Origin of the sequence: Rhodoplanes sp. (assembly GCF_013377085.1) — a bacterium.
Lineage (GTDB): Bacteria > Pseudomonadota > Alphaproteobacteria > Rhizobiales > Xanthobacteraceae > Rhodoplanes.
Genome location: NZ_JACAAX010000048.1, coordinates 1 through 51633 on the forward strand (window position 1 = coordinate 1; position 51633 = coordinate 51633).

Annotated in this window: 44 protein-coding genes and 1 pseudogene; 25 read left to right on the forward strand and 20 right to left on the reverse strand. The window is 69.5% G+C overall.

Features of this window, described 5'->3' with window-relative positions; translation table 11 throughout:
- Both HXX10_RS24930 and HXX10_RS24935 read left to right on the forward strand, forming a co-directional pair.
- A pseudogene (locus HXX10_RS24930) lies at window positions 1-798 on the forward strand (hypothetical protein); the annotation flags it as partial.
- A 429-nt stretch (window positions 799-1227) separates the two neighbouring features.
- Entirely contained in the window at window positions 1228-3222 is a 1995-nt protein-coding gene (locus HXX10_RS24935; protein ID WP_296525990.1) for an alpha-amylase family glycosyl hydrolase, read from the forward strand.
- A gap of 121 nt (window positions 3223-3343) precedes the next feature.
- On the opposite strand, the gene HXX10_RS24940 is transcribed toward HXX10_RS24935, so the two are convergent.
- Complete coding sequence (locus HXX10_RS24940; RefSeq protein WP_296525991.1) at window positions 3344-3742, reverse strand: hypothetical protein; 399 nt, start codon at window positions 3740-3742, stop codon at window positions 3344-3346.
- A gap of 492 nt (window positions 3743-4234) precedes the next feature.
- Here HXX10_RS24940 and HXX10_RS24945 point away from each other — a divergent pair, with 492 nt between their 5' ends.
- Window positions 4235-4531, forward strand: coding sequence for a hypothetical protein (locus tag HXX10_RS24945; protein WP_296525992.1), 297 nt, complete (start codon window positions 4235-4237; stop codon window positions 4529-4531).
- Between the two features lie 295 nt (window positions 4532-4826).
- Here HXX10_RS24945 and HXX10_RS24950 read toward each other — a convergent pair whose 3' ends face one another.
- From HXX10_RS24950 to HXX10_RS24965, 4 genes are all read right to left on the reverse strand, one after another.
- Window positions 4827-5537 (reverse strand): antibiotic biosynthesis monooxygenase, encoded by a 711-nt coding sequence (locus tag HXX10_RS24950; protein ID WP_296525993.1) that lies wholly within the window; start codon window positions 5535-5537, stop codon window positions 4827-4829.
- 158 nt (window positions 5538-5695) lie between these two features.
- A complete protein-coding gene (locus HXX10_RS24955) occupies window positions 5696-6607 on the reverse strand; it encodes an alpha/beta fold hydrolase (protein WP_296525994.1) in 912 nt (303 codons plus the stop codon).
- A gap of 123 nt (window positions 6608-6730) precedes the next feature.
- Window positions 6731-9889, reverse strand: a complete 3159-nt coding sequence (locus tag HXX10_RS24960) for an ATP-binding protein (protein WP_296525995.1) — start codon at window positions 9887-9889, stop codon at window positions 6731-6733.
- Between the two features lie 509 nt (window positions 9890-10398).
- Complete coding sequence (locus tag HXX10_RS24965; protein ID WP_296525996.1) at window positions 10399-11583, reverse strand: aminotransferase class I/II-fold pyridoxal phosphate-dependent enzyme; 1185 nt, start codon at window positions 11581-11583, stop codon at window positions 10399-10401.
- A 189-nt stretch (window positions 11584-11772) separates the two neighbouring features.
- Here HXX10_RS24965 and HXX10_RS24970 point away from each other — a divergent pair, with 189 nt between their 5' ends.
- Window positions 11773-13194, forward strand: a complete 1422-nt coding sequence (locus tag HXX10_RS24970) for a M48 family metalloprotease (RefSeq protein ID WP_296525997.1) — start codon at window positions 11773-11775, stop codon at window positions 13192-13194.
- A 20-nt stretch (window positions 13195-13214) separates the two neighbouring features.
- A complete protein-coding gene (locus tag HXX10_RS24975; protein ID WP_296525998.1) occupies window positions 13215-13985 on the forward strand; it encodes a DsbA family protein in 771 nt (256 codons plus the stop codon).
- 166 nt (window positions 13986-14151) lie between these two features.
- Here HXX10_RS24975 and HXX10_RS24980 read toward each other — a convergent pair whose 3' ends face one another.
- Window positions 14152-15471: a UDP-glucose/GDP-mannose dehydrogenase family protein gene (locus tag HXX10_RS24980; protein ID WP_296526000.1), complete on the reverse strand. Its 1320-nt coding sequence runs from the start codon at window positions 15469-15471 to the stop codon at window positions 14152-14154.
- Between the two features lie 266 nt (window positions 15472-15737).
- On the opposite strand from HXX10_RS24980, the gene HXX10_RS24985 reads away from it, so the two are divergent.
- The 8 genes from HXX10_RS24985 to HXX10_RS25020 all read left to right on the forward strand — a co-directional run bounded on the left by HXX10_RS24985 (window position 15738) and on the right by HXX10_RS25020 (window position 26820).
- The gene (locus tag HXX10_RS24985) at window positions 15738-16784 is read left to right on the forward strand and encodes a GGDEF domain-containing protein (protein WP_296526002.1); all 1047 of its coding nucleotides are present in this window, start codon (window positions 15738-15740) and stop codon (window positions 16782-16784) included.
- A 342-nt stretch (window positions 16785-17126) separates the two neighbouring features.
- Window positions 17127-18296 carry a glycosyltransferase gene (locus tag HXX10_RS24990; protein WP_296526003.1) on the forward strand — a complete coding sequence of 390 codons (1170 nt, stop codon included), beginning with the start codon at window positions 17127-17129 and terminating at the stop codon, window positions 18294-18296.
- A 10-nt stretch (window positions 18297-18306) separates the two neighbouring features.
- The gene (locus HXX10_RS24995; protein ID WP_296526004.1) at window positions 18307-20490 is read left to right on the forward strand and encodes a polysaccharide biosynthesis tyrosine autokinase; all 2184 of its coding nucleotides are present in this window, start codon (window positions 18307-18309) and stop codon (window positions 20488-20490) included.
- Window positions 20490-21644 (forward strand): glycosyltransferase, encoded by a 1155-nt coding sequence (locus tag HXX10_RS25000; RefSeq protein ID WP_296526005.1) that lies wholly within the window; start codon window positions 20490-20492, stop codon window positions 21642-21644. Before HXX10_RS24995 ends, HXX10_RS25000 begins: the two co-directional genes overlap by 1 nt.
- Window positions 21641-23035 carry an O-antigen ligase gene (locus HXX10_RS25005; protein WP_296526006.1) on the forward strand — a complete coding sequence of 465 codons (1395 nt, stop codon included), beginning with the start codon at window positions 21641-21643 and terminating at the stop codon, window positions 23033-23035. Before HXX10_RS25000 ends, HXX10_RS25005 begins: the two co-directional genes overlap by 4 nt.
- Window positions 23032-24579, forward strand: a complete 1548-nt coding sequence (gene murJ / locus HXX10_RS25010) for a murein biosynthesis integral membrane protein MurJ (protein ID WP_296526007.1) — start codon at window positions 23032-23034, stop codon at window positions 24577-24579. The genes HXX10_RS25005 and murJ overlap by 4 nt, the downstream gene beginning before the upstream one ends.
- A gap of 8 nt (window positions 24580-24587) precedes the next feature.
- A complete protein-coding gene (locus tag HXX10_RS25015) occupies window positions 24588-25604 on the forward strand; it encodes a polysaccharide deacetylase family protein (protein WP_296526033.1) in 1017 nt (338 codons plus the stop codon).
- Window positions 25597-26820, forward strand: a complete 1224-nt coding sequence (locus HXX10_RS25020; RefSeq protein ID WP_296526008.1) for a glycosyltransferase — start codon at window positions 25597-25599, stop codon at window positions 26818-26820. The genes HXX10_RS25015 and HXX10_RS25020 overlap by 8 nt, the downstream gene beginning before the upstream one ends.
- Window positions 26821-26888: 68 nt before the next feature.
- Here HXX10_RS25020 and HXX10_RS25025 read toward each other — a convergent pair whose 3' ends face one another.
- Window positions 26889-28262 (reverse strand): hypothetical protein, encoded by a 1374-nt coding sequence (locus tag HXX10_RS25025; protein ID WP_367142026.1) that lies wholly within the window; start codon window positions 28260-28262, stop codon window positions 26889-26891.
- A 26-nt stretch (window positions 28263-28288) separates the two neighbouring features.
- Here HXX10_RS25025 and HXX10_RS25030 point away from each other — a divergent pair, with 26 nt between their 5' ends.
- Window positions 28289-29485 (forward strand): glycosyltransferase family 4 protein, encoded by a 1197-nt coding sequence (locus HXX10_RS25030; RefSeq protein WP_296526009.1) that lies wholly within the window; start codon window positions 28289-28291, stop codon window positions 29483-29485.
- On the forward strand, window positions 29482-29892 hold the full coding sequence (locus tag HXX10_RS25035) for a VanZ family protein (RefSeq protein WP_296526010.1): 411 nt from the start codon (window positions 29482-29484) through the stop codon (window positions 29890-29892). Before HXX10_RS25030 ends, HXX10_RS25035 begins: the two co-directional genes overlap by 4 nt.
- Here HXX10_RS25035 and HXX10_RS25040 read toward each other — a convergent pair.
- The 3 genes from HXX10_RS25040 to HXX10_RS25050 form a co-directional block, all read right to left on the reverse strand.
- Window positions 29889-30815 (reverse strand): hypothetical protein, encoded by a 927-nt coding sequence (locus HXX10_RS25040; protein WP_296526011.1) that lies wholly within the window; start codon window positions 30813-30815, stop codon window positions 29889-29891. The genes HXX10_RS25035 and HXX10_RS25040 overlap by 4 nt on opposite strands.
- A gap of 43 nt (window positions 30816-30858) precedes the next feature.
- Complete coding sequence (locus HXX10_RS25045) at window positions 30859-31950, reverse strand: hypothetical protein (RefSeq protein WP_296526012.1); 1092 nt, start codon at window positions 31948-31950, stop codon at window positions 30859-30861.
- A gap of 192 nt (window positions 31951-32142) precedes the next feature.
- Window positions 32143-32496: a hypothetical protein gene (locus HXX10_RS25050; protein ID WP_296526013.1), complete on the reverse strand. Its 354-nt coding sequence runs from the start codon at window positions 32494-32496 to the stop codon at window positions 32143-32145.
- Window positions 32497-32674: 178 nt separating this feature from the next.
- Between HXX10_RS25050 and HXX10_RS25055 the strand changes: the two genes are divergently transcribed.
- On the forward strand, window positions 32675-33367 hold the full coding sequence (locus HXX10_RS25055; protein WP_296526014.1) for a carboxymuconolactone decarboxylase family protein: 693 nt from the start codon (window positions 32675-32677) through the stop codon (window positions 33365-33367).
- Window positions 33368-33371: 4 nt separating this feature from the next.
- Here the strand turns inward: HXX10_RS25055 and HXX10_RS25060 are convergent, their stop codons facing one another.
- Window positions 33372-34244, reverse strand: a complete 873-nt coding sequence (locus HXX10_RS25060; protein WP_296526015.1) for an EAL domain-containing protein — start codon at window positions 34242-34244, stop codon at window positions 33372-33374.
- A 114-nt stretch (window positions 34245-34358) separates the two neighbouring features.
- A complete protein-coding gene (locus HXX10_RS25065) occupies window positions 34359-34832 on the reverse strand; it encodes a copper chaperone PCu(A)C (RefSeq protein WP_296526016.1) in 474 nt (157 codons plus the stop codon).
- 303 nt (window positions 34833-35135) lie between these two features.
- Here HXX10_RS25065 and HXX10_RS25070 point away from each other — a divergent pair, with 303 nt between their 5' ends.
- The 8 genes from HXX10_RS25070 to HXX10_RS25105 all read left to right on the forward strand — a co-directional run bounded on the left by HXX10_RS25070 (window position 35136) and on the right by HXX10_RS25105 (window position 41941).
- On the forward strand, window positions 35136-35531 hold the full coding sequence (locus tag HXX10_RS25070) for a hypothetical protein (protein ID WP_296526017.1): 396 nt from the start codon (window positions 35136-35138) through the stop codon (window positions 35529-35531).
- Between the two features lie 230 nt (window positions 35532-35761).
- Window positions 35762-36043, forward strand: a complete 282-nt coding sequence (locus tag HXX10_RS25075) for an acyl carrier protein (protein WP_296526035.1) — start codon at window positions 35762-35764, stop codon at window positions 36041-36043.
- Between the two features lie 10 nt (window positions 36044-36053).
- A complete protein-coding gene (locus HXX10_RS25080; RefSeq protein WP_296526018.1) occupies window positions 36054-36527 on the forward strand; it encodes a 3-hydroxyacyl-ACP dehydratase FabZ family protein in 474 nt (157 codons plus the stop codon).
- Window positions 36520-37707, forward strand: coding sequence for a beta-ketoacyl-ACP synthase (locus HXX10_RS25085; protein WP_296526019.1), 1188 nt, complete (start codon window positions 36520-36522; stop codon window positions 37705-37707). Before HXX10_RS25080 ends, HXX10_RS25085 begins: the two co-directional genes overlap by 8 nt.
- Window positions 37708-37875: 168 nt before the next feature.
- On the forward strand, window positions 37876-39153 hold the full coding sequence (locus HXX10_RS25090) for a beta-ketoacyl-ACP synthase (RefSeq protein ID WP_296526020.1): 1278 nt from the start codon (window positions 37876-37878) through the stop codon (window positions 39151-39153).
- Window positions 39150-39920: an SDR family oxidoreductase gene (locus tag HXX10_RS25095; protein WP_296526021.1), complete on the forward strand. Its 771-nt coding sequence runs from the start codon at window positions 39150-39152 to the stop codon at window positions 39918-39920. The genes HXX10_RS25090 and HXX10_RS25095 overlap by 4 nt, the downstream gene beginning before the upstream one ends.
- A gap of 49 nt (window positions 39921-39969) precedes the next feature.
- Window positions 39970-40992 (forward strand): zinc-binding dehydrogenase, encoded by a 1023-nt coding sequence (locus HXX10_RS25100; RefSeq protein WP_296526022.1) that lies wholly within the window; start codon window positions 39970-39972, stop codon window positions 40990-40992.
- 10 nt (window positions 40993-41002) lie between these two features.
- Window positions 41003-41941: a lipid A biosynthesis lauroyl acyltransferase gene (locus HXX10_RS25105; RefSeq protein WP_296526023.1), complete on the forward strand. Its 939-nt coding sequence runs from the start codon at window positions 41003-41005 to the stop codon at window positions 41939-41941.
- A gap of 163 nt (window positions 41942-42104) precedes the next feature.
- On the opposite strand, the gene HXX10_RS25110 is transcribed toward HXX10_RS25105, so the two are convergent.
- The 8 genes from HXX10_RS25110 to HXX10_RS25145 all read right to left on the reverse strand — a co-directional run bounded on the left by HXX10_RS25110 (window position 42105) and on the right by HXX10_RS25145 (window position 50691).
- The gene (locus tag HXX10_RS25110) at window positions 42105-42563 is read right to left on the reverse strand and encodes a hypothetical protein (protein ID WP_296526024.1); all 459 of its coding nucleotides are present in this window, start codon (window positions 42561-42563) and stop codon (window positions 42105-42107) included.
- 198 nt (window positions 42564-42761) lie between these two features.
- Window positions 42762-43877, reverse strand: a complete 1116-nt coding sequence (locus tag HXX10_RS25115; RefSeq protein ID WP_296526025.1) for a polyamine ABC transporter substrate-binding protein — start codon at window positions 43875-43877, stop codon at window positions 42762-42764.
- A gap of 31 nt (window positions 43878-43908) precedes the next feature.
- Entirely contained in the window at window positions 43909-44190 is a 282-nt protein-coding gene (locus tag HXX10_RS25120) for a DUF3551 domain-containing protein (RefSeq protein WP_296526026.1), read from the reverse strand.
- 111 nt (window positions 44191-44301) lie between these two features.
- A complete protein-coding gene (locus HXX10_RS25125; protein ID WP_296526027.1) occupies window positions 44302-44637 on the reverse strand; it encodes a rhodanese-like domain-containing protein in 336 nt (111 codons plus the stop codon).
- 205 nt (window positions 44638-44842) lie between these two features.
- A complete protein-coding gene (locus HXX10_RS25130) occupies window positions 44843-46762 on the reverse strand; it encodes a potassium transporter Kup (protein WP_296526028.1) in 1920 nt (639 codons plus the stop codon).
- Window positions 46763-46921: 159 nt separating this feature from the next.
- Window positions 46922-48844, reverse strand: coding sequence for a potassium transporter Kup (locus tag HXX10_RS25135; RefSeq protein WP_296526029.1), 1923 nt, complete (start codon window positions 48842-48844; stop codon window positions 46922-46924).
- 216 nt (window positions 48845-49060) lie between these two features.
- Window positions 49061-49888, reverse strand: a complete 828-nt coding sequence (locus HXX10_RS25140) for a flagellar motor protein MotB (RefSeq protein WP_296526030.1) — start codon at window positions 49886-49888, stop codon at window positions 49061-49063.
- 29 nt (window positions 49889-49917) lie between these two features.
- A complete protein-coding gene (locus HXX10_RS25145) occupies window positions 49918-50691 on the reverse strand; it encodes a MotA/TolQ/ExbB proton channel family protein (protein WP_296526031.1) in 774 nt (257 codons plus the stop codon).
- A 246-nt stretch (window positions 50692-50937) separates the two neighbouring features.
- Here HXX10_RS25145 and HXX10_RS25150 point away from each other — a divergent pair, with 246 nt between their 5' ends.
- Window positions 50938-51582, forward strand: coding sequence for a glutathione S-transferase family protein (locus HXX10_RS25150; protein WP_296526032.1), 645 nt, complete (start codon window positions 50938-50940; stop codon window positions 51580-51582).
- Window positions 51583-51633: the final 51 nt, after the last annotated feature.

Here is a 51633-nt window from a genome sequence, read left to right on the forward strand (position 1 = left end):
GGCGACGGCGAGCTCGGCGACAATGGCGACGGCGCACGGCGACGGCGACGGCGCGGCCGCCGCGGCGGTCGCCGCAATCGCCGGCAGGACGGCACGCCGGGCGCGCCCTACGGCAATCCCGACAATCGCTTCGACCTCTTGGAGCCGGAGGTCGCCGATGCCATCGCGGACTTCGGCGGCCCGCGGCTCGGCGAGGACATCGGAACCGGCGAGCAGCCGGATCTCGTCGACATGCCGGGCGACTACGATCGCCCGGCCCGGGTGACGGCCGAGGCGCCGCGCGAGACGCAGCAGCCTGATACGACGGCCGAGCTCGGCCCGGAGAACCTGCCGACGCCGGGCGTCGGCTTCGACGCGCCCGAGCGCCCGGTCGAGCCGCGCCGTGCCCGCAGCAGCCGCCGCCACGTCGAGGCTGCGCCGCCGCCGCCCGACTTCGGTCCGGTGGAGCCGCCCGAGCCCCTGCAGGCGCTCGCTCCGGAAACGCTCGAGCCCGCGGCCGAGCCGGTCCGCGCGTCCGCCCGCGTGGCTGCGCCGGAGGAGCCGGCGCCCGCGCCGGCCGAACCGCCGCGCCGCCGATCGACCGTGCGGGAGCCGGTGTCCTTCGTGCTGGAGCCGCGCAACGTGGCGAATGTCGGCGAGCCGCCGGCCCCGCCCGTGGCCGAAGCCCAGCCGGTTGCGGCCGAGCCGGCACCGTCTGCCGAACCGGCACCGGTGCCCCCGCCGCCGGCCGAGAGCGAGCCGGCCAAACCGCGCCGCACCGGCTGGTGGGCCCGCAAGCTGCTCGGTGACAAGGACTGACCGGGTCGCCGACGACGGCCTGAGCCATCGCATCCACGGAACCCCGCCGCGCTCCCCGGAGTGCGGCGGGGTTCCGCGTTGCAGGTGGTGCAACGCCCGTGACCCGGTCTCGATCGACGCCACGCGGCCACGTCGAGCGATCCGACCGACGCCGGCTGATGCCGCGCTTCGGCCAACGGGCTTGTGATCTCGGCGCCGGGGCCCCGCGCTTGACAGGCTGCAATCTGAAAGAGAACCTGCTTCGAGCCACACGCGATCGTCCAAGGGCGAGATCGCGTTCGGAGCACGGTCGGACGCAAAACCGGACTCCGGTTTTGCTCGACGCGCTCCGATCGGCCGACGCCGGACGCACACGTCGGACCGCACACCGCGGCATCCGTCCGGCGAAGCAGTCGCCGGCACAGCGTTCTCGCCCCCGGGGGGACGGCCATGCACTCCAGACTCGTCGTGCGCGCGCTTTTGGCCACGGGCCTGATCGTCGTCGTGCTCATGGCCGGCATGGGCCGTGAGGCGGCGGCGTGGTCCCCGCTGGGGGCGAGCTACACGCAGCAAGCCACGACGTTCTCGGTCTGGTCACCGGACAGCGACGACGTGAAGCTCTTCCTCCAGGGCGAGCCGCAGCTCCGGCCGATGGCGCGCCGGCCCGACACCGACGCCTCCACCGACGTGTACAGCGTCACGATCCCGGGCGACCATCATCTCAAGACCTACAACTATCGGATCGGCGGCCGCACCGTGCGCGACCCGCTCGGCGTGATGGTCAAGCCGGCGACCGACGAGAGCGTCGTGGTCGACCTGTCGCGAACGGACCCGACCGGCGGCTGGGCCGCGGCGCCGCCGCTCGCGCAGCGCACCGACGCCATCGTGTACGAGGTCAATGTGCGCGATTTCACCGCCGATCCCTCCTCGGGCGTGTCGAGCGAGAAGCGCGGCAAGTTCCTCGGCATGGTCGAGCACGGAACCCGCGTCCAGGGCCGCGCGACCGGCATCGACCACCTGGTCGATCTCGGAATCACCCATGTGCAGATCATGCCGATCTTCGACTTTCGCGGCTGCTCGGCGCTGACCGCGCCCAATCCGCCCGACTGCTACAACTGGGGCTACGACCCGGAGAGCTTCAACGTCCCGGAGGAGATCTACTCGCAGTTTCCGAACGACCCGGTCGCCCGGATCCGCGAACTCAAGACGATGATCGACGAGCTCCACAAGTCCGGCATCAGGGTGATCGTGGACGTCGTCTACAATCATGTCCCGATCGGCCCGGACGGCCGCGACGACGGGCTCGGCAAGATCACCGACAGGTACTTCCTGCCGCGCGACATCTCGGGCGCCGGACGGTCGCTCGACGGTGGCGTCCCGATGGTGAGCCGGATGATCCGCGACTCGCTGGAGTTCTGGGTCCGCGAATACCGGGTCGACGGCTTCCGCTTCGATTTGATGGGCGTGTTCCGCTATCTCGACGTCGACGCCTGGGCGACCTATCTGAACACCAAGTACCCGGACCGCATGCTGCTGATCTACGGCGAGCCGTATTCCGCCAGCAGCGGAGCCGTCGTCGGCGCCCCGAGCGGCGACCTGACCGAGCGCGACCAGGTGCGGCAGGCCACCGTCGCCTTCATCGCCGGGAGCGGTGTCGGCGTGTTCAACACGTCCTATCGCGACGCCATTCGGGGCGGCGACCTGAACGGCGGCGGTACCGGCGGCTACATGTTCAACCAGGGCAACGTCGCGGACGAGATCCGGCCGGGCAGCCGCGGCAGCATCAGGTTCAGCAACAAGCCGTACCAGCCGCTCGACAATCTGTTCGACCGGATGTTCGCGGCACGTCCCGACCAAAGCATCAACTACATCGGCGTCCACGACAATCTGTGCCTGCGCGATCGTATCCTCGCCTGGGCCGGACAGCACGGCAGGGCCGGCGACGAGGGCTATCTGGCGCGCATCCAGGCCTTCGGCCAGGGCATCCTGCTGACCTCGCAGGGCATCCCGTTCATCGCCGAGGGCGACGAATTCCTCCGCACGAAGGGCGGCAACCCGAACAGCTTCGATGTCGAGGCCCCGAACATCATCAAATGGGACTTGCGGGTGACGCACGAGGACGTGTTCGATGTCGTCAAGAGCGCCATCGCACTGCGGCGGGCGCACAGCGCCCTCCGCCTGAGCAGTTGGGAGGCGGTCGACCGAACCGTCCAGACGACGGTGCCGCGCGGCGACGTGCTGGTCAATCACATCGCCGGGGCGGCGAGCGGCGATGCCTGGAGCGAGATCCTGGTGATCTACAATTCCGGCGGCAATCTCGACATCCCGCTTCCGCCGGGCAACTGGCGGGTCGCGATGGAGCAGTCGCGGGCGATCGATCAGGAACGGACCGTCACCGGCTCGGTGGTCGCCGAGGGCACCGCCGTCACGCTCCTGCATCGCTGAGGCGTGGCCACTCGCGGGCACTCGCGGGCTTCCGCACAGCAGGCCGACGCGTCGCGTCCGTAAAAATGCCGGCGGCGCCGTGCCGTGCACGACGCCGCCTTCTCGATACGACCGACGACCGTCAGTCCGTCCCCGTGACCGAAAAGTTCCGGGAGCGCAGGATGCGGTCGTAGCCGGCGAGCCCCTCGGCCACGCGGCCGGCCCGGCACGCCGCCCGCGCCTCGAACATCGCGAACGCAGCCTCGGCGAGACGGCCGGACGGCACGTCGCCGGCTTCGCCGTGCTGCTCGATCCAGGTGATGACGCGAAGCTCCTTGGCGGCGCATTCAGGCGCGATGGTGACGGCGCCTTCGGCCGGCCCGGCCACCCCGTCGGCCGACAGCACACAGAGGCTGCCGGCCCCGCAGCCGCCCAGGCCCGTCGTGCCCGTGTTGTCCCGCGCCGATGCCATGGTCAGCATGGCCGAACCGGCGAGCAGCAGCGTGCCGGCGAGCGCGAGCGTCGTTCGAGAAAACCGCATGACGTTCTCCATGTCGTTTCGACGAGCCGCCCGGACGCGCCGCGCCGCTGGTGCCCCAGCGCATCGTTCGAGCGAACGATGGTTGCGTCGTGTGTCCCGGGGCTCCGGGGGGTTACGGCCACGATCGGCCGACCATCGCGATCGCGGGATGCTTGGTGCACGCCCTGCTTGCGACCGTCCCGAGGTTCTAGAGGTGCACCACGGATTCCTATGTGAAGCAGATCACACCGCAGCGAAGGCTTCGACACTCGGCCATGTCGTTCGGACGCCTGCCGTGACAAGCGGCGAGGCGACGCCGCAGTCTTCATCGACCTTTGAAAAGTCTTCTCGCCCTGCCCCGACTATGCCTCGTATCTGTCTGAATATTCATAAATAATTCCAGACCGCCAGACGAACCAAAGCCGCGGCCGGCGCACCGAATCGTCGAAGCCCCGATCAACCGCGAGATGCGGACCGCGACGGGCCCAAACTTCGGAGAACGAGGAGCGTGTCATGACCATCCTGAAGACCATCATGATCGCCGGCGTCCTGCTGACGACCACGGCCGCCGCGATGGCCGGCCCGATCGACGACCGGCAGAACCGCCAGTCGCAGCGCATCGTGCAGGGGGTGCAGAGCGGTCAGCTCACCTTCGGCGAGACCGTGCAGCTCGTGCAGGCCCAGCAGCGCATCCAGGCGATGAAGATGCAGGCGCGGGCCGACGGCTTCGTCGATCCGTGGGAGCGCGCCCGCATTCGGGCCGCCCAGGACTGGCAGTCGCTGAACATCTACGTGAAGAAGCACAACTGATACGAAATCCGGGTGATCAGCTCGGATCCGAGACAACAGAGGTCAGCGCTCGGAGCTTCCCCCCACCCCTGACCCCTCCCCGCCGCTTCGCGGGGGGAGGGGAACCGCGGCGCTTCGCCTCCCCTCCCCCGGCGAGCGAAGCTCGTGGTGGGGCGCGCCCTTGCGCGCCAAAGGGGTCGGGGGTGGGGGGCAGCAGCCGAACTGATCAGCCGGAACGCGTATGACGCGGCACGAACCCGACACCGCGGGCGCCGGCACCGCCGCGAACGCTGCGGTGCCGGCTGAGCCCGTCGTCTCACTTCACGGCGCGATAGAGCCGCTCGTCGTAGAGGCTGCCGCTCTTCGGCAGCAGGTCCTGACGGAACGTCTTGGTCGCCGGCGCGACCGCGTGGCCCTTCCAGGCCTTCGGGTCGGCCCACACCTCGACCAGCGTGAAGTGGTTCGGCCGGCTCGCCTGGGTCAGGCCGTCGAAGCGCAGATTGCCGGCGGCGCCACGGCTCGCGCCGGCCAGCGCCGTCACCATCGCCTCGCCCTGCTCGCGCGCCGTCGGGATGAAATCGACATGCGTCACCGCGACCAGCGCACCCGCTGCCGCCGGCTTCGCCTCGCCGACCGCGAGCGGCCGATGCGGCCGCTCGTCGAACGGCGCGGTCGCGATGGCGGCGAGCTTCTGGCGCAACGCAGTGACATCCGCCATCGCCGCATGCGCCTCGCGGGCGGCGTTGTCGGCCCAGCGCTCCAGCAGGGCGAAATGATGCGGATGGGTGGTGCGCTGCAGGGCCGTGACGCCGACCACGCCCGGGTGCTTCAGCGCGGCGGCGCGCAGGCCCTTCACCAGCGCCAACCCCTCGGCCGCCTTGTCGGGCGCGACCTCGATATAGCTGACCACGTACTCGCCCGTGACGGGCGGCGGCGCCGCCGGCGCCGGGGCCGTCTGGGCGCCGGCCGGCAGCGCCGCGAGCCCGGTCAGGGCCGCGGCGATCAGAATCTTGCGGACAAACGACATGCATCCTCCGTGTGGGGTTTTGGGCGGCCCGCCGGAACGGCCGGCCGCTTCCTCTGCCCGGCGCCGTTGGGTGGCGCCGGTTCCTTGTTCGGTAACGGACAGAGGCTGCCCTGCGGCGCCCGCGCGCGCAAGCGGTCAGGCCGCCCGCGGCGGTCCGCTCAGCCGCTCTCCCGGCCCGGCTCGCGGCAAGTCCCGGCCAGAAACGCCACCAGCGTGCCCGTGTGGGGGCTGAGCGCATCGCGCAGATCGTGGTCGCCGTCGACCGGAAGGAGGATCACGCCGGGGGCGGCGGCGGCGAGCCGCTCGGCGTCGGAGAACGGCACCGTCGTATCCTGGCGCCCATGCACCAGCAGCACCGGACACTCGGCACGCATGATGGTGGCGAGCGGGGCGATGTCGTCGAACGACGCCCCGATCACGTGCTCGACATGGCGCAGCACGTACCAGCCGATCAGCGGATACGGCACGTGCTTCTCGGCCATCCAGCCCCGCATGATCTCACGTGGATGCGCGAAGGCCGACAGGCTCACCACGGCGCGCACGTCGTGACGGCGCGACGCGTGCAGGAGGGCCGCGGCGGCGCCGACCGAATGGCCGATCAGCCCGACCCTGTCCGCGGCGATGCCGGACTGCGCCCGCAGGAAGCCGAGGCCGGCCGCGATGTCCTCGGCGAAGCGCGGCATCGAGGCAAAATCCTCGTCGTCGCTGCGGCCGTGGCAGCGCGCATCGAGCAGCAGAACCGCGAAGCCGGCCTCGCGCAGCGGCGCCACCACGGGCAGCATCATGGCGGCGTTCGAGCCCCAGCCGTGCATCACCAGCACGGCCGGCAGCGGCCGCGCCACCGCCTCGTCCGGCGTCACCAGCCAAGCGAACAGCCTCTTGCCGCGCATGCCGTCGATCGCAACCTCGCGCACGCTGTCGGCGGGCAGGCCGAGATCGAGCGGCCCCTGCGCATGCAGCACGCGCGGCGCCCGCAGGGCGCGGAGCATCGCCTGATGGGCCAGCCAGCGCAGGCCCCACAGGCCCGCTGCGGCGGCAACCGCCGCCAGCATGATCGTCTTGGACAGCACGACGACCTGCCCCCTCCCGAACCAGCCACGTGCAGGAGCCTTAGCAAAGTCCGGGCCGGCGCGAGAAGACGCCGGTCCGGCGAATGCCGCGGGTCGGGTGTGCGGCACCGATTCGGACGAGGACTACGGCTTGGCGGTTCCCGCGCTGTCCGGGGCGTCGGCCGGCGATCGAGGGCGGAAGAAGCTGGCCGCGCTCGGTGCCGTGCCCGGCGCGCCGGCCCCGGCTTTCGCGTAACGGCACGTCGAGGCGGCCACGATCGCGCGCTCGGTCGCGGCTTCGAGATCAGCGGTTCGAACCAGCCCCACCCCGCTTCGGAGCCGCGATTCGAGACCGCGACAAATGGCACTCAGCTCCTTGAAGCCGAGTTGGCCGGCAGCGGCCGCGAGCTGGTGCGCAAGGGCGATCGTCTCCTCCTGGGCGTCGGATCGATCGTGCAGCAGGGGGACCCGTCGTGCCTCGCACCGCAGCAACTCGAGAAAATCACCAATTCGATCGTGCCCGAGGACGCCGGCCAGCTCATCGAGGACGGACTCGTCGAGCACCGGCTCGTCGATCACGGTCGTTTGCTCGACGCATATGGCGCCCCGAAGCGTGGGCACGGAGCGTCTGGAGGCCAACCGGTCGACCACCCGAAAGAGCAGGGGCCAGTCGATGGGCTTGCAGAGATAGTCGTCCATGCCACCCTTGAGACAGCGTTCGCGATCTTCCGCCATCGCACCGGCGGTGAGGGCGACGATCGGCGTCGGCGCCCTGCCCGCCGTCCGCTCGATCTTGTGGATGAGGGCCGTGGCGGCGCAACCGTCCAGCCCAGGCATCGCGACATCCATCAGCACGACGTCGAAGGTCCCCTGCCGGAACGCGGCCACGGCGGCTGTTCCGTCGGGTACGGCAGTCACGACGTACCCCCTTTGCTCGAGGAGGGTGCGGATGATCTCCCGGTTGGTCTGGTTGTCCTCCGCGAGGAGAATTCGCCACGACGTTTCGGTGCCTTCGGCCGGATGCGCCTCGGCGTCTCGAGCCGACAGGGGATCCGCGACCGCGAGCGGCAGCTCGAACCAGAACACGGCGCCTCGGCCGGGATGGGTGTCGACCCCGATCGCGCCGTCCATGAGGCCGACCAGCCGCTTGCTGATCGACAGACCGAGACCGGTGCCGCCGAAGCGGCGCGCCGTCGATCGGTCGCCCTGCTGAAACCGCTGGAACAGCGTCGGGACGACGTCGGGCGCGATCCCCGGACCGGTGTCGATCACCTCGACGCGCAGCCGATCCGCGGTCCAGGCCAGGCGGATCGTGATGCTCCCCGCGACGGTGAATCTGCAGGCGTTCGAGAGGAGGTTCAGGAGAACCTGACGAATGCGGGCCGGGTCGCCCATGCCGCAAACGGGGACGTCGGGCGCAATGTCCACCACGATCGTCACGCCCGGCTTGACCGACTCGCACCCGACGAGACGACATCCTTCGACCAGATCACGGACCAGAAACGGAATTCGCTCTATCTTCAGTTGCTCCGCCTCGATCTTCGAAAGATCGAGGATGTCGTTCACGATCGACATCAGCGAGCGTCCGGCCTCGCAGGACAAGCGGATCAGATGGCGCTGCCGATCGTCGAAGCCGGGTTCGCTCTGCAGGAGCTCCTGGACACCGAGCATCCCGGTGAGCGGCGTTCGAAGCTCGTGACTCATGGTGGCGAGAAACTCGGCGCTGTGGCGCGCCGCCGCTTCCGCCGCCATCTTCGCATCGGCCAGGGCTTCCTGCTCGCGGTGCCGCTCGGTGATGTCGCGGATGCTGGCGATGAGTCCGGCGAGTTCGCCGGACGACGACCGGTATCCCCGGAAATGTGATTCCACCCAGACCCAATGGCCTTTCCGGTGAAGCAGCCGGAATCTCGCCAGCCCCTTGTCGCGCTCGCCGCGTGCGACAGTGTCGACCGTCTCTATCAACAGGCCGACATCGTCGGGATGGATGAACTCCAGCGGGGCGGATTTGACCATCTCTTCGGGTGAGCGCCCCAGAAGTTGCCGGCTGGCGGGCGACACGTATTCGCGCCGGAATCCGAGTGAGGTCTGGACGATCATGTCGGATGCGTTGTCGGCGAGCAGGCGGTACCGCGATTCGCTTTCGCGCAGCTTCCGTTCGGTCGCCCGAAGCTGTCGCTCGCGCTCGGCGAGCCGCTCGCACGCATCGTCGAGCGCATGCCCCACCAGGGCGAGATCGCCGGCCGACGAGGGGATTGCGGCGCGGGCCGAGAAGTCGCCGCGTCCGAGCTGGGCAGCCACCGCCGTCAGTCGCTCGATCCAGCGCAACAGCAGCAGCTTTCCGCCGACGAACGCGAGGAGCGCCGCGGCGACCAGCAGGACGGCGGCTTGCCACAGGCTGCGGACGAGCGCGGTTCGTGCGTAGGCGAGAACCGAATCCTGCGTGAAGCCGACGAAAATCTTGGCGTCGGACTTGGCGATCGTGGTGAACGCCCCGAACCGTGCCACCCCGTCGGGTCCCGGCCCCGCGTATCGGCCCTCGCCGCCGTGAACAATCGCTTTGTAGAAGTCGGTTTCGGCGATGCTGTAGCCGGCGAACGTCTCTTCCGCGTCGGGCACCCGCGAGAGCACCGTGCCGGCCCGATCGATCAGAAGAGTGGACGTCTCGCCATCGTGACCGACGTGCTCGATCAGGGCGCTCAGCACAGCCAGGTCCATGCTGGTGCCGATGACGCCGATGGGCTCGCCGGTCGTGGCGTTCCGAACCGCACGCGAGACCGTGAATCCCGGCCGGTGGACGTTGCGAAGAACCAGGAAGTCGCTGACGACCACGTCCCCGGAGAACAGGGCCTGCCGGACGTAGAGGCGGTCCGTCAGGTCGATACCGACGAAGTCGGGGTTGTTGGCGCACGTGACCACGCCGGTCGAATCGGTGACGAACATGTCGAGCGGCTGACGTTGTTGCGTCGCCGCTCGGTTCAGCAGATGCTCGCAGGCGGCCGGGTCGGAGTTGGCGACGAACGGCACCTCCGACAACAGCTCGATGAGCGAAGAGGCCTGCTGGTAAAGCTCGCCGATTTCCCGCGCTCCGGCTCGCGCCAGGGTGAGGCTGCGATCAAAGGCGCTGTTGGTTTCGCGGCGCTGATACTGCGAGAGATCATAGGTGCGGAAGCCGACGATCGGCAGCATCGCGATCGCAATCAGCGCGAACAAACGGATACGCGTGCCGTATTTCACCAGGAAGTCGCGCCGCCGGATCGCCGCGGCGGTCGTGCTGTTGTACCGCAACCACAGCGAAGCCCACATCGCGCCCGCCCTCGTTGCACTCATATTGCGCATGCAATTTTAAGCAGAATTCCGATTCACGCGAACCGCGCACAATGAGACTATTCGGCAAATAATCTCGGCATTGTCCATAAGTAGTATTATGGTCTCCTGCGCCACTATTCGATTGATTTCACAATTCAAAAATGAAGTGAATTCTTTCTTATTACTATGATCTAATATAATAGTCTGCGTTTATTAATCCAGCGCATCTGGACGATCGTTGCGGACCACAAAACAGCGGCGACAACACCGGCCTGCGGCGGTTCGAGCCCCAGCCGCGCGAAGCCGGACAGCCGCGGCCGCGAGCGGGCAAGCGCCCGTACCACGCGTCGATGCGCCGTGCGGGTTGCGACGGCCGCGGTTGTGGTGGCGTTCGCTCCCGGCCGAGCACGGCGGCTTCGCGTCGTCGTTCGGTGGAGTTGCCGGCAGCCCGCCGGAACCGCGGCCGTGTTCCCCGCAGCACGGCCACCCCGGCTCGAGGCTGGTTCCTACCCCATCCCCTTCAGCCACCGGCCGATGCGGTCGACCGCCTCGATCATGTCGGCTTCGGAGCGCGCATACGAGAAGCGCACGAAGTGATGGCCGGACACCGGATCGAAATCGAGGCCGGGCGTCACCGCGACACCGGCCTCCTCCAGCAGGGCGCGGGCGAAGGCGTGGCTGTCCGGCGTGAAGTCGGAGACGTCGGCGTAAAGATAGAAGGCGCCGTCGACCGGCAAAAAGCGCTCGATGCCGCAAGCCGGCAGGCCCTTGACCAGGATGTCGCGGTTCCTGGCATAGCCGGCCTTGACGGCCTCCATCTCGGCACGGCCGTCGAAGGCGGCTTGCGCCGCGACCTGCGACAGGGTCGGCACCGAGATGGCGAGGTTCTGGTGCAGACGCTCCATCGGGCGCACCAGGATCTCGGGGGCGATCATCCAGCCGACTCGCCAGCCCGTCATGCAGAAGTATTTCGAGAACGAGTTGATCACGACGGCGCGGCGCGACGCGGTCAGCGCCGTCGTCGCCGGAAAGGCGTAGTCGAGCCCGTGATAGATCTCGTCGGAGATGAAGGCGATGCCGGCGTCCTCGGCCGTGGCGACCAGCTCTGCGAGCGCCTCGGCCGTCATCATGGTGCCGGTCGGGTTGGCCGGGCTCGCCACCAGCACGGCCTTCAGCGGCTTCTCTCGGTGGGCGGCGAGCAGCGCCTCGGGAGTCAGCGCGAAGCGGGTGTCGGCACCGGTGCGGATCAGCACCGGCTCGCAGCCGAGCGCCGTCAGGATGTGGCGGTAGGGCGGATAGGCCGGGACCGACAGCGCCACCCGGTCGCCCGGCTCCAGCAGAGCCAGAAAGGCCAGCACGAAGGCGCCGGAGGAGCCGGTCGTCACCACCACGGTGGCCGGATCGACCGCCTCGCCATAGGCCTCCTCGTAGTGATGGGCGATGCGGCGGCGCAGGCTCGGGATGCCGAGGCTCTCGGTGTAGCCGAGCGCGGCGCCGCTGCCGCCAAGCGCCTCGCGGGCGGCGGCGAGCGCGGTCGCCGGCGCCGGGGCGGCCGGCTGCCCGACCTCCATGTGGATGACATGCCGGCCGGCCTGCTCGAGCCGGGCCGCGGCCGACATCACGTCCATCACCATGAAGGCGGGCACGTCGCTGCGTGCCGACGGCAGGCACAGGGCGCGGTCTCGGGTCATGGAAGCCTCGGAGAGAATGCGCGGGAGAGCTTGGATCGCTCCGCCCGGGACGGCCTTCGGGCTACGCCGACGCCGTGCTGTTGCCGCATTCTGCAGGTTGTTGGTTGCATCCGGGTCGCGTTGCGGCCCGTTGTCGACTGCCCGGTCGCCTGCGTAGTGTCGGCCGCGAGCGATCAAGCAACGGTTCGAATGAGCGCAGCGAGCGACCCTGTCAAGCGCCGCCTCACCCTGCGGGCGCCCCGCGCCGTCGCGGTCGCTGTGGCGTGTGCCGTGACGGCCGCGAGCTGGCCGGCGCCCGCGAACGCGCAAGGGCGCATGCCGCTGATCCGCGACTCCGAGATCGAGCAGCTCCTGCGCGACTACACGCGGCCGGTCCTCAAGGCCGCCAATCTCAGCCAGCAGAACATCAAGGTCATCATCATCAACGACCGGGCGTTCAACGCCTTCGTGATGGACGGCCGGCGCATCTTCGTGAATGCCGGCGCCCTGATGGATTCGCAGACCCCGAACCAGATCATCGGCGTGCTGGCGCACGAGACCGGACACATCGCCGGCGGGCATCTCAGCAAGCTGCGCACCGAGCTCGCCAATGCCGGCACGATGGCGATCATCGCGATTCTGCTCGGGCTCGGCGCGGTGGCGGCCGGCGCGCGCTCGAGCCAGGTCGGCGGCAATCCGGCGGCGGTCGCCATGGCGGCGCCGACCAGCATGATCCAGCGCTCGCTGCTCGCCTATCAGCGCCAGCACGAGGAGCAGGCGGACCGCGCCGGAGTCAAGTTCCTGACCGAGACGGGCCAGTCGGCCCGCGGCATGTACGAGACCTTCAAGCGATTCGCCGACCAGCAGCTCTTCGCCTCGCAGGGCGCCGACCCCTACATGCAGTCGCATCCGATGGCCTCGGAGCGCATCGCGGCGCTGTCAGAGATGGCGCGCACGCCCTTCTACGACCGCAAGGACTCGGCCGACCTGCAGCTCCGGCACGACATGATGCGGGCCAAGCTGCACGGCTTCATGGACCAGCCCGGCGTGGTGGCACGGCTCTATCCGCTGTCCGACCAGAGCCTGCCGGGCCGCTATGCCCGGGCGATCTCGACCTATCGCCACGGCGACGTGCGCCAGGCGATCACCCAGATCGACGCGCTGATCCAGATGCAGCCGAACAACCCCTATTTCTACGAGCTCAAGGGCCAGGTCCTGCTCGAATCGGGCCGGGCCGCCGAGGCGGTGCCGCCGCTGCGCCGCGCCGTCGCCGGCGCGCCGAACCCGCTGCTCATCCAGGTGCTGCTGGCCCAGGCCCTGATCGAGTCGAACGACCCGAAGGGGACCGACGACGCCATCACGTATCTGCGCCAGGCCACCCTGACCGATCCGGACATCGCCGACGGCTACGCCCAGCTCGCCAAGGCCTACGGTAAGAAGGGCGATCTCGCCCAGGCCGACCTCGCCGCCGCCCAGGCCGCGGTCGCCCGCGGCGACACAAGGACGGCCCGCCTGATCGCCGCCCGCGCCAAGTCGCGGTTTCCGGTCGGATCGCCCGGCTGGGTCAAGGCCGACGACATCGCCAGCTTCCGCCCGGGCGGAGCTCCCGCCGGTCAACGCCCCGGTCAATGACCCAAGAAGGATACCAACAGATGCCGTTCCGCCGCCCCCTGCACGCGCTCGCGATCGCCGCCGCCCTGCTCTCGGCGCTCGCCGTCCCGGCCGCCGCGCAGACATTCTCGGCCCCGCAGCGCGGCGAGATCGAGACCATCCTGCGTGAGTACCTGCTCAAGCATCCCGAGCTCCTCCAGGAGGTGCTCGCCGAGCTGGAGAAGAAGCAGGCCGTGGTCGAGGCCGAGAAGGCCAAGCTGGTCGTGCAGAGCCAAGCCGCGACGCTGTTCAACTCGCCCCGCCAGGTGGTGCTCGGCAATCCGCAGGGCGACGTCACCCTGGTCGAGTTCTTCGATTACAACTGCGGCTACTGCAAGCGGGCGCTGACCGACCTGCAGGATCTGCTGCAGTCCGATCCGAAGCTCAAGGTGGTGCTCAAGGAGTTCCCGGTGCTGGGCGAGGGATCGGTCGAGGCGGCGCGGGTCGCCGCCGCGGCGCGCATGCAGGACAAGACCGGCAAGAAGTATTTCGACTTCCACCAGCGGCTCATGACCGGTCGCGGCCAGGCCGACAAGGCCAAGGCGCTCGCCGCCGCCAAGGACGCGGGTTTCGACGTCGCCCGCATCGAGCGCGACATGGGCGGCGAGGAGGTGCGAGCGAGCCTCGAGGAGAGCCTGCGGCTCGCCGAGGCGCTCGGCCTCAACGGCACGCCGAGCTATGTGGTCGGCTCCGATGTGGTGATCGGCGCGGTCGGCCGCGACGCCCTCAAGCAGAAGATCAACGCCGCCCGCTGCGGCCAGACGAGCTGCTGAGGCGGAGCTGAACAAGCCTGAACTCTCTGGTTCATTCCGGGGCGCACCGAAGGTGCGAACCCGGAATCCAGCGGAACGCTCCGTGATCTCGGTTGGATTCCGGGTTCGCCGCTACGCGGCGCCCCGGAATGACGCCGGACGGACCCGCTCCAAGACCCGAGCGCCCTCACCCCCGGAACGGCGCCCGTCCGATGCTGGAATAGACGAAGCCGGCGCGGGCCATCTCGTCGGGCCGGTAGACGTTGCGCAGGTCGACCACCACGGGCTGGCGCATCGCCGCCTTGAGGCGATCGAGATCGAGGGCGCGGAACTGCTCCCACTCGGTGACGATGACCAGCGCGTCGGCGCCCTCGGCGCACTCGTAGGCGTTGCCGCAGAACGTCACCAGCCCGTCGAGATCGCGCTTGGCCTGCTCCATGCCGGCAGGATCGTAGGCACGGACCTTGGCGCCCATGTCGTCGAAGGCGGTGATCAGCGGGATCGACGGCGCGTCGCGCATGTCGTCGGTGTTGGGCTTGAAGGTCAGGCCGAGCACCGCGATGGTCTTGTCGCGCACGCTGCCGCCGAGCGCACCGGCGACTTTTCTGGCCATGGCGCGCTTCCTCTGGTCGTTCACGGCCACCACGGTCTCGACGATGCGCAGCGGCGCCTCGTGATCCTGCGCCGTCTTGATCAGCGCCAGCGTGTCCTTCGGAAAGCACGACCCGCCATAACCCGGCCCTGCGTGAAGGAACTTGCCGCCGATGCGGTTGTCGAGGCCGATGCCGCGCGCCACCTCCTGCACGTCGCCGCCGACCTTCTCGCACAGATCCGCAAGCTCGTTGATGAAGGTGATCTTGGTGGCCAGGAAGGCGTTCGCCGCGTACTTGATCAGCTCGGCGGTGCCGCGCGCCGTGAACAGCAGCGGCGCCTGGTTGAGATAGAGCGGCCGGTAAATCTCGGTCATCACCTGCTTGGCGCGCTCGTCGACGGTGCCGATGACGATGCGGTCGGGATGCTTGAAGTCGCGGATCGCCGCGCCCTCGCGCAGGAACTCGGGATTCGACACCACCGCGACATCGGCCTCCAGCCGGGTCTCGCGGATGATGCGCTCGACCTCGTCGCCAGTGCCGACCGGAACGGTCGACTTGGTCACCACCACGGTGAAGCCAGACACCGCAGCAGCGATCTCGCGCGCCGAGGCGTAGACATAGCTCAGATCGGCATGGCCGTCGCCGCGCCGGGATGGGGTCCCGACCGCGATGAAGACCGCATCGGCCTCGGCGACCGGACCGGCGAGCTCGGTGGTGAAGTCGAGCCGCTTCTCGCGCACGTTCGTCTCGACGAGGCGATCGAGTCCCGGCTCGTAGATCGGCACCTCGCCGGCCCGCAGGGCGGCGATCTTGCCCGCATCCTTGTCGACGCAGGTCACCGTGTGACCGAAGTCGGCGAAGCACGCGCCGGAAACTAGCCCGACATAGCCGGTACCGATCATTGCCACACGCATGTACTAAGCCTTTCGGTCGATCGGATGTCTGGTCGGGGGCGCCGCCGCTCATAACAAAGGCGGACGGGCCGAACAAGCGAGCCGCCGGGAGCGGCCGGCGGACGGGGTCGGCAGGCACAAACCTCTGGCGATGGTACCCGGGCATGGTATTAAGAGGTCGTAAACCATGACGCGCCACATTATCGGCGATCACCGCTCGCGGTGACGGCTCTCCGGCGCGGGCGTTTGTACGCCGATCCGATTTGAAACCGAGCTGCTGCTGTCCCATGTCGTACTCGACCGCCACCGACGATTCCGCGACGGCCTTCACGATCGCCCTCAAGGCGCTCGACCACATCCGGGGGCTCGGGCAGATCCCGGATCCGCCGACCTTCGAGGTCTGGTTCACCTATTTCACCGGCCACAACGGTAACCTCAACCGCGATCTCGACGGCACCGACCGGGAGAGCCTGTCGCGCGCCCGCGTGCAGGCCATCCACAGCCGGCACTTCTCGGACGAGCCCCATTTCGGCCAGCTCCTGTCGGTCGGGCAGTCGCTCGGCAACGAGACCAAGAAAGTCCAGCAGGTGATCGCGGTGGCGAACGGCTCGGCGGTCGATTACGGCATCGACCTGCAGAGCGCGGCCCAGATGCTCGGCGAGGCACGCTCCGACCTGTCCGTCTCCAGCCTCGTCCAGTCGCTGGTCCGCTCCACCGACGCGATCCAGCAGACCAACGCGCTTCTGCAGGCGCAGCTCAAGCAGTCCGAGGACCAGTTCCGCCTGCTGCAGGAGAACATGGAGACGCTGCGGATCGAGAGCATGACGGATCCGCTCACCAGGCTCGCCAACCGGAAGTATTTCGACTTCTCTCTGGCGCAGGCCGCCGGCAAGGCCGAGGACGAGGAGGAGCCGCAGCCACTGTCCCTCGCCATGGTCGATGTCGACCGGTTCAAACGGTTCAACGACGAGTTCGGGCACACCACCGGCGACGACGTGCTGCGGCTGGTCGCCTTCACGCTCAAGAACAATGTCCGCTCCTGCGATCTCGTGGCCCGCTACGGCGGCGACGAGTTCGCGGTTCTGCTGCCGAACGCCGGCCTCGCGGAGGCATTGGCGATCGGCGACCAGATCCGCCGCGCCGTCGCCGAGCGGCCGCTGCTGCGCCGCGCCACCAAGGAGAATCTCGGCCACGTCACCCTGTCGATCGGGGTGGCGGCGCGAATGCCGAGAGAATCCTCCGAGTCCCTGGTCGAGCGGGCCGACCGGCATCTCTACGATGCCAAGGCGAACGGGCGAAACTGCCTGGTCGGGGCGCCCGTCGGCACCGACTGATCCTGTTTGCACCGTTCGTCCGGGATCACGTTCACGTCAACGCCGGACGCGCCGTTTCGGCGGGCCACGCGCGCGACGCCGACCAATTCGTATCTGGATCAACGAGATTCGCGTCCCGGCCGCAGCCCGGCTCATCAGGCCGCAACATTAGACATTTTTTTGCCGTAATATCGCCTGCCGTAGGTCGCAATCATTATTAACGAGTGAACGGCCGACCGCGACAATTAACCATCCGTCATTAACGAACTCTTCAGGAAACGATTGAGCGCGCCGGTCACTAGCCCATATGACGGTAGGTAACGCTGAAGAAGAAATCCGACAGCGGAAGTGGAGGCAACCCCCGTGCGCGTCGCTGTGGTCCATGATTGGCTTTACACGGTCGGCGGCGCCGAGCGCGTCCTCCGGGAAATTCTTCAGTGTTATCCCGGCGCTGACGTCTTCACGTTGTTCGATCTGCTCTCCCCCGCCGACCGCGCCAAGATCGGCTACGAGCAGGCGACGACCAGCTTCCTGCAGAAGATGCCGCTGATCCGCTCGCGGCATCGCTCCTATCTGCCGCTGATGCCGATCGCGATCGAGCAGTTCGACCTGTCCGGCTACGACCTCGTGCTGTCGTCGAGCTACGCGGTCGCCAAGGGCGTGCTGACCGGACCCGACCAGGTCCACGTCTCCTACGTGCATTCGCCGATGCGCTATGCCTGGGACCTGCAGCACAGCTATCTGCGCGAAAGCGGCTACGCCACCGGCCTCAAGAGCGCCATCGCCCGCACGATCCTGCATCGCATGCGCGTGTGGGACAGCCGCACGGCGAACGGTCCGGATGCCATGATCGCGAACTCGGCCTTCGTGGCGCGTCGCATCCGCCGCGTCTACGGCCGCACCGCCACGGTGATCTATCCGCCCGTGACGCTCGCCAAGAATCGCCCGGACGTCCCGCGCGGCACGCATTTCCTCGCGGCGAGCCGGCTCGTTCCCTACAAGAACGTCGAGGCCGTGGTGCGCGCCTTCGCGCAGATGCCCGATCTCGAGCTCGTCGTCGCCGGCGACGGACCGGAAGGCAAGCGTCTGCGCAAGATCGCGACGCCCAATGTCTCGTTCGCCGGCTTCGTCTCCGACGAGCATCTCCGCCACCTGATGGCGACGGCGCGGGCCTTCGTGTTCGCCGCCGAGGAGGACTTCGGCATCATCATGGTCGAGGCGCTTTCCGAGGGCACGCCCGTGGTGGCGCTCGGCCGCGGCGGCGCCCGCGAGATTGTCTCCTCGTCGCTGCCGCAGCGCTCCGGCATGTTCTTCCTGACGCCCGAGCCGAACGACATCGCGAGCTGTGTGCGCGCCTTCGTGGCGCAGGAGCACACCTTCTCGCGCACGACCTGCCGGGTGCAGGCCGCCCGGTTCTCGGCCGAGCGGTTCCGCTCCGAGCTCTCCGCCTTCGTCGACAAGGAGATGGAGGACGCACGGCGGGCCCGCGACGCGACGACCGGATCGCTGCTCAACACCCGCAGCTACGCGTAGAGGCACCGGCATGGGCACCCTCGCGACCGTGACGGACCTCGCCGGCGCTCCGCGCCGCACCGGCCTTCTCGTCAGGCTGTGGCGGCGGCGCGGCCTCGCCGCGCTCGTCTTCGGCAGCGTGATGGCCCTCACGGTGGTCGCCCTGCTGGTGTTGCCGGTGAGCTATCTGGCCACCGGCTCGGTGATTGTCGCCGAGTCCGAGCCGGGCTCGCCCAACGCCTCGGCCGCCTGGACCCAGAAGATCGGCGATCCCGCCGATCTCGAGAGCCAGCTCCTGGTGGTGCGCTCGCCCCGCGTGATGCGCCTCGCCATGGCGCTGCCGGGCGCCCGCGACGCCGTGCTGAAGGAGTGCCGCTACGAGGCCGGGCGCGGCCTTCTCGGTGCCCTCCTCCCGTCGCGCGCAGAGACCTGCGAAAAGCTCACGCCGGAGAGCGAGGAGCTGGTCGAGTACGTGGCGGCCCGCTACAAGGTCGGGACGGTCGGTCGCTCGCGCGTCATCAACATCTCCTATCAGTCGCCGCTGCCGGACGTCGCCCACACGCTCGCCGACGCGCTCGTCACCGCCTTCCTGGACGATCAGAAGGCCGGCATGTCGTCGAGCCGCGAGGCGGCCGCCGCCTGGCTGTGGCAGGAAATCAAGCAGATCGATGCCGAGGTGCGCGAGCAGGACGCCGCCGTCCAGAATTTCCGCCGCGCCAAGGGCCTGATGCGGGGCGCCACCGCGCCGATCAGCTCGGAGCGGCTGACCAGCATCAATCAGCAGCTCGCCGCCGCCGAGGCGGCGCGCGCCGAGGCCGCCGCCCGCCTGCGCGAGATCGAGGCGAGCCAGGCCCGCGGCACCGCCGACGCCCCCGCCGTGCTGGCGAGCCGCTCGGTCGCCGACCTCAAGCAGCAGATCACGGTGATCAGCGGCCAGCTCGCCAACACCTCCTTCACGCTCGGCGACCGGCATCCCTCGCTGCGCGCCCTGCAGCACGAGCGCGACATGCTTCAGCAGCGCCTCACGCAGGAGGTCGCGACCGTGACGACGAGTGCGCGGCGCAGCTACGACGCCGCCAATGCGCTGGTCGCCTCGCTCAAGCAGCAGGCCGAGACCATCAAGGCCGAGGTCGCCGCCGCCACGGCCGACGAGGCCTCGATCGAAAGCATGGTGCGCAGCGCCGACATCAAGCGGCAGAAGTATTCCGAGCTCTACAAGCGGGCGAGCGAGCTGGAGACCGAGCGCCGCGTGCTGCTCGGCAGCACCCGCCTGGTCAGCCTCTCCGAGTTCCCCAGCAAGCCGTTCTTCCCCAAGAAGCTGCCCTTCCTGGCTGCCGGCCTGACGCTCGCCTCGCTGCTCGCCTTCGCGGCGGCGCTGCTGCGCGACCGGGCGGACGGCAGCGTGCGCGCCTCCGGCGACCTCGCCGGCGCCGCCGGCGCGCCGATCTTCGCCGAGCTGCCGCGCGTCGCCAAGGCGGCGTCCGCCACCCCGGTGCTCGGCATGCTGTGGAGCCGGCAGACCGAGCTGCCGCTGCCGGCGGCGCTGCAGAAGGCACGGCACGATCCGCACCTGCAGGACGCGCTGCGCAAGCTCTATGCCGGCATCGTGCTGGCCGGCTCGAACGAGCGCTTCCGCACCATCCTGGTGACCTCGCCGGGACCGCGCGAGGGCAAGACCTTCACGACGCTGGCGCTCGGGGAGCTCGTCGCCGCCACCGGCCGCCGCGTGCTGGTGATGGAATGCGACATGCGGCGCCCGACCTTCGCGGCGGCGCTCGACCTCGCCGGCGCCCCCGGCCTGACGGCGGTGCTGTCCGGCAAGTTCCCGCTGCGCGAGGCGGTGGTGCGCACCGGCATCCCCAATCTCGACGCCATCCCGGCCGGCCGGCCGACCACCGCCTCGACCGAGCTCCTGATGAGCACGGCGATGCTCGACGCGCTGCGCTTCGCCGAGACCTACGACCTCGTGCTGATCGACAGCCCGCCCGCCGATGCGCTGATGGACGCCCATGTGCTGGCCAAGCATGTCGACGGCGTTCTGTGCTGCACCCGCTGGGGCCGTTCCTCGGTCGCCGGTGCGGCCGCCACCATCGAGAGCCTGCGGGCCGCCGGCGGCGACGTGTTCGGCCTCGCCATCACCATGGTGAAGCCCGACGACCTGCCGCTCTACGAGACCAAGGCGGTGCGCCCCGTCGCCTATCTGGGAGCCGCCTGATGGCGCCCCCGCGGGTGATGTTCGTCAACCACACGAGCGCGATCGCCGGCGCCGAGCTCATCCTGCTGGACGTGGTGCGGGCCTGGCGCGGGGCGACCGCCTTCCTGTTCGAGGACGGACCGCTCGAGGCCGCGATGCGGAGCAAGGGCCTCGACGTGGTGCTGTCGCGGTTCGGGCGCGGGCTCACCAATCTGAAGCGCGACGCCTCGCTGTGGCGGGCGGCGCCGCTCGCCGGCCGGCTCGCCGGCATCACGGCCGAGATCGCCGGAGCGGCGCGCCGCCACGACGTGATCTACGCCAATTCCCAGAAGGCCTTCGTGCTGGCCGCGATCGCCAATGCGGCGGCCCGCCGTCCGCTTGTCTGGCACCTGCACGACATCATCGACGGCAGCCATTTCGGCGCCGGCCAGCGCCGCCTGCAGGTCGCCCTCGCCAACCGTTTCGCCGCCCGCGTGGTGGTGCCCTCCGAGGCCGCGGCGAGCGCCTTCGCGGCGGCCGGCGGCCGCGCCGATCTGGTCGAGGTCGTGCCCAACGGCGTCGACATCGTCCGGGATCCGCGCTCGCGTGAAGACCTGCGCCGCGATCTCGGCCTGCCCGCCGGGCCGCTGGTCGGTGTGTTCAGCCGCCTTGCGCAGTGGAAGGGCCAGCACGTGGTGCTCGATGCGCTCGCCACGCTCCCGGAGGTGCGCGGCATCATCGTCGGCGATGCGCTGTTCGGCGAGCAGGACTACGCGGCGACGCTGCGCGCCCAGACGGAAAAGCTCGGGCTGGCCGGGCGGGTGCAGTTCCTCGGCCACCGCGCCGACGTGCCGCTGCTGATGCAGGCGGTCGACGTCATGATCCATCCTTCCGTCGCGCCGGAGCCGTTCGGCCGCACCTTGGTCGAGGCCATGCTGGCCGGCGTGCCCGTGGTCGCCACCGATGCGGGCGCGGCCGCCGACATTCTGGACGGGGGTGCCGCCGGCACGCTGGTGCCGCCCGGCGATGCGGCGGCGCTCGCCGGCGCGGTCGCCCGCGTCCTGGCCCGCCCGGACGACCTCGCCGCACAGCTCGATCGGGCCACCGCGCGGGCGCAAGACCGTTACGGCGTCGCCGCCATGCAGGACGCGGTCGCCGCCGTGATCGCCCGCCTCGCCGCTGGAGCGCACGCATGAGCCGCACGCTGTCGGCGGCCGGCCGGTTGACCGGGCCGGTGCGCGGCTGGGTGCCGGCCGTGCTGCTGCTCGTCGCCACCGCGGTGGCGGGGCCGGCGCTCGGTGGCCTGTCGCGTCTCGTCTTCATCCTCGGCTGCGGGGCGGCCGGCTGGTACGCGTGGCGGCGCAGCCCCGGCGAGCACCTGCAGACCGCCCTGGTGCTGTTCGCCTTCGCGCCCTTCGTGCGCCGTCTCGTCGATCTCACGGCCGGCTACGACCAGGCCGGCATCATGCTGGTCGGCCCGCTGCTGACGCTGCTGGCGCCGTTCCCGCAGCTCTGGCGCCGCCTCGAAAGCGACCAGCCCTTCGACCGCCGGATGGGCCCGCTGCTGCTGGTCGGCGTCTGCGTCGCCTACGCGACCGTGCTGTCGATGTTCCAGGGCGACTGGATGAACGCCGCCGCGGGCGCGCTGAAATGGTCGGTGCCGCTCCTCTATGCCGCCGCCCTGATCGACGTCGACGAGCCCGAGGACCTGGTGCGCAAGGCCGCCGCCGCCTTCGTCGTCATCCTGCCGGTGACCGGGCTCTACGGCATCTGGCAGTATGTCGATCCGCCGAACTGGGACCGCTACTGGATGAGCTTCGCGCCGATCATGTCGGCCGGCCAGCCGATCCCGTTCGGGGTGCGGACCTTCAGCACCATGAACGGCCCGGCGAGCTTCGCCACCTTCACGGGCGTCGGGCTCCTGCTGGTCGGCTTCCTTCGGCCCGGCTGGCAGTCGCTCGTCTTCGCCAGCCCGGCCGCGCTCGCCTTCCTGCTGTCGCTCTACCGCACGGCCTGGCTGTCGCTCGCGGTCGGCCTGGTGTTCTGCCTCGCCTTCGCGGTGAGCCGCCGCCGCGCCGCCGTGGTGCTGGTCGGTCTCCTCGCCGCCGTCGTGATCGCCGGCACCATGACGCCCTTCTCCGAGGTGATCGGCGAACGGCTCGCCTCGCTCACCGAGGGCAGCCAGGACGGCAGCGCCCAGGAGCGGCTCGAGCAATACGTCTCCTTGTGGAGCCAGTGGGACTCCTCGCTGTTCGGCGTCGGCTTCACCGTGTCGGACGTCGGCTCGGCCGGCACCATGGCGGTCGACGGCATGGTCATCGCCTGCTGGCTGGCCATGGGGATCGTCGGCGGCATCGCCTGCCTGACCGGATTCGTCTGGGCGGCCGGCAGTGCCGTCGTTGCGGCGTCGCGCGACGGCAGCCGCGAGGCCGTGCTGATCGGCGCGATCGCCTGTGGGGCGCTGTTCCAGATGCCGCTCGCCAGCATCGCGTCGGGCGAGCTCGGCTTCCTGTTCTGGACCTTCGTGGTGCTGGTCTCCGCCGCCCCGCGCACGCCGGCCCGGCCGACCCGACGGATCGCAGCATGACGTCGGTCGTGACCAGCGACGAGACGCCGAGCGGTAAGGCGCGCTCGAGCCGCCGGCTGATCGCCGTGCTGATGGGCGGCGCGCTGCTCAGCAAGATTCTCGGCTTCGCCCGCGAGCTTTTGATGGCGCAGGTGCTCGGCGCCTCGCTGGTCGCCGACGGCTTCCGCGGCGGCCTCACGGCGGTGCTGCTGCCGCTCGTCTTCCTGCAGAACGAGAGCGTGCCCGCCATCCTGATCCCGACCCAGCGGGACGCGCAGATCCGCGGCGACGGTCCGCAGCGCCTCGCCGCCCTGACGATCGCCCTGACGCTGGTCGCGACCTTGCTGATGCTCGCCGTCCAGGCGGCCGGCCCCTGGTGGGTGGACGCGGTGGTCGGCGGCTTCGTGCCCGAAGGCCGCGCCCTGACGCTCGATTTCGTGCGCATCATGGCGCTCGGCATGCCGGCCTCGGTGGCGCTGAACTGCCTCGCCGCCGGCGAGATCGCGCTCGGCATCTCGCGGCTGACCAATCTGCGTGCCGCCCTGCTCAATCTCTGCATCATGATCGGCCTGGTCCTGCTGGTGGTGACCCACCGGGTCGACGTGCTCGCCTGGGCCTTCACGATCGCCTTCAACGGGCTCGCCGGCTGGGGCCTGTGGGCGCTGTGGCGCGAGGGACGTTTCAGCCTCGCGGGCGCCCGCCCCGCCCTGGTGCTCGCCGCCGGCCTCGACTTCCTGCATCGCCTGCGGCCGCTGCTCGCGCTGCCCTTCGGCGAGCAGCTCAATGTCTGGGTCGAGCGCCTGCTGGCGTCGCGGATCGCCACCGGCACGGTCGCCTCGCTCGACTACGCGCGCACGCTGACCGACAGCGCCCTCCTGCTGGTCAGCCAGCCGGTCGGGCTCGGCGTGCTGTCGAGCCATCCGGCCACCGACGAGCGCGCCCGCGTCGAGGCGATCGCGGCGCCCGTGCTGGCGCTGGCGCTGCCGGCCTCGATCTATCTCGTGGTGTTCGCGCCCGACATCGTGCGGCTCGTCTTTTTCCGCGGCGCCTTCACGGAGCACGGCGTGCTCCTCACCAGCCAGGCGCTGCGCGGCATCGCGGTCGGCCTGTGGGCCTCGACGCTCGGCTGGATCCTGCTGCGGATGCTCAACAGCACCGGCCGCAATGCCCGGGTCGCCATCATCGTCGTGACCGCCTACGCGGCCAACATCGCCGTCAACCTCGCGACCTCCGGCCTCCAGCAGTCGGCCGATGTCGGGCCGCTGCTGCTCGGTCTCGGTGAGGCCCTGCGCAGCCTGGTGCTGCTCGGGGGCACGATAGTCGCCTTCGACTGCCGCCGTCGGCTCGCCGGACTGGTGCTGATCGCCTGCGGGCCGGCCGCCGTGATGGCCGGCCTCGGCTGGCTGATTCACGAAGAAATCAACGGGATGTTGCTGCGGCTGTTCATCGGCGGCATCGTATGCCTCGCCACCATCGCGCTTGCCGCCGCCGTGCTGATGCCGGCGACCTGCCGGGCCGTATTTGCCCGCATCCGCAATCGCTGGCCGACGACGAGGAGGAGGTGATCATGCCCATGACCATCGCTGCGCAGGCCTGGCTTCCCGGCGCCGAGCTGCTCGTCCGACCGATGGGCAAGCTCGCCGACACGATCTTCGGTACCCGCGGATGCCTGTTCACGTTCCATCGCGCGGCGACGTCCAAGCGATGGGAAACGCTGCCGAACCGCAACTTCTATCTCGACGTCGCCTTCCTGGACCGGCTGCTCCGCTATCTCGAGCGCACCGGTTGGGCCGTGGTGACCATGGACGAGGCGCTGCGCCGCGCCGCACGCGGCGACACCGGCGACCGCTTCGTCAACTTCTCGGTCGACGACTGCTATCGCGACACCTTCGAGACCGTGGTGCCGCTGTTCCGCAAGCACGGCGTGCCCGTCACGCTGTTCGTGACCACCGGCATCCCGGACGGCACCATGCCGATGTGGTGCGCCGGGCTGGAGGACGTGCTGCTGAACCGCGCGCGCGTGATCGTCGACGGCGGAACCGTCGAGGTCGCCACCGGCGAGGCCAAGCGGGCCGCCTATGCCGGCATCGCCGAAGCCTGGGAGCAGCGGGGCGCGCCGGAGCGAAGCTACGCGGCGTTCTGTGTGGACAACGGCGTCGACGAGAAGGCCATGCACGAGACGCACGCGATCTCGTGGGACATGCTGGAGGCTCTGCGCGACGACCCGCTGGTCGAGATCGGCGGCCACTCCGTCTCGCATGCCCGCATCTCGTCGTTGTCGGAGGCCGATGCCTTCGCCGAGATCGACGGCTGCCGCAAGCGCCTCGAGGAGCGGCTCGGGATCGCGGTGAGGCACTTCGCCTTCCCGTACGGCCGCTCCGGCGATTGCGGGCCGCGCGACTTCGACCTGGTCAGGCAGGCCGGCTACGCCAGCGCCGCCACCACCCGCAAGGGCCTGGTGCGTCACAGCCACGATCCGCTCCGGTTGCCGCGCAACACGCTCGACGGCTCGCACCGCCATCTGGCGCTCGCCGAGCTGCATCTCATCGGAGCCACGGGCGTCGCTGCCCGGGTGCTGGGCCGTGTCTGACAGTCGCATCCTCCGCATCCTGTCGATCGCTCACCCGGCCGTCAGCCGCGACGTCGGGCGGCGGCGCTATTATCCCCTCGCGGCGCGCGAGGATCTCGACGTGCACCTGGTGGTGCCGGCGACATGGCACCAATTCGGTCGCGACATCACGGCCGACCCGCCCGACGATCCCGGCATGACCGTGCACGTGCTGCCGATCCGGCTGCCGAAGGCCGGCCCGATGACCTGGTACCTACATTTCTATCCGGGCCTGCGCGCCCTGATCCGCAAGCTCCGCCCAGACGTGATCCACATGTGGGAGGAGCCGTGGAGCGTCGTCGCCCTGCAGGCGAGCCTGCTCAAGGGTCCGGCCGCTCTGGTGATGGAGGTCGATCAGAACATCCTGAAGACCCTGCCGCCACCGTTCGAGAGCATCCGCAAGCACGTGCTGCGCAAGACCGCGCATGTGCTGTCGCGCAGCCCCGATGCGACCGCGGTGGTCCGGGCCCGCGGCTACGCGGGCCCGGTGAGCCCGATCGGCTATGGCGTCGACCGCGACACGTTCCGGCCAGCCGCTGCGACGGCGTCGGCATCGGCATCGGCATCGCCTGCGACGGCGCTGCGGCTCGGCTATGTCGGCCGGCTCGTCGAGGAAAAGGGGCTCGACGATGCGCTCGACGCGATGACGCGCACCCGCGATCCGGTGACACTGTCGATCCTCGGTGAAGGCCCGTACGAACCGGCGTTGCGCGGAAAAATTACGGCGCTCGGGCTGCAGGACCGCGTCGACATCCGCGGCTGGGCAGCACCGTCCGAGGTCGCGCGCTTCATGCATGGGCTCGATGCGCTGATCCTGCTGACGCGGACGACGCCGGCGGTGCGCGAGCAGTTCGGCCGCGTCATCGTCGAGGCGCAGAGCTGCGGCGTGCCGGTGATCGGCTCGACCTGCGGTGCCATTCCCGACGTGATCGGCGACGGCGGCTGGGTCGTTCCCGAGAGGGATCCGGCCACGCTCGCGACGCTCCTCGATGCGATCGCCGATCCGGGCACCCGGGCCCCGAAGACTGCGGCGGCCGAGCGCAATGTTCTAGCCCGGTACACTTACGATGCCGTCGCCCAGGCGCTCGCGGACTCGTGGACGGCCGTCGCGGGGCGGACAACTTCTCGTGAAAAAATGCATAAAAATGGAAGTATCGAGAAAACCGCGATATCGCATTCACGCGTCGGAAACCGGTGAGGCGGCTTGATCGTCTCGCATCCGTCGACACGCCATTGTCTCGATGCCGCCTTACAGAACGTGACGCATCAGGGACGCCTGCGCACCCGCAACATGTAGGTCTCGTTGTCCTTCAACCCGTCGATCGAGTTTGCTCCGCCATGAACCGGCAGAACCCTGAGCAGACCGTCGAAGCCCCACAGCTCGGCCAGCCGCGCCCAGTCGGGCAGGTCGACGGCCCAGCTTCGGCCAGGCCGGTCGGTCCAGCCGGGGCGGTTCTGCCAGACCAGCAGGAGACCATCATCGCCGTCGAGCCGATACGTCCCGCTGCGATCAGGATCGAGCGACGTGAACCGCATGTCGCCGGCGAGCTGCAGAACGGTCCGCAGCACGACGGCGCGTGGGTCCGGCGTCCACGGATTCTCGGCTTCCGCCATGGCATAGGCGGGTCCGTCGACGCGGACGGTGTCGCCGAGATTCCACGGGAAGGCCAGCACGGTCGCGGACGTCCGGCGGTCGGACTTCACCACGCCGAGATGATCCCACAGCCCGGTGAGGAAGAGACTCGCGGCGAGCTTCGGATCGGACCAGTCCTCGACGCGGGCGATGTTGAACTCGGTCGCGTAGAAATTCACGTCGCGGGTCAGGCCGAGCGCCGCCTTGACGCGGTCGAAGCAACCTTGCGCGGAGAACTCGCGGCCGCGGGTGAGCGGAAACCAACGGGCGTTGTAGTAGGTGTGCAGGTCGATGCCGTCGAGGCGCCCGTCCTGCAAGAGCGGCGCGATCGCCGGGCCGTAGCCGCGCAGCGTCGCGTCGCCGTGCGAGTTGCAGGTGGCGAAGCCGCCCGGCACGACGCGCAGCGTGCGGTCGACGCTGTGGACGCCGTCGGCGAGGCCGGCGAGCGCGTCGCGATAGGCGGCGTGCGGAATGGTCGCCTGCACGTCCGGCTCGTTGATGGCCGTGAAGATCGTGGCGCCCCAACCCCGCACGCCGTTCTCGCGGCCCCAATCGCCGTCAGGACGGAAGCGCTGCGCATAGGCGCGGCCGGCCGCGTACCAGTCGTCGTAGGAACCGATCGGCTGCGGCGGATCGAGCGTCTGATAGCTGCCCTCGTATTCGAGCAGGATGATCGGCGTGATGCCATTGCGGTGCGCCTCGCGCATCGCCGCGTCGAAGTCGTGCACGGTCGGCCGCCGGGCGAGATCGCGCCAGCCGTAGGAATCCATCCGGCCGAGCGGCGCGCCGACACCCTCCAGCGCCTGATAGAGCTGCTGCGTCGCCGATGCGACGGGCAGATGCGTCACCAGATTGCCGCCGCCGACGCGCCCGCGCAGCGTCATGGACCGGGGTTCGACCGGTCCGCTCGCCGAAGCAGTCTGGGCGACAGCCGGCGCGCCCGATCCGAGCAGCACCGTCAGCACGAGACACAGAGCGGCGAACGCGCCGCCACCGATCCTGATCATCTGTCATCTTGCCCGAACACACCCCCATGACACTCGAAATCATCCAGATTGTCCAGGAGCTGAGCTCGGTCGGCGGTGTCGAGAGCGTCGCGCTCGAGCTCGCCGGCGTGTTCGGCCGTGCCGGCGTCGTCAACTCGGTGATCGCCAGCAACGTCGCCAGCACGGTCGACCGCAAGACCGTGATCGAGCGCGTCGCGCCATGGCTCGCGAAAATCCCGACGCGCGGCGCGCTGCGGCATATCGGCCGCGCCCTGGTGGTGCCGCTGTTCACCTTCGTCGCGACGCGCGCCGCCGAGCGCCACAAGGGCGCCGTCGTGATCAGCCACGGCGACAGCCTGCGCGGCGACGTGCTGGTGGTGCACGCCGTCAATGCCGAGAGCCTGGCCGAGAAGCGCCGCTCCGGAAGCTGGCGCTGGCTCCTCAATCCGACGCATCTGTGGGTGGCGGCGCGCGACCGCTGGATGATCGGCGGGCTTCGCTATCGCATCTTCGTCGCCGTCTCGTCGCGGGTCGCCGAGGAGCTGCAGCGCCATTACGACGTGCCGCGCTCGCGCATCCGCATCATCCCGAACGGCATCGACCTCGACCGCTTCCGCCCCGATCCCGAGGCGGGGGCACGGATCCGCCGGGAATTCGGCATCCCGGCGGACGCGCGGCTCCTGCTGTTCATCGGCCACGAGTTCGATCGCAAGGGCCTCGTCCATGCGGTCGGTGCGCTGGAGCTCCTCGACCAGGACACCTGGCTCCTGGTGGTCGGCTCGGAGAATCCGGCGCCGTTCCGGCGGATGGCGACGAAGGCCGGCGACCGGCTGGTGTTCGCCGGCTCGCGCCGCGACGTCGAGTCGTTCTACGCGGCGGCCGACGCCTTCGTGTTCCCGACCTCCTACGAGACCTTCTCGCTCGTCTGCATGGAGGCGATGGCGACCAAGGTGCCGGTCTTCGCCACTCCGGTCGGCGGCATCGAGGACTATCTGCAAGACGGCGTCAACGGTTTCCGGATCGCGCCGGACGCGAGCGACATCGCCGCGAAGATCCGCACCGTCTTCGCCGACCCGGACCTGCTGGCGCGGCTGCGCAGTGGCGCCCGCGCCACGGCGGAGCGTTTTGGCTGGGACAACATCGGATCGCGCTACATTGCGCTTGCCGAGGAGCTCAGCAAGCCGGAGAAGAGCCCGGAAGCCGAGCCCACGACGCTGGTGCACACAGGACAGGAACCCGCATGACGGATCTCGCCGAACGCAACGCCGCGGCGATCCGCACGGACCTGCCCGCAAAGCTCGGCCGCGTCGCCGCCGGCCTGATCGCGCTCGTCATCGTGGTGCTGTCGGTGGTGCCGCCGTCGCTGCGTCCGGTCACGGCATCGCACATGATCGAGCACCTGGCGATCTTCGCGGCGCTCGGTGCCGCCTTCGGCCTGGCGACGCCGGGCCGCCCGCGCCTGCAGGTGATCGCCGTGCTGGTCTTTGCCACGACGGTCGAGCTGATGCAGATCGGCGCGCCCGGCCGACACGCCCGGCTCGTGGACTTTGCCGTCGATGCGAGCGGCGCGCTCGTCGGCCTGGCCCTCGCGGCCGTCGCACAAGTCATGATGCGGCGGATCACCGGACCCGCGGCCCACCCTTCGGATTAACGCAACTCGCGCAGATCCCGCGCCACGATCCGGCGCACCGAGACGCCGTCGCGGCGGGCGGCCAGCGCGCCCTTCAGGAAGGTCGCGGCATTGTGCTTGCCGGCCGTGCCGACGACCGAGCGCACCGCCTGCTCGGCGAGAAGGCGCAGGCGCTCGAGGCCGTGATCGAGGTGGCTCGGCGCCAGCGGGCCGACCGCGGCAGCGGCGCGGCGGGTCTCGGCGAGCTGCTCCAGCCGGCGATACAGTCCGTAGCCGGCGTCGAAGCCGGTGCGGCGCTCCGGCAAGAGCCGCACATGGCGGGCATGGGGCGTGAACCGCACCGTGGTGCGGCCGCGCAGGCGCAGATGATCGAGCGCCAGCATGAAGGCGACCGCGTCGCCGCCCTCGCCCGTGGTCGCCAGCTTGACCTGCCGCAGGGTCTCGACCCGCGCCCAGAACACCGCGCCGAGCAGGCTGCGGGCCCGGATCAGCCCGCGCAGCCAGGAGAGCAGCCCCGGCTCGCGCGGCCGTTCTGCCACGGCGAGATCGCTGACGCCGTCGCCGTCGGTGGTGATCTTCACCACTTGGCGGACGAGATCGACGCCCGCCACCGAGTCCTCGTACAGAATCACATGGTCGCGAACGGCATCGAGCCAGCGCGGCCCGAGCACCACGCCCTCCGGTGTCGCGATCACGATGTCGACGTCGGAGGCGAGCGCCGCCACGGCCGCGGCCAGCATGTCGGGCTCCGCCGCGGCGACGACGGTGACGCCGGCGCTTCCCGACATGGCCGCGAAGGCATGCTCGCGCCCCCTCGGCACGGCGAGCACGATCCGGGCCGGCCGATACCGCCAGGTCTCGGCGGCCGCGAGCGTCGCGCGGGCGAGCCGCGGGTCGCCGCGCCCGAGAACGATCAAGCCGAAGGTCGGGTCGAGCTGCGTCATGTCACCCTGCGAGCCTCACCCCACGAGCCTCATGTTGCACGCCTCACCCCCCGAGCCGCCGCCAGGCGGAGGCGAACATCCGCGCCACCGCATCGGGCGCCGTGCGGGCGATCGACTCCTCGACGCCGTCGAACGAGAATGGCCGGTTGGTCCACGACTGCGCCATCACGTTGATCGCCATGGCGAGATGATAGGCACTGCCGGCCGCGTAGAGGAGGCCGCGCCGGCCGTAGTCGACGATCTCGATGGCGGCGCCGGTGTCGGGCACGATCACGCTCTTGCGTGCCGCCAGCGCCGCCACCACGGCGCAGAGGGCGCGATCCTCGGCACGCGGCACCACCAGCACGTCGACGTCGCGCAGGAACGCGTCGGCACTCGCGGCGTCCGCCACGGTGACGCCGGGCGGCAGGACCGCACGGCCGGCGAGCGACGCCGGCGCGATTTTCAAGGTGAACAGGTCGGTCTGGCCCGTGAGGGCGACGGCGCGCAGCAGCAACTCCAGCACCTCCGCGTCGGCATCCGGGTCCCAGAAGCCGAGCACCGGCCCCTGACGACGCTGCCCCAGCGGTATCACGCCGAACGTCCGGGTCGGCGGCGACGGCGGCGGCGCCACCGCCGAGAAGCGGGCGCGCGGGAAGAAGCCATGCCGGAAGTGACGGCCGAGATCGGCGCGGTTCGAGCCGAGAACGGCGGTGACGTGACGCGAGGCATGGCGGGCCTGCCAATGCGCGAGGCTGCGGCCACGGCGAACGAGGTCGGCCAGGCTGCGCGGTCGCCCGGCCGGGAGGTCGGCGACGGCGCCGTCCGACGAGACGAAATGGGCGAGCGGCTTCGCAGCACGCGCAACGTGGCCCCAGACCGATCCGAGATCCTCGGTCGCCCCGAAGGTCTGCACCACGCCGACGCGCTCCTGGGCGACGATCAAGGGCAGCCGGTCGACCTGGTTGCGGTAGCCGACGATCCCGGGCACCTCGCTCGGCACGGTGGCGGAGCTCGGCTCCGGATCGATGTCGACGTCGATCACCACGGGCTCGACGCCGGCTTCCGCGAGCGCACAGATGAAGCCGCGGGAGCGGTACGGCAGATACACCGACGCGGCAGCCGCGCGGCCGACGAACACCAGGGCGGCCTTCATGCTCAGTCCTGTAGCTCCGTCGTGCTCGGGCCGGGGCGGTCGATCTCCGTCGAATGCGCGAGTCCGGCGCGGCGCCGCCGCCGATTCCGTGCGTTCAGCCTATAGCATGCACCGATCCGTGATGGCACGCCAAGGGGCGTGCGGCCCGGCCGGCGCCCGGCCGGCCCGGTCGCATCGATCGAGCGGCACTGATCAGGCGGCGTGCGAATAGACGAGGCCGCGCGGGCCGCTGCGCATGAAGCGGCCGCGGACCGTGCGGGTCAGCGGGCCCGCCACGGTGCCGACCTCGACGGCGAAGCCGCAGTCGTGGCCGCCGTCCGGCGCCCTCGTGCAGCCCTGCTTGCTGAAGCTCTTGATCTCGAACAGCGCCGTGCCGGCCCGTCGAATGCGCGCGACCCCGACCGTGCCTTCGGTCTCGGCCACGTAGTCGAGCACGGCGCGCACCTCGTCCGACAGCGTCAGGGCGAAGGCGCTGCGCATCGCGCTCTCACTCGGCTCGTTCGTCCCGTGCAGGATGGTCGTCACCAGCACGATGACCGAAATCATCGCCGCCCACATCGCAGCCCCCGTCCCCAAGTTACGGGAGAGACCCTGCCACAAAGGCTTTTCGGCCCGGTTCAGCCGGTCGTTTCAATTTTAACGACCGCGCCCGAAGGGCCGGGCACGTTGTCAGGCGAAGCGGAATCGGCCAAGCCTCGCGGGCGCCCCTCTCCAGGAGACTGTCATGGCCCGCCCCCGCCGCCCCGCCTCGCCCGCCGCGTCGCGCCGAGGCGCAGCCGCGCCGACGCCCAAGCCGAGCCGCAAGACGAAACCGGCTCCGAAGACCAAGGCCTCGGCCGCGGTGCCGGCCTATCGGCTGCCCGCCCTCACCGAGGAGACGCTCGACCCGGCGCAGCGCGCGCTCCTGGCCGCCATGCGGGCGGGCCCGCGCGGCGGCGCCTTGAGCCTGCGCGGCCCGTTCGGCGTGTTCCTGCATGCACCGGGCTTCGGATCGCTCGCCCAGGAGCTCGGCGCGCATTGCCGGTTCGGCACCACGGTCCCGGCGCGTCTCTCGGAGTTCGCCATCCTGGTGACGGCGCGGCTGTGGCGGGCCCATTACGAGTGGCACGTGCATGCGCCGATCGCCGAGAAGGCCGGCGTCAAGCCGGCGACCATCGCGGATCTGAAGGCCGGGCGCGCGCCGGCCCGGGCCGCGGCCGACGAGAAGGCCGTCTACGCCTTCGTCACCGAGCTCTATGCGAAGAAGCGGGTCACCGACCGCACCTATGCGCGGCTCCACGCGATCGTAGGGGATGTCGGGATGGTCGAGTTCGCCGGCATCCTCGGCTACTACGCTCTGGTGGCGATGACGCTCGACGTCTTCCGGGTGCCGCTCCCAGGCGAAGCGAAACTGCCATTCGCCGAGCCGAAGGTCTGAAACCTCAGGCGCTGGCGGCGTCCGCCAACACGGCCGGCTCGGCCGCCGGCTTCGGCTTGGCGGTGCGCTGCTGCAGCAGGCCGAGGAAGCGGTCCTTCGGCATCGGCGGCGCCAACAGGACGCCCTGGCCGAAGTCGCAGCCCATGATCTGCAGGGCCTGCAGGTCGGCGAGGCTCTCGATGCCCTCGGCGACCGCGACGCTGCCGAACCGGTGGGCGAGATCGATCGCGGTCTGGCAGATCGCCGCATTGGTGGCGTCGGTGGCGCAGTCCTTGACGAAGCTGTGGTTGAGCTTGAGCTCGGCGAAGGCGAGCTCGCGCAGGCTGGAGAAGGACGAGTAGCCGGCGCCGAAATCGTCGATCGACACCGAGATGCCGCTGTCGCGCAGGGCGTTGGCGATCACCTGGGCGCGCTTGATGTCGCGCACGATCTGGTCCTCGGTGACCTCGACCATCAGGCCGGGCCAGTCCGGGCTCTCGGGGCGATGGGCGGCGACCAGCTCGGCGATCGGCAGACGGCCGAGCACATGCACCGGTATGTTCACTGCGAGCCTCAGGTTGAAGCCGGCCGCCCGGAAGGTCGACCAGTCGGCCAGCGCCGACACGAGGGCGTATTCGGCGAGATCGAGCAGGCTGTCCTCGTCGATGCCGGGCAGGAAGCGGCCCGGAAGAAGGACGCCGAGTTCGGGATGCCGAATCCGGGCGAGCGCCTCGGCGCCCGCCAGACACTTCTTTCGCAGATCGATCTTGGGCTGGTACCAGAGCTCGAGCCAGGTCTCGCGCAGCGCCTCGGCGACCCCGACCCGGCCGCCCGCGCCCGCCGGCGCAGATCCGCCCGCCCGGTCACCGGCCCGTGTCTCGGATGGCTCGCTCGTCATGGTGCCCCCGGCTCGCGATCCTGGAACCTTCCGGAATAGTCCAACCTCCTTAAGCAAACGTGTTGCACGGCGGTCCCGGCGACGATTCGGGCTGTGCCGACAAACGACATCGGGTCAGGGGGCGCTCGCCCGGCGCAGGCCGGTGCCGATCGGCTGGACCGTCAGCCCCACCTCGACCGGCCCCGCCTGCTCGAACATCAGGGTCGCCGGGAGCAGGTCGCCGGGCAGGAGCTGGCCGGCAAGGGCGGAAAAGACCGCCTGCGAGGCCAGGCCGGGCCGGAACTCGACCGTCTGGCCGGGGCCGATCTCGACGCCGCGGGCAATCGTGCGCAGCCGCATGACGTTGTCGTCGAGCGACAGCTCCTGGAACTCGAAGCCGCCCGCCTGTCCCGAGCGGATGGTGAGCAGCCGCTCCGGCATCTCGCCGTGATTGATGATCCGCATATAGCCGGCCGTGACGGTGGCGCCCTGCGGCGTGGCGCGGGCCCACGGGTCGACCACCTCGATGGTGCCCACCCGGTAGGTCTCGGCGGCCGCCGCGGAGCCGAACAGCATCAGGGCGGCCGCGATCGTGCCAAGGCGACTCATCGCGGACTCCGTGGCCAGAAAGGGATACCGGCACACTTATGCGGGACGAGACGTTTACGTGGCGTTGATGCGGTCCGAACGGGTTGAGCGATCCCGCTCGCGGTTTTTGGCGCACGACCTTGATCGCATCTGTTCAGAGTCGGCGTAATATTGCTGCGAATGCCCCGCCGGACTGACTGCACAAGACTTGCCGGAACGGGGTGCCCGCCCGGAGCCGGCAGTGCTAGACTTGCTCGGTTGGACAACGGCAGGCCGCACAGTGGCACAGGCCGGCCGGGCTGATCGCATGCAGGATGAGCGACAATGACGTCCGGCGGCCCCACCATCGGCCGGATCGACAGCAGAGCCCCCCGGGCCGGTCGCGGCGGCGGTCCCGCCGAAGCGCCGTCCGACGAGCGCGGCCGGGTCGTTCCCTTCGTGCCGCGTCACGGCGCGCCGGGGCCGCGTGGCGTACCCCCGCCGCGATCCGAAAACCCGGTGGCCGATCTCGACCGCTACGCCCACGGCGACGAGCCGGACGACTACCGCCACCGCATGATCACCAATGCGCTCGCCCTCGCCCTGCTGGCCACCCTGACCGCCGGAGGCCTGTGGATAGCGTCCACCATGGCCGACATGCGCAAGAACCAGGACTGCGTTTTGAGCGGACGGCGGGGTTGTACCCCGGTTCCGGTGCCCCTCGACCCGCCGAGCCGGTGACCCACCCCCTCGGCGGACCGGCCCCCGGCCTGCCGGAGGCGCGCGGCGGCACCGGTTTCGAGCGCATCCCCAGGGGATTGCGGGCCGGCAGGCAACCCGGCGTGGCGCGCATTGCGCTCCCCCGGTGTCTTGGCTATACGGACCGGAACGAAAGAGCGAAAAATCGCCGCCGTATGGGGGGCATGCGCACGCGCATGCCGGCTGGATTCACGGCATTCAGAGAGTATCCGATGTCCTCGACGTTCGACACCGTCGCCAATATCATCGCAGAAACATGCGACATTCCGCGTGACAAGATCACGCCGGAAAGCCATGCCATCGACGACCTCGGGATCGACAGCCTCGACTTTCTCGATATCGCATTCGCGATCGACAAAGCCTTCGGGATCAAGCTGCCGCTCGAGCAGTGGACCCAGGAGGTCAACGACGGCAAGGCCACCACCGAGCAGTACTTCGTGCTCGGCAATCTCTGCACCCGGATCGACTCGCTCGTCGCCGCGAAAGGCGCCTGAGCGCGGCTTCATGAGACTCGAGTACTTCCAGCTCATCGATCGCATCGTCGCCCTCGATCTCGACGCGCGGACGATTGCGGTCGATGCCCAGGTGCCCGAGACCAGCACGATCTTCGAGGGGCATTTCCCCGGCCATCCGCTGATGCCCGGCGTGCTGCTGATCGAGGCCATGGCGCAGACCTGCGGCTGGCTGCTGATCGGCCTCAACGGCTTCTCCCGCATGCCCTTCCTGGCCGCCGTCAAGGAAGCCAAGCTGCGCACCTTCGTCACCCCCGGACAGGCGCTGTCGATCGCCGGCAGCCTCGTCCACGACGGCTCCGGCTTCGCCATGGCGCATGCGAGCGTGCGCTGCGACGGCAAGGCGGTGTGCGAGGCCGACATCACGTTCCGCATCGTCCCTTTCCCGGATCCGAGCTTCCGCACCGGCATGGAAGACTTCGCGCGAAAGATCGGGTTCCCTCTGGAGGCCATTGCCCATGGCTGACGCGTCACGCGAGGCCTGGATCACCGGGATCGGGCTCGTCTCGTGTCTCGGCGAGGGCGCCGACGCCCACTGGCAGGCATACGACGCTGCCACGCCCGTCTACGACGCCACCACGTTCGCGCCCTATGTGGTGCACCCGCTGGCGCCGCTCACGCTCGACTCGCAGATCCCCAAGAAGGGCGATCAGCGCCAGATGGAGCAGTGGCAGCGCACCGGCGTCTATGCGGCGGGCCTGGCGCTCGACTCGGCCGGCCTCAAGGGCCAGGCCGAGGTGCTCGGCCGGACCGACATGATCGTCGCGGCCGGCGGCGGCGAGCGCGACTATGCGGTCGACAGCGCCATCGTCAGCGGGCTGGCCGGCGCCGACAATCCGGGCGCCTATCTCAACGAGCGCCTGACCAGCGACCTGCGACCGACCTTGTTCCTGGCCCAGCTCTCCAATCTGCTCGCCGGCAACATCTCGATCGTGCACGGCGTCACCGGCTCCTCGCGCACCTTCATGGGCGAGGAAGGCTCCGGCATCGAGGCGGTGCGCATCGCGCTCGCCCGCATCGCCGCCGGGCAGAGCGACGTGGCGCTGGTCGGCGGCTCGCAGAACGGCGAGCGCAAGGACCTCCTGCTGCTGTTCGAGTTCGGCGGCTACGCCCTCAAAGACCCGTACCGGCCGGTCTGGGACCGGGCCGGGCAGCCGGGCTTCGCCACCGCCTCGCTCGGCGCCTTCCTGGTGATCGAGGCGCGTGCACATGCCGAGGCGCGCGGGGCGAAGCCGCTGGCGCGCCTTTCGGCCGTCGTCAGCGACCGCACGGCGCGCGCGCCGGGTGCCGTCGAGGCGTCGCTCGACCGCCTGTGGGGCGCCCTGCCCGCCGTCGCCGCAGACCGTGCGGCGGTTGTGTCGGGTGCGACCGGCGTGACGGGCGCCACCGACGAGGAACGGGCCCTGTTGGCCGCCCGCGGCCTGCCCGTGCGGGCGACCGGCAGCGTCGCCGGCCATTCGATCGAGCCGCAATTCGTCTTCAACATCGCGTTGGCGACGCTGGCGCTCGGCCACGGCCGGCTGTTCGCGCCATGCGACACCACCGGCTTCGAGAAGCCCTTCGACAGCCCGCTCGACCAGGTGGTGGTCACCGGCGTCGGCCACTGGCGCGGCGAGGGCCTCGCTCTGGTCGAGGCGGTGCGGTAGGAATAGACACTCCGTCATTCCGGGGCGCCGCGCAGCGGCGAGCCCGGAATCCATAAACACTGACAGGGGTTATGGATTCCGGACAGCCTCGCTTCGCGAGGCTTCCGGAATGACGAAGCTGGGAGCCGGGCAGAGGTCCTGCCACGCCCCACTGTGAGGAGACTCGACATGGCAGTGCGCGACAAGGCCGGCCGGCCCGTGGTGGTGGTCACCGGCATGGGGATCGTGACCTCGCTGGGCGCCGGCAAGGATGAGAACTGGTCGAAGCTCACCGCCGGCCAGTCGGGCATCCACACCATCACGCGTTTCGCCACCGACGGGCTGAAGACCCGCATCGCCGGTTGCGTCGATTTCGTCGCCACCGAGCCGTTCAGCGCGCCGCTGCTCTCGGAGCGCCTCGCCGAGCTCGCCGTCGACGAGGCCGTGACCCAGGCCGGCATCGGCTCGCCGGGCCGCTTTCCCGGGCCGCTGTTTCTCGCCGTCCCCCCGGTCGAGCTCGAGTGGCCGCAGCGCGTCGAGCTCGCCGCCGCGGCGGGGGCGGCTGGCCACGCCGATTACGACGACATGCTGCGCGCCGCCGCCACCGGCCGCTTCCGCGCCCACCACGAGCGCTTCCAGTTCGCCTCGGTGGCCGACAATCTGGCGACGCGGTTCGGCACCCAGGGCATGCCGATCTCGCTGTCGACCGCCTGCGCCTCCGGCGCCAGCGCCATCCAGCTCGGCGTCGAGGCGATCCGGCGCGGCGAGGTCGACGCCGCCCTGTGCGTCGGCACCGACGGCTCGGTCAACACCGAGAGCCTGGTGCGCTTCTCGCTCCTCTCGGCCCTGACCACCGCCAACGATCCGCCCGAGGAGGCGGCGAAGCCCTTCTCCAAGAACCGCGACGGTTTTGTCATGGCCGAGGGCGCCGGGGCGCTCGTTCTGGAGAGCTGGGAGGCCGCCAAGGCGCGCGGCGCAAAAATCCTCGGCGTCGTCGAGGGCTGCGGCGAGCTCTCCGACTCGTTCCACCGCACCCGCACCAGCCCGGACGGCAAGCCGATCATCGGCTGCATGCGCCAGGCGATTGCCGATGCGGGTCTCACGCCGGACCAGATCCACTACATCAACGCGCACGGCACCTCGACGCCCGAGAACGACAAGATGGAGTGCCTCGGCGTCACCGCCGTGTTCGGCGAGCATGCCGGCGGCATCCCGATCTCGTCCAACAAGTCGATGGTCGGCCACACGCTGTCGGCGGCCGGGGCGGTCGAAGCAGTGTTCACGGCGCTGACGCTGTTGCACCAGCGCATCCCGCCGACCATCAACCACCAGATCCCCGACCCGGCGATCCCGCTCGACGTGGTGCCGAACGTGGCGCGCGACGCCAAGATGGCGCACGCGCTGTCCAACTCCTTCGGCTTCGGCGGCCAGAACGTCACGCTGGTGATGGGCCTGGAGCCGACATGACGGCGTCGACCGACAAGCGGCCGCATGTGCTGGTGACGGGCGGCGGCCGCGGCCTCGGCGCCGCGATCGTGCGGGCGCTCGCTCTGGCCGGCCACGACGTCACCTTCACGGTGCGCTCGGCGACCGCCGAGGCGGACGCGCTGGTGGCGGAGCTGGCGACGGCTGCACCGGACAGCAAGATCGTTGCCGAGCGGCTCGACCTCGCCGAGCGCGACGCCGTCGAGGCGTTCGCGAAAAGGCTCGAGGAGATGCCGGCCTTCGCCGGCTTCGTCCACAATGCCGGGCAGAGCTACGACAGCCTCGCCATGATGCTGGATCAGGCCAAGGCCGAGGCGGCCATGCAGGTGAACTTCTGGTCGTTCACCCGGCTCGCTGGCGCGCTGGCGCGCCCGATGATGCGCGCGAAAAACGGCCGGATCGTCGCCATCGGCTCGATCACAGCCCTGCAGGCCAACCAGGGCAATGCCGCCTACGCGGCCTCCAAGGCCGCACTGCTCGCCTATGCACGCACGCTGGCGATCGAGACGGCGCGCACCGGCGTGACCGTCAATTACGTGGCGCCCGGCTTCATCGACACCGCCATGATGGCGCCCTACGAGAAGTACCGGGCCCAGATGGAGGGCCAGATCCCGGCCCGCCGCTTCGCCAGGCCGGACGAGATCGCCGGCCTCGTCGCTTTCCTGCTGTCGCCCGTCGCCTCCTACATCACCGGCGCCGTCCTGCCGGTTGACGGCGGTCTTTCGGCGGCGATAGGCATCCACCGCTGATTTTTTCGAGCGTCCGACGCGGCGCTCCCATCCTTTCGAGGTTTTCCCCATGCGCGCCCTGATGCTGCTCGGCGACCGCAAGCTCGAGCTGACGGAGGTCGACCCGCCACCGCCGCCCGCCGCCGGCGAGGTGCAGGTGCGGGTCAAGGCGGTCGCGCTCAACTATCTCGACGTCTGGGGTTTTCGCGGGATGGCCTTCGCCAAGCGCAAGATGCCGCTCATCGTCGGCGTCGAGTCCTCGGGCGAGATCGCCGCGGTCGGGCCCGACGTGACGACGTTAAAACCCGGCCAGGGCGTCGTGATGTACGGGGCGCTCACCTGCGGCACCTGCAAGGCCTGCCGCGAGGGCCGCGACAACCTGTGTGAGAACGTCGGCGGCATCATGGGCTTCCACGTCGACGGCTTCGCCCGCGACCTGATCAACCTGCCGGCCCGCCTGGTCGTGCCGGTGCCGGACGGCGTCTCGCTGCGCGACGCCGCCTGCGCGCCGATCGGATTCGCCACCGTGCAGCACATGCTGTTCGACAACGCCAAGCTCCAGCCCGGCGAGACCGTGCTGGTGCATGCCGGCGGCTCCGGCATCGGCACCGCCGCGATCCTGATGGCCAAGCAGATCGGCTGCACCGTGATCACCACGGTGGGCGACGACGCCAAGGCCGAGAAGGCCAAGGCGCTCGGCGCCGACCACGTGATCAACTACAAGACCGCCCGCTTCGAAGGCGTCACCCGCAAGCTGACCCAGAAGAAGGGCGTCGACGTGGTGTTCGAGCATGTCGGCGCCGAAACATTCAACGGCTCGCTGCTCTGCTTGAAGCGCGGCGGCCGCCTCGTCACCTGCGGGGCGACCTCGGGACCGAGCGTCACGCTCAACCTGATGCAGCTCTTCCAGCAGCAATACCGCATCATCGGCTCGTTCGGCGCCACGCTGACGAACATCGCCGAGTCGCTCGCCAAGATGGCGGCCGGCCTGAAGCCCGTGGTCGACACCGAGGTGCCGCTCGCCGAGTTCGAGAACGGGCTCGAGCGCCTCGCCGGCCGGCAGGTGTTCGGCAAGGTCGTCGTGACGTTCTGATCGCGGCCCGATGCACTCGCCCCTGCATTACTGGAAGTACTGGACCTGGCGCGCCGCCTTGGTGCTGAAGCGCGGCGTCGACCGTGCCGGCCGCCGCGCCGTGCGGCCGGCGATCGGTCTGTTGCGCCGGCTCGACCGCATCAGCGCCAGCAACAAGGCCGGCGCCGTGATGCGCACCATCGGTCCGCTGATGCGCGAGCACCGCATCGGCCGCGCCAATCTGAAGGCGGCCTTCCCCGAAAAGTCGCCCGAGGAGATCGAGCGCATCCTCGCCGGCGTGTGGGACAATCTCGGCCGCGTCGCCGTCGAGCTGGTCAATCTCGACCGCATCGCCGCCCAGGGTGCGCGCGGCGATCGGCCCTTCCTGACATACGGCGAGCGCGAGCTCCGGCGGTTCGAGGCGCTGCGCAACTCCGAGAAGCCGGCGCTCGTCTTCACGGCGCATCTCGCCAACTGGGAGCTGCCGGCCGTGGTGGCGGGCATCGAGGGCCTGCGCTCCATGGTGCTGTTCCGGCGTCCCAACATGCGCTCGGTCGCCGACGTGCTGGTGGAGATGCGCGAGCCGCTGATGGGCAAGCTGGTGGCGTCCGGCTTCGGGGCGCCGATGACGCTCGCACGCGGGCTCGAGACGGGCCATCACGTCGGCATGCTGGTCGACCAGCATGACAGCAAGGGCGTCGAGGTGGTGTTCTTCGGCCGGACCTGCCGGGTGAGCCCGCTGATCGCCATGCTGGCGCGCGAATACGAGTGCCCGATCCACGGCGTCCGCATCATCCGCCTGCCGGAAGGCGTTTTCACCGGCGAGATCACCGAAGCGGTGCCGCCCGCGCGCGACGCCGACGGCCGCATCGATGTGGCAGGCACCATGCAGGCGATCACCAGCGTGGTCGAAAGCTGGGTGCGCGAATATCCCGATCAATGGCTGTGGCTGCACCGCCGCTGGCGGTGAGGTTGCGCGCGCCGCTTGTGCCAGCCGTCACATAGTCCGACTCGTCATACGCGGGCTCGACCCGCGTATCCATCGCTTTCAAAAGACCTTCTTTCGACATTCGATGGATTGCCGGGTCAAGCCCGGCAATGACGATGAAGGTCGAGGACGAAGAAGGCTGGTCTTATTCCGTCCGGCCGAACTGACAGCCCTGGTGGGCGTAGACGTAGCGCTCGACGCCGTAGCGATCGGGCGGCAGCAGCTTGGGCTGGCAGAAGTCGAGCCACGCCTTGCGGTGGGCGCTCTGCTCGTCGGCGGCGCTTCGTTGAGGCGTCGTGGCGGCGCTCGCCGTCCGCACGGGCGCGGTCGACGGGTCGCCCGCGGACGACAGGCCGACGGGCGGCGTGCCGGCCGGCGACACGCCGGTCGTCGCCGCCGCGGCGGTCCGTGGCGAAGCGGTCACGTACACTCCAGCGCGCGGTTGCGCCGGCATGGTGCGAGCCGGAGCGGCCGCAGCCGGCCGGAAGAACGGAATGCGCAGCTTGGCGCTGAACGCCGAGGTCGGCGTGAGCACCAAGGCGACCGCGAATGCGACCGCGGCCGTTCGTCCAATGTGAGCAAGCTCCTGGCGCGGGCGCAGCATGGCTCCACCTCCCCCTGGCGTCGATCGGAGAGTCTCGACGGCGGACAGGATCGCCGAGAGAGCCTGATTTTCGATTTGGCCGACTGCTAAAAGTTTATCGATCGCCGCGTAGAAGGCCCTGCCGGCACGCCGTGGCTGTCGGCCGACGGTCTCTCGCTGCGGACGGGACGGCGCGATCCACGCCGCCTCGGAGGCGGTTCACCGCCCGGTCTTGATGCGGGTCCACAGCCGGTTCATCAGCCGGGTCGTCTTGGCGTCGCGCGCCGTGTTGGTGTAGAGGCGCGCCATCACGGCCTCGTCCGGATAGACGCTCTTGTCTTCGAACACGGCCTTGTCGATCAACGGCTGGCTGGCCAGGTTGCCGTTGGCGTAGGAGACGAAGCTCGAGGTCTTCGCCGCCACGTCGGGCCGCAGCAGATAATCGATGAAGGCGTGCGCCTCGGCGACGTGCTCGGCGTCCTTCGGAATGGCGAGATTGTCGAAGAACATCTGCGCCCCCTCCTTGGGGATGGCGTAGACGACCTCGACGCCGTTCTTCGCCTCGGCGGCGCGCTTCCTCGCCTGCACGATGTCGCCCGAGAAGCCGACCACCAGGCAGATCTCGCCGCCGGCGAGTGCATTCAGGTATTCGGAAGAATGGAATTTTCGCACCGACGGCCTGATCTTGGTGATGAGATCGGCGGCGCGCTCCAGATCCTTCTGCTCGGTCGTGTTGGGATCGAGCCCGAGATAATGCAGCGCCGCCGGCATGATGTCGTCGGCCGAATCGAGCATGTGGACGCCGCAGTCCTTGAACCGCGCCAAGCTCTCGGGCTTGAACACCAGATCCCAACTGTCGATCGTCACGCCGGAGCCGAGGATTTTTCGCACGCTGGCGGCGTTGAAGCCGATGCCCACCGTGCCCCAGAGATAGTTCACCGAGAAGCGGTTGCCGGGATCGTGGGTGGCGACGCGGCGCTCGATCTGCGGCCACACGTTCTTCAGATTGGGCAGCTTCGCCTTTTCGAGCGGCAGGAAGACCCCGGCCTTGATCTGGCGCTCGAGGAAATAGGCGCTCGGCACCACGACGTCGTAGCCGGAGCGGCCGGCCAGGAGCTTGGTCTCCAGCGTGTCGTTGGAATCGAAGGTGTCGTAGCGCACCTTGATGCCGGTCTCGCGCGTGAACGCCTCGATCACGGTCGGCTCGACATAGTCCGACCAGTTGTAGACGTTGACGACGCGGTCCTGCGCCGCGAGCGGATCGCTCGCGGCCGTCAGAGCAAGAAGCGCAGCGGCGAACCGAACAGCCGCGGGGCGCATCGCCGCTTCGGGCATCGCTCGCTCCCGGCTCGTCGACGCGGCGCGCTCAGCGAGCGCGCTTGCGCTTGACGCGCGGCGGCGGGCCGGGCGGCGGCGGATAGGGATTGGGGCCGCAGGAGCCGCCGACGCCACGCACCGTGGCGAGGCACTGCTGCAGCGTGGAATAGGCGCAGCTCGTCTGCTCGAAGCCGATATTGAGGTTGGCGCACCACGGATACCAGGTGGACCAGGACGGCGGCGACCAGATCCCGAACGGATCGGCGTCGGCCCGGCCGATGCCGGACACCATCGTCACGGCCACGGCGGCCCCCAGCAGCAGCGCACGCATGTCAGCTCCTTCACGTCACGAGTCCGATGCGATCGAACGGGTGGCTACTTCATAGGCGGGCCGTCGGGCGGCGTCCATCCGGCCCCGCGGGGAACTTTGTAAGCGGGTGTTTCAGGTCTCGGTCGGCAGGCCGGCGGCCTTCCAGGCCTTGATGCCGCCGGCGAGATGCGCACGGTAGGGCAGCCCGGCCGCCTGCGCGATCTCGGCCGCCTTGACCGAGCGGATGCCGGACGCGCAGGAGAACACCACCTCGCGCCCCGCCGGGTCGGGCAGATCGGCGGGCTCGAAGACGGACAGGGGCATCAGCACGGCGCCGGGGATTCGCTCACGCACGGTCTCGTTCGGCTCGCGCACATCGACCAGCAGAACACGGTCGGCGGCGAGATCGGCCGCCACCTCCTCAGGGCTGAGATTGCGCACCTGGCTGCGCCCGAACAGTCCGAACATGCGGCGTCTCTCCTGCGAAAGCACCGGCCGCGACGTCCCTCGCACCGGCTTCCCCGGGGTCGAATCGCTGATCTCACCGGCCCCAGGGGAGAATTGGGCATGCGGCAGGCGCTTTCAAGGCACGGCCGGAGGGCGACGGTGCGGTGCGACCGGACCGGACCGCGCCATCGATCGCTGCGCTTTGTCGACGGCCTGGATGGTCCCGCTAAATGGTCACCTGCGTGCCGATCTCGACGACGCGGCCGGTCGGGATCTGGAAGTACTCGGTGGCGTCGTTGGCCGTGCGGGCCAGCACGATGTACAGCCGATCCTGCCAAGGCGGCATGCCGGATCGCACCGCCGGCTTGAGCAGCCGGCGCGACAGGAAGAACGAGGTCGACATGATGTCGAACTGCCAGCCGAGCTTTCGCGCGACGCCGAGCGCGCGCGGCACGTTCGGGCTCTCCATGTAGCCGAACCGCAGCGTCACCCGCGAGAAGCTCTCGCCGATGCGCTCGATGCTGACGCGGTCGGCGGGCTTTACCCGCGGCGTATGCAAGGTGACGACGTTGAGGACGACATTGTTCTGGTGCAGGACCTTGTAGTGCTTCAGGCTGTGCATCAGCGCGGTTGGTGCGCTGTGCGGATCGGCGGTGAGGAAGACCGCGGTCCCGGGCACCCGCTGCGGCGGCTTGCGCTCGAGCACCATGACCAGCGCGTCGAGCGGGGTCTCCAGCCGGCGCGTCTTCTCGAACAGCAGGCGCGTGCCGCGCTGCCACGTGTACATCACGACGCCGACGGCGGCCGCGAAGACCAGCGGCACCCAGCCGCCCTCCGCCACCTTCAAGAGATTGGCGGACAGGAACGTCAGGTCGACGGCCAAGAACGGCGCCATCAGGGCGGCGGCGAACAGCGGCGACCAGCCCCACACCTTCCAGATCACCACGAAGGCCATCGCGGCCGTGACCACCATGGTGCCGGTGACGGCGATGCCGTAGGCGGCGGCGAGCGCGCTCGACGAGCGGAACAGCGCCACCAGCAGCAGCACGCCGAGCACCAGCGCGTGGTTGACGCGCGGCACGTAGATCTGGCCCTCCTGGGCCTCCGAGGTGTGGCGCACCTCGAGCCGGGGCAGCAGGCCGAGCTGGATCGCCTGGCGGGTGAGCGAATAGGCGCCCGTGATCACGGCCTGGCTGGCGATGACGGTCGCGGCGGTCGCCAGCACCACCATGGGGAGCAGCGCCCAGTCGGGAACCAGCAGGAAGAACGGGTTCTCGATCGCCTCGGGGTGGGCGAGCACGAGCGCACCCTGGCCGAGATAGTTCAGGGCGAGCGACGGCAGCACCAGCACCAGCCACGCCGTCTGGATCGGCCGGCGGCCGAAATGGCCGAGGTCGGCATACAGGGCCTCGGCCCCGGTGACGGCGAGAAAGACGGCGCCCAGCGTGATGAAACCCACCTTGCCATGGGTCCACAGGAACGCCACGGCGCGGGTCGGATCGAGGGCGGCGACGATGCCGGGATCGTCGGCGATGTGTGCGAGCCCGGCGACGGCGATCACCACGAACCACACCGTCATGATCGGGCCGAACAGCGCCGCGACCCGCGCGGTGCCGTGCGATTGGACGGCGAACAGCACCACCAGGACCGCGACCGTCAGCGGCACCACAGCATGGTCGAAAGCCGGCGTCACGATCTTGACGCCCTCGATGGCGGACAGCACCGAGATGGCCGGCGTGATCAGCGCGTCGCCGAAGAACAGCGCCGCCCCGGCGATGCCGAAGGCCAGCATCACGCCACTGCCGTTGCCGGCGACCCGGCGGGCGAGCGCCATCAAGGTGAGGGTGCCGCCCTCGCCGTTGTTGTCGGCCCGCAGCAGGATCAGCACGTATTTGCAGGTGACGACCAGCACCAGCGCCCACAGGATCAGGGAGAGCACGCCGAGCACGGCGTCACGGCTGGCCGCGCCGCCGCCGGCTGCCATCACGGCCTCGCGGAAGGCGTAGAGCGGGCTCGTTCCGATGTCGCCGTAGACGACCCCGATGCTGCCGATCATCAGCGGAAAGAACTGGGATCGCACCGGGCCGTGGGCATCGACGGCGACGAGAGCTTCCGACGGATCGGTGCCGGCAGCGTGTTCGTTCATGTATCAACCTCGTCGGCCATGATGGCCCGGAGCGCGGGCTTATAGCACCGACACGAGGCTGGGTCAGGCGGGGCCGTCTTGCAAGGAATGCATGCGGAGCCGCGTCGGCTCCCGTTCACGGGGAGGTGAACGGTTCGGAACGGCGGCGCGGGCGCGCCGTCACACCGAGACCTGGGTTCCCACCTCGACCACCCGGCCGGTCGGAATCTGGAAGAAGTCGGTTGCGTCGCTCGCCGATTTCGCCATTCGGATGAACAGGTTGTCCTGCCACCTCGGCATCCCGGACGAGGCCGCCGGCTTGAGCGAGCGGCGGGACAGGAAGAACGAGGTCGACATGATGTCGAAGTGCCACCCCTGCTTGCGGGCGATCGCCAGCGCCTTGGGGACGTTCGGCGTCTCCATGAAGCCGAAGCGCAGCACGACTTTGGTGAACAGGGGCGAGAGCTGGGTGATGCGCACGCGGTCTTCCTCGAGGACCCGCGGCGTGTCGAGGTTCTCGATGGTCAGCACCACGTTGTGCTGATGCAGCACCTTGTTGTGCTTGAGATTGTGCAGGAGCGCCGTCGGTGCCGAGTCGGGGTCGCCGGTGAGAAAGACGGCCGTGCCTGCCACGATATGGGGCGGCTTCTTGTTGAAGGTCTGAACCAGCGACTCGAGCGGAATCTCGAGGTGCCGGGTCTTGGCGAGCAGGAGCCGCGAGCCGCGCCGCCAGGTGATGATCATCAGGACGATGACGCTGCCGAACAGAAGCGGCGCCCAGGCCCCCTCGACCAGCTTGAGCAGGTTGGCGACGAAGAAGGTGCTGTCGATCAGCACGAACGGCGCGATGACGGCGGCGGCCACCCAGGGCCGCCACTGCCACAGCTTCCAAAACACCACGAAGCCGAGCAGGCCGTCGACCACCATGGTCGTCGTCACGGCGATGCCGTAGGCGGAGGCGAGACTGCTCGAGGTCTTGAACATGGCGACGAGCAGAAGGACGCCGACGAGCAGCGCCGTGTTCACCCGCGGGATGTAGATCTGGCCCGAATGGGCCTCGGAGGTGTGGCGGATGGCGAGACGCGGGATCAGCCCGAGCTGAATGGCCTGGCGGGTGATCGAGTAGGCGCCCGTGATCACGGCCTGGCTGGCGATCACGGTCGCGGCGGTCGCGAGGATCACCATGGGGAGCAGGAACGGCTCCGGCACCATGCGGTAGAACGGGTTCTCGATGGCGTCGGGATGGGCCAGCACCATGGCGCCCTGCCCGAGATAGTTGATCACCAGGGCCGGGAAGACGAGGCAGAACCACGCCGAGCGGATCGGCTTGCGGCCGAAATGGCCGAGATCGGCATAGAGCGCCTCGCCGCCCGTGACGGCCAGGAAGACGGCCCCGAGCGTGACCAGGCCGGTCACCGGATGGGCGACCACGAACCGCACCCCGTGCAACGGGTTGACGGACGCGAAGATGTGCGGGTCGTCGGCGATGTGCAGGAAGCCGAGCCCGGCCAGCCCGACGAACCACACCACCATCACGGGGCCGAAGAAGGCGGCGACCCGCGCGGTGCCGCGCGACTGGACGGCGAACAGCGCCACCAGGATGGTGACGGTCAGCGGCAGCACCGCGTGCTCGAAGGCCGGGGTGACGATCTTGAGGCCCTCGACGGCCGACAGCACCGAGATGGCCGGCGTGATCACCGAGTCGCCGTAGAACATCGCCGCGCCGATGATGCCGAGCGTGACGACCGGCACGGTGCGCCGCCCGATCGCCCGCGAGGCCAGCGCCGTCAGCGACAGGGTGCCGCCCTCGCCATGGTTGTCGGCGCGCAGCAGCAGCAGCACGTATTTGGCCGTGACCACGATGGTCAGGGCCCACAGGATCAGCGACAGGACGCCCAGCACGGCCTCTTGCGTGATCGGCCCGTCGCCGACGGCCGCGCGCATCGCTTCGCGGAAGGCGTAGAGCGGGCTCGTGCCGATGTCGCCATAGACGACGCCGACGCTGCCCAGCGTCAGGGACCAGAAGCTCGAATCGTGCACGTCGCTGCGCGTGAGCGAATCGTGCCGATCGGACGACGCGGTGTCGCGGGTCGTCTCGTTCATGGTCTCGCCGATCAGGTTCCCGCCATCGTGCGCCGCCGGATCCGTTCGGGACATGCCCCGCGGGTGGCCGGCCGCGCCGTCGCGCCACGCCCATAGCACGCCCGGCGGCCGACACAACCGTCGACGAGGAAGCGACCGGCCGGCAACCGGCCGTTATCCAGCCGCGATGGGCTCAGACGATCCGCCGGGCCGCCGTAATCGTGCCGATCGGCGGCCTCACGGGGCGAAATCGAGCGGCATCGGGGGCTCCTCCCGCATCAGGGTAATGGTGACGCGTCGGTTTGCCGCAATATACGGGTCGTCGGGGAAGAGGGGCTGGGTGTCGGCCTTGCCGGCCACCATGAAGAAGTTGCCGCTCGAGACCCCCTCCTCCTCCAGGACGCGCCGCACCGCGTTGGCGCGCTCGGCGGACAGCTCCCAGGGGCCGAAGCCGGGCCGGAACGGCGTCTTGGTGGCCGAGGTGTGCCCGGTGATCGAGATGCGGAAAGGAGTCGACTTGAGCGGGACGCTGAGCTTCTCGATCAGCCGCCGGGTCCGCTCGTAGGGCTCGCGCGACCCCTCGGGGAACATCGAGCGGCCGTCCTGGTCGACGATCTCGACGTTGAGGCCCTCGCGGGTCTCCTCGATCATGATGTGCTTGCTGACCTCGGTCAGCTCCGGCATGTCCTGCAAGGCTTGGCGCAGCGACGCCGCGGCCAGCGCAAAGGCCCTGTCCTCCTTCAGCCGCGCGCCCATGGTCCTGTTGCGGTCGTGCTGATCCGGGGTCGGAGTGGCCGAGGCCTCCTCGGGCGGGATGTGGGCGGCGTTCTTGAGCTTCGGCCGGGTCGGCAGGCCGGGCACCTCGATGATGCCGGAATAGCGGATATTGGCCTGCACGCCGAAGGCGTCGCGCATCGAGCCGGCGACGATCTGCAGCTTCTGCTGATCCTGGGTCGAGAAGGCGCACAGCATCACGAAGAAGGCGACGAGCAGGCCCATGAGGTCGGCAAAGGTGACGAACCACCCGTGCCCTCCGCCGTGCCCCCCGTCCTTCCGCCGTGCCATCGTTCAATGCCTCTCCGACCCGTCCTGGATCAGGCCGCAGCCGCCTCGGTCATCTCTTCGCGGTTCTTCTCGGGCACGTAGGCGAGCAGCATCTCGCGCACCACCGACGGGCTCTTGGCGTCGCGGATCATCAGCACGCCGTCGATGATCAGGGTGCGGTTGATCTCCTCGTCGACCAGCTTGCCGTGCAGCTTGTCGGCGATCGGCAGGCAGAACAGGTTGGCCACCGTGGCGCCGTAGAAGGTGGCGAGCAGGGCCACCGCCATATACGGGCCGAGCTTGGAGGGATCCGTCATGTTGGCGAACATCTGCACCATGCCGATCAGGGTTCCGACCATGCCGAAGGCCGGCGCGCAGTCGCCGATCGCCCGGTAGATCTTCTGTCCCTCGTCGAGATGGGTGAGGAAGTTGTCGCGGTCGCGCTCGAGATTGTCGCGGATGAAGTCGACGTCGTAGCCGTCGGCGACCAGCCGGATGCCCTTGGCCAGGAAGGAGTCCTCGGTTTCGACCTTCTCCAGGCCGATCGGGCCCTGCTTGCGGGCGACTTCGGCGAGGTTGGAGATCTCGTCGATCAGCTCGCGCTGGGTCATGCGGCGCAGCGAGAACGCGAATTTCAGGCCGAGCGGCAGGCCGTGGAAGATCGACGAGAGCGGGAACCGGATCAGGGTCGCCGCGAAGGCGCCGCCGAAGATGACGATGAAGGCATGCACGTCGACGAACATCCGCAGGTCGCCACCCATCAGGATGAGGACGCACAGCACGACGGCGCCGGAGACGAGGCCGAGCGCAGTTGAGATATCCATCCGAAGCTCCCGGCCAAGACGCGAATGCGCGGCTGCGCCCATCGGGGCGCATGACGGACTCTAGGCGGAAGGCGTCTAGAAAGCGTAAAAGGATAGAAATGTAAGGCGAAGTCCGTTCACTCTCGAACGGCGGCACGACGCCTCGGACGACCGTTTCGGGCGCCTTCGGCAGGGCTTTGGAGCCTGCCGCGCCGGCCGGCGGAACGGCAAGGTGGTCATATCGACGCGATCGATGGGGGAAACAGGATGGCCGAGTACAAGCTCTACTGCTTCGCACAGTCCGGCAATGCGTACCGGGTGGCGCTGATGCTCAATCTGGTCGGCGGCGACTGGGAGCCGGTCTATGTCGACTTCTTCGAGGCCGGCGAGACGCGCACTCCGGGCTACCGCTCCGACGTCAACGAGATGGGCGAGGTGCCGGTGCTGGTGCACGGCGAGCGCAAGCTCAGCCAGTCGAGCGTGTGCCTGACCTATTTGGCCAAGCGCTCCGGCAAGTATCTGCCGCAGGGCGAGGACGAGGAGCTCGAGGCCTGGCGTTGGATCGTTTTCGACAACCAGAAGGTCAACGGCTTCCTCGGTCCTTACCGTTTCCTTAAGACGCTCGCCAAGACGCCGGGCGACCCGGCCGTGCTCGCCTTCCTAAAGGGGCGCGCCGACGCGGCGCTCGCCGTCGTCGACAAGCGGCTCGCCGGCCGGCCGTGGCTGCTCGGCGAACGGCCGACCATCGCGGACGTGTCGATGTGCGGCTACCTGTTCTACCCGGCCGAGGAGTTCGGCTTCGACATCGCCGCGACCTATCCGAGCATCGCGGCCTGGCTGGAGCGCATCAAGGCGCTGCCGGGCTGGAAGCACCCCTACGACCTGATGCCGGGCTATCCGCTGAAAAAGTGATACGGTTTCCGGGTGATTGACTCGGAGGATTCCGAGACTGTTGCGAAGCAG

Bases quoted from the DNA above. Each gene is read 5' to 3' on its own strand.
- HXX10_RS24970 (WP_296525997.1), top strand. From the start codon at position 11,773: ATGAGCGCAGCGAGCGACCCTGTCAAGCGCCGCCTCACCCTGCGGGCG.
- HXX10_RS25125 (WP_296526027.1), bottom strand. From the start codon at position 44,637: ATGTTCGGACTGTTCGGGCGCAGCCAGGTGCGCAATCTCAGCCCTGAG.
- HXX10_RS24965 (WP_296525996.1), bottom strand. From the start codon at position 11,583: ATGACCCGAGACCGCGCCCTGTGCCTGCCGTCGGCACGCAGCGACGTG.
- HXX10_RS25150 (WP_296526032.1), top strand. From the start codon at position 50,938: ATGGCCGAGTACAAGCTCTACTGCTTCGCACAGTCCGGCAATGCGTAC.
- HXX10_RS25120 (WP_296526026.1), bottom strand. From the start codon at position 44,190: ATGCGTGCGCTGCTGCTGGGGGCCGCCGTGGCCGTGACGATGGTGTCC.
- murJ (WP_296526007.1), top strand. From the start codon at position 23,032: ATGACGTCGGTCGTGACCAGCGACGAGACGCCGAGCGGTAAGGCGCGC.
- HXX10_RS24935 (WP_296525990.1), top strand. From the start codon at position 1,228: ATGCACTCCAGACTCGTCGTGCGCGCGCTTTTGGCCACGGGCCTGATC.
- HXX10_RS24975 (WP_296525998.1), top strand. From the start codon at position 13,215: ATGCCGTTCCGCCGCCCCCTGCACGCGCTCGCGATCGCCGCCGCCCTG.
- HXX10_RS25035 (WP_296526010.1), top strand. From the start codon at position 29,482: ATGACGGATCTCGCCGAACGCAACGCCGCGGCGATCCGCACGGACCTG.
- HXX10_RS25075 (WP_296526035.1), top strand. From the start codon at position 35,762: ATGTCCTCGACGTTCGACACCGTCGCCAATATCATCGCAGAAACATGC.
- HXX10_RS25095 (WP_296526021.1), top strand. From the start codon at position 39,150: ATGACGGCGTCGACCGACAAGCGGCCGCATGTGCTGGTGACGGGCGGC.
- HXX10_RS25030 (WP_296526009.1), top strand. From the start codon at position 28,289: ATGACACTCGAAATCATCCAGATTGTCCAGGAGCTGAGCTCGGTCGGC.
- HXX10_RS25060 (WP_296526015.1), bottom strand. From the start codon at position 34,244: ATGACGAGCGAGCCATCCGAGACACGGGCCGGTGACCGGGCGGGCGGA.
- HXX10_RS24950 (WP_296525993.1), bottom strand. From the start codon at position 5,537: ATGTCGTTTGTCCGCAAGATTCTGATCGCCGCGGCCCTGACCGGGCTC.
- HXX10_RS24985 (WP_296526002.1), top strand. From the start codon at position 15,738: ATGTCGTACTCGACCGCCACCGACGATTCCGCGACGGCCTTCACGATC.
- HXX10_RS25145 (WP_296526031.1), bottom strand. From the start codon at position 50,691: ATGGATATCTCAACTGCGCTCGGCCTCGTCTCCGGCGCCGTCGTGCTG.
- HXX10_RS25085 (WP_296526019.1), top strand. From the start codon at position 36,520: ATGGCTGACGCGTCACGCGAGGCCTGGATCACCGGGATCGGGCTCGTC.
- HXX10_RS25080 (WP_296526018.1), top strand. From the start codon at position 36,054: ATGAGACTCGAGTACTTCCAGCTCATCGATCGCATCGTCGCCCTCGAT.
- HXX10_RS24980 (WP_296526000.1), bottom strand. From the start codon at position 15,471: ATGCGTGTGGCAATGATCGGTACCGGCTATGTCGGGCTAGTTTCCGGC.
- HXX10_RS25115 (WP_296526025.1), bottom strand. From the start codon at position 43,877: ATGCCCGAAGCGGCGATGCGCCCCGCGGCTGTTCGGTTCGCCGCTGCG.
- HXX10_RS25090 (WP_296526020.1), top strand. From the start codon at position 37,876: ATGGCAGTGCGCGACAAGGCCGGCCGGCCCGTGGTGGTGGTCACCGGC.
- HXX10_RS24960 (WP_296525995.1), bottom strand. From the start codon at position 9,889: ATGTGGGCTTCGCTGTGGTTGCGGTACAACAGCACGACCGCCGCGGCG.
- HXX10_RS25100 (WP_296526022.1), top strand. From the start codon at position 39,970: ATGCGCGCCCTGATGCTGCTCGGCGACCGCAAGCTCGAGCTGACGGAG.
- HXX10_RS25045 (WP_296526012.1), bottom strand. From the start codon at position 31,950: ATGAAGGCCGCCCTGGTGTTCGTCGGCCGCGCGGCTGCCGCGTCGGTG.
- HXX10_RS25065 (WP_296526016.1), bottom strand. From the start codon at position 34,832: ATGAGTCGCCTTGGCACGATCGCGGCCGCCCTGATGCTGTTCGGCTCC.
- HXX10_RS25040 (WP_296526011.1), bottom strand. From the start codon at position 30,815: ATGACGCAGCTCGACCCGACCTTCGGCTTGATCGTTCTCGGGCGCGGC.
- HXX10_RS25135 (WP_296526029.1), bottom strand. From the start codon at position 48,844: ATGAACGAGACGACCCGCGACACCGCGTCGTCCGATCGGCACGATTCG.
- HXX10_RS25140 (WP_296526030.1), bottom strand. From the start codon at position 49,888: ATGGCACGGCGGAAGGACGGGGGGCACGGCGGAGGGCACGGGTGGTTC.
- HXX10_RS25015 (WP_296526033.1), top strand. From the start codon at position 24,588: ATGACCATCGCTGCGCAGGCCTGGCTTCCCGGCGCCGAGCTGCTCGTC.
- HXX10_RS25130 (WP_296526028.1), bottom strand. From the start codon at position 46,762: ATGAACGAACACGCTGCCGGCACCGATCCGTCGGAAGCTCTCGTCGCC.
- HXX10_RS24995 (WP_296526004.1), top strand. From the start codon at position 18,307: ATGGGCACCCTCGCGACCGTGACGGACCTCGCCGGCGCTCCGCGCCGC.
- HXX10_RS25110 (WP_296526024.1), bottom strand. From the start codon at position 42,563: ATGCTGCGCCCGCGCCAGGAGCTTGCTCACATTGGACGAACGGCCGCG.
- HXX10_RS24940 (WP_296525991.1), bottom strand. From the start codon at position 3,742: ATGCGGTTTTCTCGAACGACGCTCGCGCTCGCCGGCACGCTGCTGCTC.
- HXX10_RS25070 (WP_296526017.1), top strand. From the start codon at position 35,136: ATGACGTCCGGCGGCCCCACCATCGGCCGGATCGACAGCAGAGCCCCC.
- HXX10_RS25025 (WP_367142026.1), bottom strand. From the start codon at position 28,262: ATGATCAGGATCGGTGGCGGCGCGTTCGCCGCTCTGTGTCTCGTGCTG.
- HXX10_RS25055 (WP_296526014.1), top strand. From the start codon at position 32,675: ATGGCCCGCCCCCGCCGCCCCGCCTCGCCCGCCGCGTCGCGCCGAGGC.
- HXX10_RS25105 (WP_296526023.1), top strand. From the start codon at position 41,003: ATGCACTCGCCCCTGCATTACTGGAAGTACTGGACCTGGCGCGCCGCC.
- HXX10_RS25000 (WP_296526005.1), top strand. From the start codon at position 20,490: ATGGCGCCCCCGCGGGTGATGTTCGTCAACCACACGAGCGCGATCGCC.
- HXX10_RS25050 (WP_296526013.1), bottom strand. From the start codon at position 32,496: ATGATTTCGGTCATCGTGCTGGTGACGACCATCCTGCACGGGACGAAC.
- HXX10_RS24945 (WP_296525992.1), top strand. From the start codon at position 4,235: ATGACCATCCTGAAGACCATCATGATCGCCGGCGTCCTGCTGACGACC.
- HXX10_RS25005 (WP_296526006.1), top strand. From the start codon at position 21,641: ATGAGCCGCACGCTGTCGGCGGCCGGCCGGTTGACCGGGCCGGTGCGC.